This is a genomic window from Cohnella sp. SGD-V74, from assembly GCF_003001675.1.
Lineage (GTDB): Bacteria > Bacillota > Bacilli > Paenibacillales > Paenibacillaceae > Cohnella.
On record NZ_PVYW01000010.1, the window covers coordinates 1 to 57671 of the forward strand.

44 protein-coding genes, 1 pseudogene and 1 CRISPR repeat array are annotated in these 57671 nt (G+C 57.0%); of the genes and pseudogenes, 23 read left to right on the forward strand and 22 right to left on the reverse strand.

What is annotated here, in order from left to right:
• The first annotated feature begins 126 nt into the window (after positions 1 to 126).
• A CRISPR array of direct repeats spans positions 127 to 2225; the repeat unit is 33 nt; unit sequence GTCGCATCCCTCGCGGGATGCGTGGATTGAAAT.
• A 91-nt stretch (positions 2226 to 2316) separates the two neighbouring features.
• The 4 genes from B0G52_RS15955 (at position 2317) to B0G52_RS15970 (ending at position 4798) form a co-directional block, all read left to right on the forward strand.
• Positions 2317 to 2850 (forward strand): DUF6036 family nucleotidyltransferase, encoded by a 534-nt coding sequence (locus B0G52_RS15955; protein ID WP_094046033.1) that lies wholly within the window; start codon positions 2317 to 2319, stop codon positions 2848 to 2850.
• Entirely contained in the window at positions 2825 to 3286 is a 462-nt protein-coding gene (locus tag B0G52_RS15960; RefSeq protein ID WP_094046035.1) for a hypothetical protein, read from the forward strand. Before B0G52_RS15955 ends, B0G52_RS15960 begins: the two co-directional genes overlap by 26 nt.
• A gap of 221 nt (positions 3287 to 3507) precedes the next feature.
• The gene (locus B0G52_RS15965) at positions 3508 to 4494 is read left to right on the forward strand and encodes a hypothetical protein (protein ID WP_094046037.1); all 987 of its coding nucleotides are present in this window, start codon (positions 3508 to 3510) and stop codon (positions 4492 to 4494) included.
• Positions 4495 to 4564: 70 nt separating this feature from the next.
• On the forward strand, positions 4565 to 4798 hold the full coding sequence (locus tag B0G52_RS15970; protein ID WP_094046039.1) for an NHLP leader peptide family RiPP precursor: 234 nt from the start codon (positions 4565 to 4567) through the stop codon (positions 4796 to 4798).
• A 123-nt stretch (positions 4799 to 4921) separates the two neighbouring features.
• Here the strand turns inward: B0G52_RS15970 and B0G52_RS15975 are convergent, their stop codons facing one another.
• Together B0G52_RS15975 and pdxR are read right to left on the reverse strand one after the other, a co-directional pair.
• Positions 4922 to 6835: a sensor histidine kinase gene (locus tag B0G52_RS15975; protein WP_094046041.1), complete on the reverse strand. Its 1914-nt coding sequence runs from the start codon at positions 6833 to 6835 to the stop codon at positions 4922 to 4924.
• 105 nt (positions 6836 to 6940) lie between these two features.
• On the reverse strand, positions 6941 to 8359 hold the full coding sequence (gene pdxR / locus B0G52_RS15980) for a MocR-like pyridoxine biosynthesis transcription factor PdxR (protein ID WP_094046043.1): 1419 nt from the start codon (positions 8357 to 8359) through the stop codon (positions 6941 to 6943).
• Positions 8360 to 8492: 133 nt separating this feature from the next.
• Here pdxR and B0G52_RS15985 point away from each other — a divergent pair, with 133 nt between their 5' ends.
• From B0G52_RS15985 to B0G52_RS16015, 7 genes and pseudogenes are all read left to right on the forward strand, one after another.
• On the forward strand, positions 8493 to 9218 hold the full coding sequence (locus B0G52_RS15985) for a proline dehydrogenase family protein (RefSeq protein ID WP_094046045.1): 726 nt from the start codon (positions 8493 to 8495) through the stop codon (positions 9216 to 9218).
• 52 nt (positions 9219 to 9270) lie between these two features.
• Entirely contained in the window at positions 9271 to 10434 is a 1164-nt protein-coding gene (locus B0G52_RS15990; RefSeq protein WP_094046047.1) for a response regulator, read from the forward strand.
• 1037 nt (positions 10435 to 11471) lie between these two features.
• Positions 11472 to 14531 carry an S-layer homology domain-containing protein gene (locus B0G52_RS15995; RefSeq protein ID WP_158223732.1) on the forward strand — a complete coding sequence of 1020 codons (3060 nt, stop codon included), beginning with the start codon at positions 11472 to 11474 and terminating at the stop codon, positions 14529 to 14531.
• A 223-nt stretch (positions 14532 to 14754) separates the two neighbouring features.
• Positions 14755 to 15114 (forward strand): annotated as a pseudogene (locus B0G52_RS16000) (class B sortase); the annotation flags it as partial.
• Between the two features lie 268 nt (positions 15115 to 15382).
• Positions 15383 to 15568 (forward strand): hypothetical protein, encoded by a 186-nt coding sequence (locus tag B0G52_RS16005; protein WP_094046052.1) that lies wholly within the window; start codon positions 15383 to 15385, stop codon positions 15566 to 15568.
• Positions 15569 to 15570: 2 nt separating this feature from the next.
• Positions 15571 to 15939 carry a type II toxin-antitoxin system PemK/MazF family toxin gene (locus tag B0G52_RS16010; protein ID WP_094046054.1) on the forward strand — a complete coding sequence of 123 codons (369 nt, stop codon included), beginning with the start codon at positions 15571 to 15573 and terminating at the stop codon, positions 15937 to 15939.
• Between the two features lie 264 nt (positions 15940 to 16203).
• Positions 16204 to 17313 (forward strand): VanZ family protein, encoded by a 1110-nt coding sequence (locus tag B0G52_RS16015; protein WP_094046056.1) that lies wholly within the window; start codon positions 16204 to 16206, stop codon positions 17311 to 17313.
• Between the two features lie 316 nt (positions 17314 to 17629).
• On the opposite strand, the gene B0G52_RS16020 is transcribed toward B0G52_RS16015, so the two are convergent.
• The 7 genes from B0G52_RS16020 to B0G52_RS16050 all read right to left on the reverse strand — a co-directional run bounded on the left by B0G52_RS16020 (position 17630) and on the right by B0G52_RS16050 (position 26488).
• Positions 17630 to 18457 (reverse strand): formate/nitrite transporter family protein, encoded by an 828-nt coding sequence (locus tag B0G52_RS16020; protein ID WP_094046058.1) that lies wholly within the window; start codon positions 18455 to 18457, stop codon positions 17630 to 17632.
• Positions 18458 to 18498: 41 nt separating this feature from the next.
• Positions 18499 to 18822: a nitrite reductase small subunit NirD gene (gene nirD, locus B0G52_RS16025; RefSeq protein ID WP_094046060.1), complete on the reverse strand. Its 324-nt coding sequence runs from the start codon at positions 18820 to 18822 to the stop codon at positions 18499 to 18501.
• Positions 18823 to 18824: 2 nt separating this feature from the next.
• Positions 18825 to 21230 (reverse strand): nitrite reductase large subunit NirB, encoded by a 2406-nt coding sequence (gene nirB / locus B0G52_RS16030; RefSeq protein ID WP_094046062.1) that lies wholly within the window; start codon positions 21228 to 21230, stop codon positions 18825 to 18827.
• Between the two features lie 248 nt (positions 21231 to 21478).
• On the reverse strand, positions 21479 to 22354 hold the full coding sequence (locus tag B0G52_RS16035) for a carbohydrate ABC transporter permease (protein WP_094046064.1): 876 nt from the start codon (positions 22352 to 22354) through the stop codon (positions 21479 to 21481).
• A gap of 18 nt (positions 22355 to 22372) precedes the next feature.
• Positions 22373 to 23269 (reverse strand): ABC transporter permease, encoded by an 897-nt coding sequence (locus B0G52_RS16040; RefSeq protein ID WP_094046066.1) that lies wholly within the window; start codon positions 23267 to 23269, stop codon positions 22373 to 22375.
• Between the two features lie 70 nt (positions 23270 to 23339).
• Positions 23340 to 25025, reverse strand: coding sequence for an extracellular solute-binding protein (locus tag B0G52_RS16045; protein ID WP_094046068.1), 1686 nt, complete (start codon positions 25023 to 25025; stop codon positions 23340 to 23342).
• Positions 25026 to 25177: 152 nt separating this feature from the next.
• On the reverse strand, positions 25178 to 26488 hold the full coding sequence (locus tag B0G52_RS16050; RefSeq protein ID WP_094046070.1) for an ABC transporter substrate-binding protein: 1311 nt from the start codon (positions 26486 to 26488) through the stop codon (positions 25178 to 25180).
• 69 nt (positions 26489 to 26557) lie between these two features.
• On the opposite strand from B0G52_RS16050, the gene B0G52_RS16055 reads away from it, so the two are divergent.
• Positions 26558 to 28399: a cache domain-containing sensor histidine kinase gene (locus tag B0G52_RS16055; RefSeq protein ID WP_158223733.1), complete on the forward strand. Its 1842-nt coding sequence runs from the start codon at positions 26558 to 26560 to the stop codon at positions 28397 to 28399.
• Positions 28400 to 28404: 5 nt separating this feature from the next.
• On the forward strand, positions 28405 to 29925 hold the full coding sequence (locus B0G52_RS16060) for a response regulator transcription factor (RefSeq protein WP_094046074.1): 1521 nt from the start codon (positions 28405 to 28407) through the stop codon (positions 29923 to 29925).
• A gap of 78 nt (positions 29926 to 30003) precedes the next feature.
• On the opposite strand, the gene B0G52_RS16065 is transcribed toward B0G52_RS16060, so the two are convergent.
• The 3 genes from B0G52_RS16065 to B0G52_RS16075 all read right to left on the reverse strand — a co-directional run bounded on the left by B0G52_RS16065 (position 30004) and on the right by B0G52_RS16075 (position 32978).
• A complete protein-coding gene (locus B0G52_RS16065) occupies positions 30004 to 30945 on the reverse strand; it encodes a nucleoside hydrolase (RefSeq protein ID WP_094046076.1) in 942 nt (313 codons plus the stop codon).
• Positions 30942 to 31877, reverse strand: a complete 936-nt coding sequence (rbsK, locus tag B0G52_RS16070) for a ribokinase (protein ID WP_094046078.1) — start codon at positions 31875 to 31877, stop codon at positions 30942 to 30944. Before rbsK ends, B0G52_RS16065 begins: the two co-directional genes overlap by 4 nt.
• 78 nt (positions 31878 to 31955) lie before the next feature.
• Complete coding sequence (locus B0G52_RS16075; RefSeq protein ID WP_233162720.1) at positions 31956 to 32978, reverse strand: helix-turn-helix transcriptional regulator; 1023 nt, start codon at positions 32976 to 32978, stop codon at positions 31956 to 31958.
• Positions 32979 to 33133: 155 nt separating this feature from the next.
• On the opposite strand from B0G52_RS16075, the gene B0G52_RS16080 reads away from it, so the two are divergent.
• Positions 33134 to 33865: an alpha/beta fold hydrolase gene (locus B0G52_RS16080; RefSeq protein ID WP_094046080.1), complete on the forward strand. Its 732-nt coding sequence runs from the start codon at positions 33134 to 33136 to the stop codon at positions 33863 to 33865.
• On the opposite strand, the gene B0G52_RS16085 is transcribed toward B0G52_RS16080, so the two are convergent.
• The 8 genes from B0G52_RS16085 to B0G52_RS16120 form a co-directional block, all read right to left on the reverse strand.
• The gene (locus tag B0G52_RS16085; protein WP_094046082.1) at positions 33855 to 34865 is read right to left on the reverse strand and encodes a FecCD family ABC transporter permease; all 1011 of its coding nucleotides are present in this window, start codon (positions 34863 to 34865) and stop codon (positions 33855 to 33857) included. The two genes, B0G52_RS16080 and B0G52_RS16085, sit on opposite strands and share 11 nt — an antisense overlap.
• Entirely contained in the window at positions 34862 to 35869 is a 1008-nt protein-coding gene (locus B0G52_RS16090; RefSeq protein ID WP_094046084.1) for a FecCD family ABC transporter permease, read from the reverse strand. The genes B0G52_RS16085 and B0G52_RS16090 overlap by 4 nt, the downstream gene beginning before the upstream one ends.
• Before the next feature lie 81 nt (positions 35870 to 35950).
• Positions 35951 to 36925 (reverse strand): iron-hydroxamate ABC transporter substrate-binding protein, encoded by a 975-nt coding sequence (locus B0G52_RS16095; protein ID WP_094046086.1) that lies wholly within the window; start codon positions 36923 to 36925, stop codon positions 35951 to 35953.
• 275 nt (positions 36926 to 37200) lie between these two features.
• Positions 37201 to 39981: a GH32 C-terminal domain-containing protein gene (locus B0G52_RS16100; protein WP_094046088.1), complete on the reverse strand. Its 2781-nt coding sequence runs from the start codon at positions 39979 to 39981 to the stop codon at positions 37201 to 37203.
• Positions 39982 to 40004: 23 nt separating this feature from the next.
• Entirely contained in the window at positions 40005 to 42377 is a 2373-nt protein-coding gene (locus B0G52_RS16105) for a glycoside hydrolase family protein (RefSeq protein WP_094046090.1), read from the reverse strand.
• 4 nt (positions 42378 to 42381) lie between these two features.
• On the reverse strand, positions 42382 to 43212 hold the full coding sequence (locus B0G52_RS16110; protein WP_094046092.1) for a carbohydrate ABC transporter permease: 831 nt from the start codon (positions 43210 to 43212) through the stop codon (positions 42382 to 42384).
• The gene (locus B0G52_RS16115) at positions 43205 to 44122 is read right to left on the reverse strand and encodes a carbohydrate ABC transporter permease (RefSeq protein WP_094046094.1); all 918 of its coding nucleotides are present in this window, start codon (positions 44120 to 44122) and stop codon (positions 43205 to 43207) included. Before B0G52_RS16115 ends, B0G52_RS16110 begins: the two co-directional genes overlap by 8 nt.
• An 80-nt stretch (positions 44123 to 44202) precedes the next feature.
• Positions 44203 to 45630 (reverse strand): ABC transporter substrate-binding protein, encoded by a 1428-nt coding sequence (locus B0G52_RS16120; RefSeq protein WP_094046096.1) that lies wholly within the window; start codon positions 45628 to 45630, stop codon positions 44203 to 44205.
• A gap of 261 nt (positions 45631 to 45891) precedes the next feature.
• Here B0G52_RS16120 and B0G52_RS16125 point away from each other — a divergent pair, with 261 nt between their 5' ends.
• The 4 genes from B0G52_RS16125 to B0G52_RS16140 all read left to right on the forward strand — a co-directional run bounded on the left by B0G52_RS16125 (position 45892) and on the right by B0G52_RS16140 (position 50577).
• Positions 45892 to 47334: a family 43 glycosylhydrolase gene (locus tag B0G52_RS16125; protein WP_094046098.1), complete on the forward strand. Its 1443-nt coding sequence runs from the start codon at positions 45892 to 45894 to the stop codon at positions 47332 to 47334.
• A 17-nt stretch (positions 47335 to 47351) separates the two neighbouring features.
• Complete coding sequence (locus B0G52_RS16130) at positions 47352 to 48350, forward strand: LacI family DNA-binding transcriptional regulator (RefSeq protein WP_094046100.1); 999 nt, start codon at positions 47352 to 47354, stop codon at positions 48348 to 48350.
• Positions 48351 to 48502: 152 nt separating this feature from the next.
• A complete protein-coding gene (rlmN, locus tag B0G52_RS16135) occupies positions 48503 to 49573 on the forward strand; it encodes a dual-specificity RNA methyltransferase RlmN (RefSeq protein WP_094046102.1) in 1071 nt (356 codons plus the stop codon).
• Positions 49574 to 49602: 29 nt separating this feature from the next.
• A complete protein-coding gene (locus B0G52_RS16140) occupies positions 49603 to 50577 on the forward strand; it encodes an aldo/keto reductase (protein WP_094046104.1) in 975 nt (324 codons plus the stop codon).
• Here the strand turns inward: B0G52_RS16140 and B0G52_RS16145 are convergent.
• Positions 50574 to 51254 (reverse strand): lysoplasmalogenase, encoded by a 681-nt coding sequence (locus B0G52_RS16145; protein WP_233162722.1) that lies wholly within the window; start codon positions 51252 to 51254, stop codon positions 50574 to 50576. The two genes, B0G52_RS16140 and B0G52_RS16145, sit on opposite strands and share 4 nt — an antisense overlap.
• 104 nt (positions 51255 to 51358) lie before the next feature.
• Here B0G52_RS16145 and csaA point away from each other — a divergent pair, with 104 nt between their 5' ends.
• Together csaA and B0G52_RS16155 are read left to right on the forward strand one after the other, a co-directional pair.
• Entirely contained in the window at positions 51359 to 51688 is a 330-nt protein-coding gene (gene csaA / locus B0G52_RS16150; protein ID WP_094046109.1) for a chaperone CsaA, read from the forward strand.
• A gap of 18 nt (positions 51689 to 51706) precedes the next feature.
• A complete protein-coding gene (locus tag B0G52_RS16155; RefSeq protein ID WP_094046111.1) occupies positions 51707 to 52558 on the forward strand; it encodes a TlpA family protein disulfide reductase in 852 nt (283 codons plus the stop codon).
• A gap of 25 nt (positions 52559 to 52583) precedes the next feature.
• Here the strand turns inward: B0G52_RS16155 and B0G52_RS36205 are convergent, their stop codons facing one another.
• Positions 52584 to 53282 carry a GyrI-like domain-containing protein gene (locus B0G52_RS36205; protein WP_094046113.1) on the reverse strand — a complete coding sequence of 233 codons (699 nt, stop codon included), beginning with the start codon at positions 53280 to 53282 and terminating at the stop codon, positions 52584 to 52586.
• 90 nt (positions 53283 to 53372) lie between these two features.
• Here B0G52_RS36205 and B0G52_RS16165 point away from each other — a divergent pair, with 90 nt between their 5' ends.
• The 3 genes from B0G52_RS16165 (at position 53373) to B0G52_RS16175 (ending at position 57649) form a co-directional block, all read left to right on the forward strand.
• Positions 53373 to 53861, forward strand: coding sequence for a GyrI-like domain-containing protein (locus B0G52_RS16165; RefSeq protein ID WP_094046115.1), 489 nt, complete (start codon positions 53373 to 53375; stop codon positions 53859 to 53861).
• Positions 53862 to 54046: 185 nt separating this feature from the next.
• Positions 54047 to 56965, forward strand: a complete 2919-nt coding sequence (locus B0G52_RS16170; RefSeq protein ID WP_158223734.1) for a sensor histidine kinase — start codon at positions 54047 to 54049, stop codon at positions 56963 to 56965.
• Positions 56966 to 56989: 24 nt separating this feature from the next.
• Entirely contained in the window at positions 56990 to 57649 is a 660-nt protein-coding gene (locus tag B0G52_RS16175; RefSeq protein ID WP_094046119.1) for a response regulator transcription factor, read from the forward strand.
• The last annotated feature ends 22 nt before the right edge of the window (positions 57650 to 57671 follow it).

Here is a 57671-nt window from a genome sequence, read left to right on the forward strand (position 1 = left end):
AACTATTTATCGCGAAAGAATGCTGTCACAAGCAGCATAGCAACGGGATTTCTGCATGAGGGTGTTTTCAAACTGCACTTTTCTTGACAACTCCAGAACGAGGGCGCGGGCGTAGCGTCTGAACTCGTCGCATCCCTCGCGGGATGCGTGGATTGAAATTCTATATCGAATAATTCCGCCACAGACAAAGGTTGTCGCATCCCTCGCGGGATGCGTGGATTGAAATGTCCCTCGCGTAGTCCGCAAGTCGGGATGGCCCTCGTCGCATCCCTCGCGGGATGCGTGGATTGAAATTCCTCAGTTTGTACCGCCCGGACGCTGCCTCGTGTCGCATCCCTCGCGGGATGCGTGGATTGAAATCGGCCGCATCACGTTTAAGTTTGGCGCAATCCTGTCGCATCCCTCGCGGGATGCGTGGATTGAAATACGATTACGACAAAAGATCAAGTGAACTGGGCATGTCGCATCCCTCGCGGGATGCGTGGATTGAAATAGGATGTGCCGAACTATACGGGAGACATATCCGGTCGCATCCCTCGCGGGATGCGTGGATTGAAATACTCTATGTTAAAACGTCACCCCGCAAACATAAGTCGCATCCCTCGCGGGATGCGTGGATTGAAATCGTTGATCATGCTCCGATTAAATCCGGCTCGCTGTCGCATCCCTCGCGGGATGCGTGGATTGAAATGAGATACAAGGCTTGGTTGGCCCATGCTGCCTGGTCGCATCCCTCGCGGGATGCGTGGATTGAAATCCAGAGTTACGGTCGGCTGCAGATATCAAAAAAGGTCGCATCCCTCGCGGGATGCGTGGATTGAAATCTCTATGATGACTTCGGCGCGCTTGCACTCCGCGGTCGCATCCCTCGCGGGATGCGTGGATTGAAATATCCGGACAACGGGTGGGCACCGAACGCGCCGCGTCGCATCCCTCGCGGGATGCGTGGATTGAAATCCCAGTTGTGACGCGCTTGTCTGCCTTGTAGGCGTCGCATCCCTCGCGGGATGCGTGGATTGAAATCTCATGTCGCCGCGGTCCGGCGTGGCCGTCACGGTCGCATCCCTCGCGGGATGCGTGGATTGAAATCACCCGTCTCTACGTCCGTTTTGCAGCCGTCTGGTCGCATCCCTCGCGGGATGCGTGGATTGAAATAATGTTGTATCCGCCACGAGGGAAGAGCCCATAGGTCGCATCCCTCGCGGGATGCGTGGATTGAAATGTACCATACCCCGCGCTGATCTTCGCGGCGAACGTCGCATCCCTCGCGGGATGCGTGGATTGAAATCGCTGTATCGCGTTAAAGCGCTACTCTGTGATAGTCGCATCCCTCGCGGGATGCGTGGATTGAAATAGCAAGCGATAGGGGAGCAGACATGGCGGCGAAGTCGCATCCCTCGCGGGATGCGTGGATTGAAATACACGTAGTTCACGGAGATATTACGCAGATTAACGTCGCATCCCTCGCGGGATGCGTGGATTGAAATCATAACTCGGGCGGTGTTTATGCATTGATCGACAGTCGCATCCCTCGCGGGATGCGTGGATTGAAATCTATCCCCCAAGGGAGAAGGGAGCGACGATATGAGGTCGCATCCCTCGCGGGATGCGTGGATTGAAATGGATCGCAATTCAAGAATCTCTACACGCAGCGCGAGTCGCATCCCTCGCGGGATGCGTGGATTGAAATATCTCATGGCACATCTGGGATGTACGAATGTCAATGTCGCATCCCTCGCGGGATGCGTGGATTGAAATTAGAATATCAATATGCCGCGCTCATTGATCGCATGTCGCATCCCTCGCGGGATGCGTGGATTGAAATGTCAAGTTCGCTGTTGAGAGCAGAATGTGCAGTCGTCGCATCCCTCGCGGGATGCGTGGATTGAAATCCTTGATTACTAGATGTGGTATAATGAACGTATGTCGCATCCCTCGCGGGATGCGTGGATTGAAATAACCTGACGGAACGAAAAGACACGGTTGTCCGATGTCGTATCCCTCGCGGGATGCGTGGATTGAAATCGGTCGTAGTCATCGACCAACGACTTGATGATCGTCGCATCCCTCGCGGGATGCGTGGATTGAAATTTTCTGCGCTTCCTGATCGCCGAACATCGCCCGGTCGCATCCCTCGTGGGATGCGTGGATTGAAATACACCGGTCGGCAAGGGGCCGAAAAGCCGTGTGAGGTCGCATCCCTCGCGGGATGCGTGGAATGAAAGCCCATTTCAGATACATCGGGTGCTTTAGGAGACTGCACTCAGTACAGGGTACGTTAACTGAGATTTTCACATTGTGAAAGGCGGAGAGCACGTGGAACCTTTCGAACTCGAAGGCCCCGAACCTTACACGACACGAGAAAGCATTCTTGAACTGTTCGAGGCGGTGGATGCCGATTTACAAGAACAGAAGCCGATAGAAGTTTTTGTAGTAGGGTACTCCGCTATTGTGCTTGCCAGAAAAAATAATCGTGGTTCCAATGACGTGGATATTATTCCTTCCCGATTTTCGAGAGTGTTCTCGCGCCATGGATTGGAAGTATTCGATGAGCACTACTTTTATTTTCCGGAAGGATACAAAGATAGAGCCGTGGAAGTCGAGCGCAAATTTGCCTGTCTTGCGGTGAAGGTAGTGGACGCCCACGATATCTGGTTTTCCAAGCTGGCGGCATATCGCAGCAAAGATAAAGTGGACATGATTGAGATGATCCGCGAAGGCGTCGTTGATCCGTCCATTTTGGATACCATGTTCGAACGATGGAATGCCCACTGGTTTAATGGAAGTGCGGAACTGTCAGCCAATTATGCCGAGGTGAGACATTGTGATTCCCCGGATCGTCATTCCTGAAGAGCAATACTTGGCGGAGTTTCGACAGTACGTATTCGGACTATCTTTGAAATGGCTGGGGATTTCCCCCGAACTCGTCGATCCTGCCGAGATGTGGGACAGAATTTCCGAGACAAAGAAAACGAACTACCGTGCGTTCTATTTAACTTATCTTTTGCCGCTTGCGGACGGGCGTTACAGGCGGGCAGCGGCCGGCGATACGTTAATGGGGATCCACAAAATACTGTGGAACATGAAGCTGAACGGTCTGCCTTATAACGATTTCATGCTCCTAAGATTTTGCGAGATTATTTTGCGGAACGCGGATCTGGACAGCCTGGGATCGGCTCCTCTGCCCGAGGATTACAAAGATTTGCAGAAGCTGATATGGACTTTCGTGCAGCAATTCAGAAAAAAAGCGGCAGCGCTCCATCCGATCGTGCAAGAGTTGGTTTGACCTTCCGGGGGTTTTTAAGGCCAAAGTGGAGAGAGACCGCGAAGGAATGCCGTCTCGATGCGGAGTTCATGCTGGCCGATATCGATCGGCTGCCATCATACGAGAGACATCTTCGGGCTGCTCGCGGAGGCGGGGATCCGGATCGTAAGCAAGGAAAGCCATATGTTGAAAATGGTGCATCTTCTCCGGGCGAGGCCGGGGACTTGACGGAGGCGGAACGGATGAGCGACACGCGGGCGGAATGGATGGGACGGTACGAGGGGGAGGTCGCGCGGATTTTCGCGGAAGCGTCCACCGGCCTTCCGGCATTGCCCGCTTCTTTGACCGGCTTGGCGGCAGCGCTGCTGGACAAGTTTAATCCGGTATCTTCTATCCAGGGAGCAGACGGGGGAACCAACTATATTTGCTTTCTCTTGCCCTTGTGGTTGAAGGAGCAGACCGGGTGCGAGGCTGAGGTATGCCGGGACCTTGCGATCGGCAACGTGTACGCGATGCTGCATTTTTTCCTGCTCGACGATGCGATGGACGCGGCGGGTGTTGCGGGCGCCGGGGAGACGCGACGCCCGCTGGCGCTGGGACAGATGTTCTATGAAGGGTTTCGGCGGAGGTACGAGCGTCATTTTCCGGCTGACTCTCCGCTCTGGCAGCGGTACGAAGCCTATCTGGCAGACTGGGCGGCCGCCGTATCGGAGGAGGGAGAACGGCTTGCCGAGCCTGCGGATCCCGCCGCGCTGGCGCGCAAGTCGGCTCCGGTCAAGCTGTGCGCGGCCGGTCTGCTGGAGCTGTCCGGCCAGACGGACCGCCTCCCGCAGACGGAGGAAGCGGTCGATCTCGTGCTGGCGACGCTGCAGCTGTCCGACGATTGGGCCGACTGGCGGGAGGATCTGGCGGAGGACGGCGAGAGGCGCAACGCGTTCCTGACGCTCGTGCGGCGCACTCTCGCGCTGGCGCCGGAGCAGCTGCTGGACGAACGTACGGTTAATCAGGCCGTGTATCGCAAAGGGTGTCTGCGCGGCTTGGCGCGGCTCGCGCGGGATCATCATGCCGTCTTGACGAAGCTGCCGAATGTGCCGCAGGCGTTGCTTTCTTTTCACGAAGAAATCGTCGTAGGACTTGAGAGGGATGCGCGAAGGGCGGCAGAACTCGAAGAAAAGCTGGCGCTAGAGGGCGGATTGTCCGTTCTACTGTCGAATCTAGCAAAAAAATGAGGACTTTAGGCCGGTGTCCATGGTATGATGGTAGAGGTAATAACCACATTTTGGGAAGGGTTGTGCTATCATGTCATTGGAATCTCTTAAGGTGCAGATTATCAAGAAGGCTTGGGAAGATCCCGCTTTTAAGAGCAGCCTCCTGAGCGATCCCAAGGAAGCGATTAAAGCCGCGTTCGGAGTCGAGATTCCCGCCGGAATCGAGTTGAAGGCGGTCGAAGAGACTTCGTCGCAGTATTATCTGGTTATTCCTCCGAATCCAGAGGATGTCAGCGTAGACCCTGCTCCCAACATCGTGTGGTAGAATAGGGCAGCGAATAGAGAAAGAACCGAAGAGATCTGAACGCCCCCCAATTGTTAGACAGGATCTAGCGATTGGAGGCACGGTTCAGGCTTTCGGTTCTTTTTTTGATTTCTCTATCGCAAGTCAGGCGCCGGCCCCGTTCAGCGAATCGCGCTCCTTAACGGCTGCAGCCATAGGAAACCGAATGATCGCTTCGGTTCCTTGCTGCTTGACGCTCCGGAATTCGATGGAGCCTTTCATGACCTCGATGATGCGGAACGTGACCATAAGACCGAGACCGGTGCCTTTCGCCTTGGTCGAGAAGAACGGCACTCCCAGCTTGGCGATCTGCTCCTCTTCCATCCCCTCGCCGTTGTCCTTCACCCGGACGACGATGTCCTCCTTCTCGGAGAAAGCCGTTACTTCGATTTTTCCGTTCGTTCCCGTCGCTTCGAGGCTGTTCTTGATCACATTGATGAACGCCTGCTTGAGCTTGGAGGAATTTCCGTGGAAATAAAGGTCGGGCTGCGAGCTGAACACGAGAACCGTGCCGTGCATCGCCGCAAGCGGGTTCATCATCGTCTCGATTTTGCGCAGTTCCTCGGATAGATTAAGCAGCGAGACGGCTTCCATCTCCGGCTTGGCGAAGGTCAGGAAATCGGTGATAATCGCGGCCGCGCGGTCCAGTTCGTTCGTTGCCATATCGAAGAAAGGCTTGTTTTTGCCATCCGATTTGCCCGACAGCAGCTGGAGAAACCCTCGTGTCACCTGAAGCGGATTGCGCACTTCGTGCGCCACCGAAGCGGCTAGGTCGCTGATGATCTTCAGCTTTTCGGTTCTCTCGAGTCTGTGGTTGTACAGCTCCAGCTTCTTGGAGTAGTTGACCAGCATGCCGTAATCTGCGGAGATTCTTCGAGCGAGAATGATAACGAGCGTCACCATGAGCCCGACAACGCCGAATTTCCACAGGAACAGCGTATACGTCCGCTCGCTCAAGTAGTAGATGACCATGTCGGCCGTTCCGAGTATTGCCAGCAGAAACATTCCGATCGACAAGGTGATGGCGTTCTTGTTTCCCCTGAGCGCATGGATGATGGACAAAGAGAGAACGAGAACGAGCTGGAACAGAATCAGGAATCCGAAAATACGGTTCGAGATCAAGTAATAAGGCCCGAAGAAGCGGCCGTCCGTAACGGCGTAGACAAGCAGCGCGACTAAGCACAGGGCAGAATACCCCATCTGGAAGTGGCGAAACTTCGTGAAAAAGCGGAACTGCCCTTCGAACATCTGATCGATATAGTAGATCAGCGACGGGAACAGCACGAACATCGACGCATCGAATAAGTACGACAGCAGACGGCCGTATTCTTTGAAGTAAATATAAGGAAGCGGCGAATAGAAAATCATCAGCATTCCCGTCGTAAGGGCGATCAGGCAGAGAGAGATCCACGTGCTGCGCTGCCTGCGGTGCAAGTACCCGGTACAGATGAGCATGACCAAGCCCAAAAAAGCGATGCCCGTTCCGAGCAACACGTCGGGGATGTCCCGGGAAATGAAGCGCTCGGAGAGTTCGTTGAAGTCGTCGATCCGAAGGCCTCCGACCAGGCCGGCGCGCTCACCGGTCACCAGGAGGCGGACGTATAGATCGGCCTGCTCCGGAATCGGCGCTACGGGCAAAATCAGCTTGTTCAAATCGAAAGCGAACGCCCGCGTCGATTCCAGCAGGAGCTGGTCTCCCAGATAGACGGAGATGTCTTGCGCATATAAACGGTCCGCCAGCAAGCCCGGATTCACCCAGTCCGAGGTTGGAGGCAGTTCAAGCCGGATCCATACGCCGCGGCTCCCTTTGGGCAGAGTCGTCTTGGGATCGTAAATATCGGCGTCCTGCCAATTCTCCCGAGCGGGGGAGGGCATGTCCAGGGATCCTTGTTCCGAAATATAGTGGATCTGCCAATGCTGGATCGTAACCGGGTGATGCTGGGCACTGGCAAGCTGAGGCGCAAGTATAAACAGGAATACAAACGCTCCCAAAGCCGATATTCTGAGCGCCGACTTCATCGTACACCTCGCAAGTCGCGTGTTATGCGTCTAAGTCTAATGTACCACGAGAACATCAATAATGTATAAATTTCGACAATATTTGTCATAATCCTGTGCGAGATTCTAATATTTCTTTAAAGATGCGCTTAATCTTCGAATCCCTTGCTCTATTCTTTCTTCGGTTAAATTTCCGTATCCGATAATGATTCGCCGGTTCTGGACGTCCTTACGGAAGGCATGCACGGTAACCGGATACACTTTGACCCCGTTGTCTTCGATGGCGGACAGCAGCTCGGGTGTAAAAGAAATTCCGGCGAATTCGGCGACGAGATGGATGCCCGTCGAATGGCCGAGAATGTTCACCGCTTCGCCGAACGCATGGCGCAGCTGCCGAATCAGGAAGTCCCGGCGCTTGCGGTACAGCTTCTTCATTTTCGCGACGTGGCGATCCAGATGGCCTTCCTCAATGAATTCGGCCAACACAAGCTGTTCGAGGGACGGCGTATGGAGATCCGTAAGCCATTTCAAGCTCCGGGCGCTCTGCACGAGAGACGGGGGGAGGATGATGTAGCCCATGCGCAGCGCCGGAGACAAAATTTTGCTGAACGTGCCGATATAGACGACGCGTTCCGGGTCCAAGCCTTGCAGAGAACTGACCGGCGCACTTTCGTAACGGAATTCGCTGTCGTAGTCGTCCTCGACGATATAGCTTCCGGTCCGGGCCGCATATTGGATCAACTGGACGCGCCGCTGGATCGGAAGCACGCCCCCGATCGGAAATTGATGGGACGGCGTGACGTAGATGAACTTGGGGCGGATGTCCGAGGGCAGCAGCTCGGTCATCATGCCGGAATCGTCGACGGGAATCGGATGGAGCTTCGCTCCGGGGAGCGAGAACATCGTATGGATCTCGTAGGTAAGCGGATCCTCCATCAGGACATCCGATTTTCCGGTCAGCAGCAGCTTGGCAATCAGGGAGATCGCTTGGGTAGCCCCGGTCGTCACGAGCAGCTGTTCCGGCTCGCAGACGACGCCCCTGCTCCGGCGCAAGTACCGGGCGAGCACGCTGCGCAGCTCATGCCGGCCCTCCGGGCGGCCGTAACCGAACGCTTCCGCCGAGGCGTCGGCGCAGATCCGCTTGGCCAGTTCTCCCCACAGCTTCCTTGGGAACAGGTCGAGGGCGGGAACGCCGTGGCGAAAGTCGATCAGATCCCTTTTTCGGACTGGAGCACCCTCGAAAGACGGTTGCGAGACGGGCGAGACCGATGGGGAACCCGCTGGAACGGAGTGCAGCAGATGGGTTCCTTCCGCGACGAACGTTCCGGAGCCGTGCCGGCCCTCGATGTAACCTTCCGCAAGCAATTGCTCGTATGCCTCCACGATAACCGTTCGCGACACTTGCAGGCTGGAAGCCAATTCTCGCGTACTGGGCAGCTTCTCCCCTCCCTGCAGCTCCCCGTGCAGTATCCTTTGGCGGAAGCTCTCGTAGATTTGCCGGAATAAGGGCGTTCCGGAGGCTCGATCGATCGCCGTCCAGGTCATATCCATTTTCCTCCGTGCAAAGTGGTATGGTCGAAAATTCAATTAAGTGATCCTGTTATAGTCCACTTTAACACGGTACATTAGGGCTGGGAAGTCCGAAAAAGGAATCGGTGAAGAGGAGTGGCGGGAATATATGAACATGGGGTCGGGGGGAGCGGTCGTCGGAATGAGGCGGGAGGACGCCGTATACGAAGCGGTCAGGCTAATGTATCGGGGTTATTCCACTTCGTTGGCTTATATAGGAGGAGAAGCGAACGGAGCGCGCGAGTGCGTTGCCGCGAAGAACGAGCTGAGAAGGCTCATCGACATGCTCGGCGTCGCCGGAAGGTCGTCGACGATTTTGGTGGAGCTTTCCCGAATCGGCCTGGGCGTCGACGAAGAGCTTGCTTTTCGCCAACTGGAAGAGCTGGTCCGGGAAGCCTCCGTGTATGGCATAGCGATCACGATAGACGCGGAGAAGCCGAATCGGACGGCGAGCGTGCTGGATATTTACAAGAGAGCAGCCAGCCGTTACCCGGGTATCGGCGTTACGCTGCGGGCGAATTCGCAGGATGCAGAGGAAGAACTGAACGAGATTTTGCCGTTCTCGGGACGAATTCGCATTCTGGAAGGAGAGGAGGGGGACACGGCCGCGTACCTTCGGCTGGCCCGCAGGGCGATCGCATCGGGACGCCTCGTTTCGTTGGCCGCGAACGACGAGGCCATTCGCCGTGAAGCCCGGAGCGTAGGGCTGCTGGCGGCCCTGAATGTGGAGGTCGAACTGCCTTACGGCACGCGTTCCGAACTGCTGGACGAGGCGAGGACCCGTGGAGACCGGCCGAGGGTAATCTTGGCCTACGGAGGACAAGCGATGGTATAATGAATCCAACCAAGACGGATCGGCCTTGCGCCAGTCGGGGGAGGATGAGCGAGTGAGAGTGATCCTGGTAGACGATGAGCCGTTAGCATTGAGGAGTCTGAGAAGGGCTCTTCTGAACGAGACGAACGATCTGACGATCGCTGCCGAATACTCCAATCCGTACGAAGCGATGTCCGGCATTCTGGAGCATCGTCCGGATGCGGTATTTCTGGATATACAGATGCCCAAGATCGACGGTTTGAAGCTTGGCAAACAAATTCAAGCCGCCCTGCCGGGAATAGAAATCGTATTCGTGACCGGCTACGATAGATATGCCGTGAAGGCTTTCGAGCTCTATGCCCTGGACTATGTCTTAAAGCCTGTGAACAGCCAGAGATTGCGCCAGACATTAGAGAGGGTTAAAGAGAAGCTGGCCATAAAAGGCGCCCGGCAAGCTCCAACAGGGGATGTTCCTTACGTTCGCTGCTTGGACCGGATTCGCTTCCAGCTGCCGGACGCGGAGGAGCAGGCTCCCAAGTGGCGGACGAGCAAGGCTCAAGAGCTGTTTGCCTATCTTCTTCATCACCGAAATCGCACGGTGGGCAGGAGCGTTCTGCTGGAATTGCTGTGGCCCGAGGTCGAGGAGTCCAAGGCGGCGCAGCATCTGTATACCGCGATCTATCATATTCGAAAAACGTTGAAGGCCTGCGGGCTGGAGGGAATCTCGATTCACATCGGAGAGCTGGAGAGCGGCTACCAGATGGATCTCGGGGATTCCCAGGTGGATGCGGAGGTCTGGGAAGACGAAATCAGGCGGCTGGGCGCCCTCGACGAGAATAGCGCGGAGCTCTACGAAAGCGCGCTGGACAAATACTCGGGCGATTATCTGGGAAGCTACGAATACTTGTGGGCGGAGCATGAACGGGAACGCCTGAGACTGCTGTGGCAGCATCAGATGAAAAAGCTGGGCGAATTCTACGAGGTTCGGGGCGTGGCGGACAAGGCGGTCGGCATCCATCGGAAAATACAGATGAGATGCCCGGACGCGGAAGACAGTTATTTCTCGCTGATGAAGCTGTATGACGGGCTGGCCGATCCGGCCGGCGTCGAGGAGCAATACTGGCTTCTGAAGGAAAAGGTGGAGCGCGAGCTGGAGCTTCCGGTCAGCTCCGAGATTACGGATTGGTATGAACGTTGGAAGACGCAAGAAGGCGCTTCGCTTATGCCGAACCGCTGAGGGAACGCGAGTCCTGGACCGCTCACACACGATAAATAGGGCTGCTCTTGAAGGGAGAACGTCTCTCTTCAGGGAGCGGCCTTTTTGCTGCAGGCGGTTGTCTAGGGTTTGTCTAGGCGGGGGTGGTAAACTCTTACACATCACTGTAGAAGGGTGGGGATTTATTTGAATTCCCGCTGCACAAAATCGAATTATCGGGAGGATTGGATTTGAAAACGATCAAGAAGATGCAAATGTCTTTGTTGTCGCTGCTTATCGTAATGTCATCTTTGCTTGCCCCGCTGCCTGCCTTTGCGGCCGGAGGGGACGAGATCTACGTATCTGCAAGCGGGGACGACCTTAACAATGACGGGAGTGAATCAAGCCCGTTTGCAACTATGGGCAAGGCATTAACGGAAGTTGATACTGCGGGAACGATCGTTCTTTTGAGCGACATTGCTTTGGAGGGAACGTTGAACCTTTCGGCAACGGGAAAGACGGTGACGATTCAATCTGCCCCGGGTCACAAGTATTCGATCAAGAGAGCCGAGAGCTTTACGACGGCTGACCTGATGAATATCAGCGGTGGAAATATTACCTTCGATAACTTGATAATTGACGGCAATAATGTCGCGATAAGCGCTGCAAGATATGGCATCTATGTATCGGGAGGAACGAATCTTCTTCTGGATCGCGTGGAGATTAGCAACCATATTGTTACGGCGGGCAGTTCTACCGCAGCGGTCTTAATGGTCTACGGAAGCTCTACAAAGGTCACGATAAGAGAAGGTTCGCTGGTTCGAAACAATGAGGTTAGAGGGTATCTCAAAGATAATCCTCCATCGGTAATGGGCGCAGGAACAAGAGGCGTACTTGCTATCGAAGGCGGTTTGATTACAGAAAATGAGGTAGTTGCCGACAGCAACGGTGTTATTATCGGAATTGGACTCTACCAGACCCCGCGTTTTGAAATGACAGGAGGAAATATAACAGGCAATAAGCTGTTAGGCACGGAATTGGACGAGAATGACAACACAATAGGCAACGTGGCGGTTTATATGCGAGGCCGTGCGGATCAAGCCCGCTTTGACTTCGGCGGAACGGCCTATGTATACGATAATCTGAATGCGCAAGGAAATCAGCGCAATGTATATTTGAAAAACAAGGCCGATAACGGATCTTACCAAGCTGCATATCTAACCTTGACCCGCGAGATGGAAGCCGGAGCGAAGGTCGGAGTTTATGCCGGCATTATGCCGGATGAAGTTACGTACCCGACAATTGAGATTGCACGAGGCGGAAGCGGTTATCAGGCATCAGTGACGGATGCAGTTTATTTCTCGGCCGACATTAATACGACTGCGGCAGTTAAGCATGTCGTGGACGGATCGACTCCGAAAATCGTTCTGGAATACAGTATGCCTATAGCGCTTCAACTCGACGAACCGGAGGCAGGGCAGATCGTCGGAACGCAGCCGACCGTCAGCGGGACGGGAACGCCTGGCGTACGGGTGACGGTGACGCTGGTCAACATTGCAAACCCTTCTGAATCTATAGAAGAAGAAGTCACGATCCAAGGGGATGGCACCTGGGAGTTTACTCCTTCTACGAAGCTGCCGTCCGGAGACTATACGCTCAGAGTAACGGCCTCCGATGGCACTGTCTCGGCAGGGCCGGAGATTAGAGCGATTACCGTAGTAGACAAGGCGGATCTGGAAGCGAAAGTGGCGGAGATCAACGGGACTCTGTCCGCAGCCGATTATACGCCGGAAACCTGGTCCGCGCTGCAGGACGAATTATCGGATGCGCTGGGCACGCTTGTCAATGGCGGCGCCACGCAAGCGGATGTGGATCAAGCTCTGAATGACTTGATTGCCAAGGTTGCGGCATTGCGGACGCCTGCTCCGACGACGGTGACGTTGTTCCAATCGGAAACCGATGGAAATCGGATCGTTCTGCTGTTCGATCAGGAAGTTGAACTAACGGATTTGACAGATTTTACGGTGACCGTAGACGATGATGCCACTACGCCGTCCGGGTGGTCGATCGACCCTTCGGATAAGAAGAGGCTTGTGTTAACGTTGCCTTCGGCAACGGACGTCGGGGATAAAACGGTCAAAGTCAAATATGACGGCAACGGCAATTTGACAAGCGTAGACCATGTGCCTGTCGTCGACTTCGAGAAGACGGCGCTGGACCCGTTCTCCTCGGCGCTCAGAATTACGACACCAAGCGCGGCAACGGTCTCCGTGCCGAGACCGGCAATCGCGGGTACGGCGGAGGCAGGTTCGACGGTGACGGTCGTCATTAAGGACGGAGCCGGCTATGAATTGTCCACTGTCGTAACCGCGGATGCGGACGGCCGCTGGTCGTTCACGCCTAGCGAGGACCTGGCCGATGGCAGCTATACAATTGAAGCGACGGCTGCGAAGGGCGGCCAGAGCTTTACCGTTTCCAAGCCGCTCGCTGTCGATACAACGGAACGTCCTGGTTTGTCGGCACTCCAATTGAACAGCTGGAACGGAACGCCGATCGGCGTGTCCCCGGTTTTCGACAGCGGTACGTATAAGTATTCGGCTTCCGTTGCGAACAGCGTGTACGGCGTGACGCTGGAATCGCTGGCGCTCTTCCCTGGATCGACGATTCAGGTGTCCGTGAACGGCGGAACGCCGCAGACGGTTGACAGCGGTACGGCCAGCGGCTTGCTGCCGCTGAATGTCGGCGCGAATACGATTATCGTCAAGGTTACCGACGATAAAGGCAACGAAACCGAATACGAAATCACCGTAACGCGAGCGGGCAGCGGCAGCTCGGGCGGCGGTTCCGGCAGCGGAGGAACGCCTTCGCAGCCCGAAGACAAATCGGGCATCCAGACTTCCGTGAACGATAAGGATGAGCCGTTTGCGACAGGAACGGTAACCGATAACGGAGGCCGTTCGACTACGGCCGTGCAAGTCGATCCCGACAAACTGAAGGAGAAGCTGGCGCAAGGCAGCGGACAGAAGCTGAAAATCCACTCTCCGAACGAAGGAGACGTGAAGGTAGACGGCCTGACCGCGGCGGACGTGAAGCAAATCGCGGACAAAGGCGCGAGCCTGGAGATCAGCAACCCGCTGGCCATCTACCCGGTTCCTGGCGGCAAGATGGATTTGAGCGGCGTATCCGGTCAACTGGGCAATGCGGCGTTGGGCGACATTGCGGTGCATATCGACATCAAGCGCTCGCCGGAGGCGCTGATCAACAACGCGCAGAGCCAAGCGGCTTCCAAAGGCTACGAGCTGCTCGTGCCTCCGGTCGATCTGGATCTTACGTTTACCAGCGGAGGCAAGACGGTTCGTTCGGAACAATTGAACGGCTATGCGCCGAAGTATATCGCCCTGCCGGAAGGCATCGATCCGAATCGGATTACGACCGGCGTGATCGTCAATCCGGACGGCAGCGCGTTCCACGTGCCGACCGTCGTGACGAAGATCGACAGTCGTTACTATGCGTTGATTAACGACCTGCGCAGCAGCGGTTCCTACTCGGTCATCTGGAATCCGCAGGATTTCGACGATGTGAGAACTCACTGGGGCAAGGCGGACGTGAACAACATCGCTGCAAGACTTAGTCTCGCCGGCAACGGGGACAATACGTTCTCGCCGGACCGCAACGTAACGCGTTCCGAGTTCTCGGAGATCGTCGTCGTCGGTCTGGGTCTGATGCGCCAGAGCGCGCCTCAGAATCAGTTCCCCGATGTCCCGGCTCTGGCTTGGTACCGCAATTCCGTCGCGATAGCCAACGAATTCGATATTGTCCGAGGCTACAACGACGGCAACTTCTACGGAACCCGTCAGATTACGAGAGAGCAAGGCTTTGCCATGATCGCCCGGGCTCTTCGCCTGATTAATCCGCAGGCTTCGCTCAGCGAACAGCGCATTGGCGAACTGCTGTCGAAATACGAAGACGCGGCCAACGTTTCCGCGTGGGCAAGGGAAGACGCGGCGCAGCTGATTGCAGCCGGAATCGTGCAAGGCAACGGAGCGGACACGCTCAAGCCGAAGACCAACATGACTCGCGCCGAAGTAACGGCCTTGATCGCAAGACTGCTCAAAACAACCGAACTGATCGACAAGTAAGCGCGCAATTTCTATGTCCCCCAACAACCATTGCCGACTATCCAGTCGTCGATGGTTGTTTTTTTGCGTTTGCAGCACAATCCGCAAACAAGAGATCGTTAAGCCGATGACCTCTCTTTTCGCGAGGAACTTGTTTAGTTTTTGTCCAGATGGCGGTGCTAGACTGGAAGCGAAATGAGGAATAATGTCGTTTCTTGTCGTTTTTTAGATCTAATTTCAAGCATACGGCCATAACATGAAGAGCGGCATGATGTTTGCGGACTTGCTGAATTACAAAAAAGAGAGCTACTATAAGGAGCATCCGACGGTTCGGTTCGACACGCTTTACGAGAAGGCGGAATACGAGATCGTGGCCGTTATTCTCTCGGAGGTCTATCGCAAATCGGACGACGTCTTTAAGTACTATCAGGTGGAAAAGACCGGATCGCCCGCCGAGTTCGATGCCTATGTCCGCAACATTAAAAAGCTCGCTCTCTATGATACGGGCGTGACCGCCCAGTACGGCGATCGGCTTATTGTTCTATCAACCTGCGAATACTCTACCGAAAACGGTCGGCTAGCGGTAGTCGCTCGCAAGCTTTAAGGGCTCCTGAATAATTTCCGTTTTGGGATTGGGACCGTCGGTATAGAAGCCGCTTGAAGAAACAATGCCACCAATTCCAGATAAATGCTAATATATGCTATTCGTACAAACAATTAGTTCGTGATAGTTTTGTAGAAATCTAGTTTTACTAAGCGAAAAATGCTATAATATGTATATTGAAGATTCAGAAGATTTTTTTTTCATAGAACAGAATCTAACATACTCCGCAGTTGTAATCTTCTAGAATTAATTCTAGGAGGTGAATATTGTGGGTGACAAAGAGGAGGAAGAGGATATGACTCTGCTTACCCCGAAGGTAAAACGCGCAGGTTCGTTATCCAATCATCCAAATTTTAACAAGAAAGTGCCTCGCTTAAATGTAGTGGATGGTAAGGTACAGATCAATTCGGATGATCCGGAACAGCGTAAGTGGTTCGAGGAATTTAAAAAATAAAAATGAGCGTATCTGTCGGAGCGGTTTATTGGTTAGAAGTGACTTATCCAAGTACAGATGCAAGCGAAACTAGACCTGTTGCGATCATTGAAATTGATCATGGGATGCCTATATTTGTTACGTTTGTAGCGTTAACACATTCCAGAATTCAAGATTTCAATGGACGTTTTGATAAATGGAAAGTTCCACTTTTTAAGGGACGCGATGTGGGGTTAGGCGATCAATCCTTTGCGAAAGTAAATTGTATTGCCCAGGTCGATTCGACAGTTTTCCATGCTGAAAATTACATGGCAACACTCGATAAAATCGACCTCCATAATATCAGAAGAAAAGTGAAAGAATTTTTAGATTCTGGTGAAGAACCGTGGTAGGCAGGCTGCTTCTCAAGTGAGAAGTGGCCTTTTTTATATTCGGAAGTTCCTTCTTGAGGCCGCTGCGAACAAAACAGCCAAAGGAACGAATTTGGCCGCCATAATCGATCGACAAGTAAACAGCATCGCCCATAACGGCCATTGCCGACGATTCCCGTCGGCAGCGGCTGTTTTTATTGGCGGGAGTTGCAATAGCCCCTGAAAGTAAGGCATAATTTGGAAACGTGAGCCTGAGCGACATTTCTGACAGGGGATAGCTGAGCGATGCTGGATTTCTACTTGTTTCCGATTTCCTATGCGTTCTATACGTTTCCGATCGCGGCGGCGTTGTTCACTTTGCCGTTTCTGATCGTGCAATATCGGCGTCATGGTTACATCCATAAGTACAGGGCGCTGATTCTGTATTTGTTTTTGCTGTACCTGATGAACGCCTTCTACTTGATCATTCTTCCGCTGCCGGATTCGATTCACAATTCGCCGCCGAAGGCGGAGTCGTACGCGCAGTGGATTCCGTTCCATTTCGTTACGGACATCGTCAGGGAGACCGGGGCGAGATTGGACAGCCCGGCGACCTATGTGCGTCTTCTGACGGAGCGGGCCTTTCTCCAGGTCGTTTTTAACGTGCTGTTGACGGTTCCGTTCGGCATGTTCATGCGCCATTATTTCCGAACGCGCTGGGCGGCCTGCTTGCTGTGCACGGTGGGATTATCGCTGTTTTTCGAGATTACGCAGGTTACCGGAATTTACGGCATCTATGATTATCCGTACCGTCTGTTCGATGTGGACGACTTGATGATGAACGCGGTCGGGGGAATGATCGGCTTCGTATTCGCCGAGTGGCTCGGCAGGTGGCTGCCGCGGATCGACAAGCTGGATGAGCGCACCGACCTGTCCACGAGACGCGTTTCGTATACGCAGAGAGCGATTGCTTTCCTGTTCGATTGGGCGATTCTGCTTCCGCCGTTCGTCTTGCTGTCCGTCGCGCGGGTGCCGTATTCCTATGTTCTGATTGTCGTCGCATATTTTATCGTCGTTCCGTATTGGACCAACGGGTTGACTTTCGGCAAGTGGCTGGTGCGAATTCGCCTGAAGGGCCAGGGGGAGCGGCTTACTTGGGGGGAGTTGATCGCCAGGTACGGTCTTCTCTACCTGCTGGCAGGCGGGGCCAACGTCGCGTTCGTGCGGTCCGGCGCGCATTCGGTTTCCCCGATCGTCATGCTTCTGTTCGCGTTGGTTCTGTTCGTGTTCAATATGGCGATTGCCATTCACTTCTTGCGCTGTCTGTTCAATCGGAGCCGCAGACTCATTCATGAGGAGAAAAGCGGGACTACGCACGTCATTACGGCCAAGAGCGGCCAAGTTCGTACTAGATGATCGGTGAAAAAGAAGAGGCTGTTCCATAAGTAAACCGAGTCGTACCGAACGATTATCGATGGATGTAGGGTAATGGGCATCTATCTCCTTCCGATGCAAGATACCCCACAAAGTGACGTTAAGCTTCGAAGCTTATTCCGATTACTTTGCGGGGGCCCCAAAAGCGTGATCCTGAAATGGGAACGGTAAACCCGTTAAGCGGTGATTTCAGGAACGTATGAGGCAGTCTCCAGGAGATAGATGCCCTTCTTTTTCATCGATAATCTTGTACACCTTTACTTATGAGACAGTCCCGGTTCATCGAGAGCGAGATCGCTCACAGGTTCGCAGCTTTCTTCGGTTGACTTGGGGTATACTCAACAGCTTCGCTTTTTCGCACGGGAGATATTCTCCAATACGCCAAGCCTACGAATAGAATACCGCCGACCATATTGCCCAGCGTTACGGGGACCATGTTGTGCAGCCAGCCTGCCACAGTAACCGCTTCGGGATGCTGCGGCAGGATCAGCGCCACGCTCAGCAAGGTCATATTCGCCACGCTATGCTCGTAGCCGCTGGCAATAAAGGCGAATAAGCACCACCAGATGGCGAACATTTTAGCGCCTTCGCTTTTCAGCTTGATGCTCATCCAGACGGCAAGACAGACGAGCCAGTTGCAAAGAATGCCGCGAAAAAACAATTCCGAATACGGCGCGGTCATCTTTTTCGCTGCTGCCGTAAACACTAAGTGATCCGCGGGCACGGCATTGAACAGCCCCGAGCCTTTCACCAGCAAAGCGAATAGAACCGCCCCCGCCAGGTTGCCGATGAATACGATCAGCCAGTTGTTCAGCGTGTCTTTGACGGAGGTTCTGCCGGCCAGCGTACTGATCGTGAAAATCATGTTGTTCCCCGTAAACAATTCCGCTCCGGCAATGATGACCAAGGTCAAGGCAATGCCGAAGCTTGCCCCCATGACTAACGGCTGAAAGGGCGATCCGGATTGGGCGAGGGGGGCTCCTAACGTAAAGATGAGAATAATTCCGAAGCCAACGTAAGCCCCTGCCAGCATCGTCGCAATAAAATAGCCGAGCTTCTCTCGCTTCATATAATTCGCTTTGGCGACGCCGGCTTCCACAATCGCTTCCACATTTTGTTTGAACATCTCTATCTCCCTCCCGCGGGAAGACGCATCTCTTATTTGGCTTATACCAGCACGTAAACTTTGTTTTCTTCAACAAGGGTGTCGTACGTGGGCACGCAGCCATCGTCCGGTTCTTGAACTTTGCCGTCGATCAAAGACACTTTGTACTCGTGCAGCGGGCAGAAGACGTATTCGCCGGCTACGATGCCTTCGGCAAGCGGCCCTTGCTTGTGCGGGCAAACTCCGCCAATTGCTTTAACCCGATCGTCAGATAAGCGGAACACGGCGATTTTACGGCCTTCGACGACCACCTCGCGTCCGATGCGAGGCGGCAGTTCATCGAAGCATGCGACATACACCTTTTGTTTGATTTGAGTCGTTCCCATCCTTATCCTCTCCCTACTGTATAAAGCTCTTTTTCTTTATTCTCATTGTTGCGAACCTCGGTCCAAGGGTCTTTGCGTTTGCCGGCTACCGCTGCATCCAGCTCCGCCAGCAAAGCTCTGCTCTGCTCCGGATCGAGCAGCACCGATTTGACATGCTCGAAGCCAAGGCGCTCAAGCCAAGGGGCCGTGCGTTCGGCATAGTTGCCTGTCTTGCGGTAGTATTGCAGCATGGCGCCGCACAGGTCGATGACCTCCTGCTCCGTTTCGACCGTCGTCAGCAATTGCGCTTCCTTCACTTCCGTTCCGCCGTTCCCGCCGATGTAAATCTGGAAGCCGTTTTCCACGCCGATAACTCCGAAGTCTTTCACGCCGCTTTCCACGCAGCTGCGGGGACAAGCCGATACGCCCATTTTGAATTTGTGCGGGGTATCGATATATTCGTAGCGCTCCTCCAGCTTAATGCCGAGCCCCATCGAATCCTGCGTGCCGAAGCGGCAGAAGTTGGCGCCCACGCAGGTTTTGACGGAGCGAACGGCTTTGGCATAGGCCGAAGCGGAAGTCATATCGAGCTCTTCCCAAATGTGCGGAAGATCCTCTTTGTTCACGCCGTACAAGCCGATGCGCTGACTTCCCGTGACTTTGACAAGCGGCACATTGTACTTTTCCGCGACTTGGGCGATTTTCAGCAGCTGCTGCGGCGTCGTTTGGCCTCCTCTCATGCGAGGAATGACCGAGAAGCTGCCGTTCTTCTGAATGTTGCCGTGCATGCGTTCGTTGACGAAGCGCGACTCTTTCTCATCCTGATGCTCGTTCGGGAAGGTCACATTCAGGTAGAAATTGATCGCCGGGCGGCATTTCGAACAGCCCTCGGCATTGCGGAAGCCCAGCTCCCGGAATACGTCCTTCGATGTTGTCAGACCCTTCTCGTGAATTTGCAGCACGATGTCGTCCCTGGTCAGGTCGGTACAGCCGCAAATGCCCGTTGGCGCAAGCGTCACTTTGTCGCCCAGGACGTGAGTGAGCAGTTCGCCGATCATCGGCTTGCATTTGCCGCAGGAGTTGCCGGCTTTGGTGCAGCGGACAACATCGGCGACGGAGGTCAATTGCTGCGTATGGATCGCATTAACGATCGTTCCCTTCGTGATGCCGTTGCAGCCGCATACCGTATCGGCATCGTCCCACTGCGCTACGCTTTCGCTTGCCTCATCGTCGGCCGACGCCAGCAGCGTGACCGGATTCAAAGCGCTAATATCGGTCTCGTTCCGCAGCATTTTGTAATAGCGGTTTTCTTCGGACGTATCGCCGTACAGCACGATGCCGACAATATGACGATCTCGGATGAACAGCTTTTTGTAGCTGTTGTTCAAACCGTTATAAGCTTCAATGCCTTTCAAGTCGTCGCTCTCACGGATAATGCCCGCCGAGAACAGGTCGCAGCCGGACACTTTCAGCGAAGTAGATACCGTGCTGCCTTTATAGCCTTCCGTTGGGCGGTTGGTGAGCAGATCGGCCAGCGCTTTCCCTTGTTCGTACAGCGGAGCGACCAGACCGTAAACCATCTTGTTATGCTGGGCGCATTCCCCTACGGCATACACGTCAGCTGCGCTCGTGGCCATGAAATCGTCAACGACGATTCCGCGTTCGACATGCAGCCCCGCATCCTTGGCCAGCCCGGTTACCGGCCGAATGCCGACGGCCATAATGACCAGATCCGCTTCCAAGGTGCTGCCGTCGCTGAATTTGAGGCCTTCCGCTCTGTCCGTCCCAAGAATCCGCGTCGTTTTTTTCTCCATCAGAAATCGAATGCCTTGCTTTTCCAAATCCTTCTTCAGCAAATTTCCGGCAGGCTCGTTCAACTGCGTCTCCATCAGCCATTTCTCCAGATGGACGACCGTGACATCCATGCCCTGATCGATCAAGCCTTTGGCAGCTTCAAGTCCCAACAGGCCGCCGCCGATGACCGCAGCCCGCTTGTACCGCTTGGCCTGCTCGATCATTTGCAGCGTGTCGTCGATAGTGCGGAAGCCCAGCACGCCTTCCAGCTCCGCGCCCTCTATGGGCAGGATAAAGGATCTTGACCCTGTCGCGATAATACATTTGTCATAGCGGACGCGTTGACCGCCGGCCGTCAAGACTTGCTTGGCTTGCGGGTCCAATCGGATCGCCGGATCGTGATGAATGAGCGTAATGCCGTTATCCTCGTACCATTGCAGGGGATTCGTAATAATCTCATCCACCGTCATCTTTTTTTGCAATACGTTCGAGAGCATGATGCGATTGTAATTCGTATACGGCTCTTCGCCGATAATCGTAATCTCGTATTGATGGGGGGACCGCTCCAACATTTCTTCAATGGTTCTCACGCCGGCCATGCCGTTGCCGATCAGCAGCAGTTTCTCTCTAGTCATAGCGCTCCTCCTGTTGTGAAAATTTTCACTTATATATTGTGAATGTTTTCACTTTCCATGCCATCATCGTATCATGAAATCGGGATTTCGTGTATCAGGGAATTCCCTGATCATTTTTGTCGGTAATCCCGCAGATATGCGTGCGTTGGATCGTAGTGGCTTTATTTCGCGGGGGTTCTGAAGGGGATGCACGGTTCATAACGCCGCCTGTCCGGCCGCGAGAAGAGCGGCCGGACAGGCGGGCAAGCTTATTCCTTCACCGACCCCATCACGATGCCGTGGATGAAGAAGCGCTGAAGAAACGGGTAGACGACAAGAATCGGAAGCGAAGCCAGAATGATCTGCGCCGAGATCGCGGAACGGTTCGTCAGCGAGGCCATGACGGAATTCTGGTCGGCGTTCACAAGGTTGCGGGAAGCGAGCACGACGTGCAGATACGTCTGCAGCGGATAGTTCGACGTCTGGTTCATGTAGATCAGCCCGTCGAACCAGGAGTTCCAGTGGCCGACCACGCTGAACAGCGTGACGGTCGCGATGACCGGAAGCGACAGAGGAACGTAGATCCGCGTCATGATCGCCCATTGCGACGCTCCGTCGACGAGACAGGCTTCCTCCAACTCCTTGGGGAGCTGGCGCATGAAGTTGATCATCAGAATGACGTTAAATACCGGAACGGCTCCCGGCAAGACGAGCGCCCAAATCGTATCGATGAGGTTCAGTTCGTTGATAACCATGTAGGCCGGGATGAGTCCGCCGCTGAACAGCATCGTGAAGACGAGCGCCCAGATGTAGAAGTTGCGGCTTCGGAAATAACTGCTTTCCTTGGACAGCGGGTAAGCCATCATGACGGTCAGCATAAAATTGATCAAGCCGCCCAGCAGTACCCGCGTCATCGACACGCCGAACGCGTCCCAAAATTTATCCAACCGTAAAATGTTGGCGTAGGCGGTAAAGTTGAACTCGATCGGGAGCAGTCCGACGACATATTGGTTGGCCGGTCCTTCCCCGCTCAGGGAGACCATGGCGATATGCCAGATCGGGACGAGACAGAGCAGGGAGACGGCGGCCAGCAAGACGTAGTTCAAGAGGTCGAAAGCCTGGAAGCGTTGCAGGCGTATTCTCATATAGCGTCGCTCCGTCCTTTAGAAAATGCGGTAATTCGCGTAGCGGTAAGCCAGTCGATACGAGGTCACGATCAGCGCGAAGCCGATCAGCGACTTCATCAGTCCGATGGCGGTGGCCAGCCCGTACTGCGCCTGGATAAGGCCCATGCGGTAAATGTAAGTGTCGATAATGTCCGCGGTGCCGATGACCATCGGATTGTACAGATTGAAGATCTGGTCGAAGCCGGCGTTGAGCACGTTGCCGAGGCTTAGGGTGGACATCAGCACGACGACGGGCAGAATGCCAGGCAGCGTAATATAGACGATCCGCTGCCAACGGCTGGCTCCGTCTATCGAGGCTGCCTCGTACAGAGCGGGACTGATTCCCGTCAGCGCGGCCAGATAGACGATCGTCGAGAAGCCGAATTCCTTCCAGACGTCGGTCCCGATCAGCATGACCCGAAACCACGCTTCGTCTCCGAAGAAGAAGATCGGCTCGATGCCGAGCGAAGCGAGAATTTGATTAAACACGCCTCCGTTGATGGAGAGAACGTCGATCAGAATGCCGCCCAGGATAACCCAGGACATAAAGTGGGGCAAATACACGAGGCTTTGCACCGTACGCTTGAACCACATGATTCTGGCCTCGTTGAGCAGCAGAGCGAACGCGATCGGAACGATCAGCCCGGCGACGATTTTCATCAGCGAGATCTCGACCGTGTTGCGAATGGTCTGCATCGTGTCCGGAAGCTCGAACAGGAAGCGGACATGCTCCAGGCCGACCCATTCGGACTTGAAGAAGCCTTGCATCGGATTGAATTCCTGAAAGGCGATTACAATGCCGATCATCGGCAAATAGGCGAACAAAAGCAGGATCAGCATGCCCGGCGCCAGCAGCAGATGGAAGAACGTCCGGTCTTTTCTCGTTATCTTCATGATTCCATACCTCCGCTAGAGAGGCGCGGAACTTGGCCTTGTGAGGCGAAGCTCCGCGCTTTGACCCTTTTTACTTGGACGACGCCCAGGCGTTGACTTCCTCCGTGATGTCCTCTCCGCCGAGTTGATTCCACTGCTTGACGAACTTGTCGAACTCGTCGACTCCGGCGTTGCCCATAATGATCTTGGTGAACGTCTCGGACTCGATTTTGTTCAGGTTGGCAAGCCGTTTGACCATCGTATCGGTCGGTGCGCCGAGGAACGATTGATGAACGTAGTTTTCTCCATACTGCTCCAACACCGCTTCCGATTCGGACAAATATTTCATGAACGCCCAGCCGTTCGGCTCGTTGTTCTTGTAGGCGTCCCACTTCCATTGTCCATCGGGGTGGGTAACGAGCGATCCGTCATCCTTCTCCATGGCCGCTTTGAACTGCTTGCCGATGACCATGTTTTTGCCCGGATCGTCGAAGAAGTAAGGCTTGGCATATTGGTGAATTTCCTTGCCCTTGTATTTCTCGCTGCCCTGGATCTCCTTGTAAAACAGATCGTTGTATTTGCCGCCCTCGATCCACATTTCCGCCCACAGGTTCATCGACTTGATCAGCGCTTCGGGATGCTCCATATCCTTGCGCGCGACCATCCACGTGAAGACGTTCGTCTGCCGCTTCGGCACGACGGTTCCGTCCGCACCGACCGGAATCGGATAGGCTTTCCAATCGGAATCCGGCGTGTGCGTCAACGTCGTCGACAGCGGATACAGCGGCTGCCAGAACGCTCCGAAGTAGATGCCGCCCTTGCCTGCGCCGATGTCGTCGGCCGTCTTGCCCCAGTCCTTCGCTCCGAATTCGGGATCGATCGCCTTCGCTTTGTACAGCTCCTGCAGCTTGGCCAGCGCATCCTTCATTTCCGGCTGAACGCTGCCGTAGACCAGCTTGCCTTCGCTGTCTTTGACCCAAATTCCCTTGTAAGCCCGGAAGGCGGCGGATATGCCGTCGAAGCCCATGCCGAGCGCGTTGTCCAGCGCAATGCCGTAAGTGTCCGGCTTGCCGTTGCCGTCCGGGTCCTGCTGCGCGAAGGCGGTGGCGACGTTCACCAGCTCGTCGATCGTCTTCGGCGCCTGAAGGCTCAGCTTATCCAGCCAGTCTTGGCGGACGTACATGATGGACACGTTCTCGTAATAGTCGACCGGAACGGGCATGCCGTAGATTTTGCCGTTCAGGCTGGCGGCCTCGAAGCCTTCTCCGCTGCCGTATTCCATCGCTTGGCGAAGCAGCGGGGACGCGTACTTCTCGTAAACCTCTGTCAGGTCGGCCAGTTGTTCCTGCTTGATCATGCGGTGCAACTGGTTGAGATCGACCTTGGAGATGTCGGGAAGATTGTTCGTGTTGATGGACAGGTTCATTTTCTCCACGGTTTGGGAAGCGTCGGACACCCATTTGTTCACGAATTGAATGCCGAGGATATCCTTGTAGGTGCGAGTCATGATGTTGTCGTTGATGCTCTCTCCGTCCGCGAACAGGACGTTCGTTCCCGTCGAGCTGACGACCGATACTTCGATCGGAGGATCGAATTTGCCGAACGGGTCCTCGCCTGCCTGCTGCGATTGCTCCGCGCTTGGGGAAGCGCTTCCGGTTTGCGCCGGCGCGGATGGCTCCGCGGAGGGACTGTTTTCCTTTTGCGAACAAGCGGTAGAGAATACGAGAAGGAATGCCAGCAATGCCGTTGCCGTTCCGCGAATTTTTTGTCCTTTCATACCGTTACCTCCATCATGTTTTTTGGTCTGGCTGCGACCCCGTCTAACGAAAGATGACCGTAAACACATCGACGTGTTTATGGTCATCATTATAGAAGGCGGGGAGTCTATTCTTTTAAGGAGTTGAAGTATACTTTCCAAAGGTTTTATTCTCAGCGGGCTCTCAGCAGCGCGCGATCCATCGCCGCGAGGATATCGTCGGCGTCGCCCTCTCCCGCAAGCCAGTCCTGAAAGCCGGCGCACAACGCCTCCGCGACCCCGACCGGCCAGCGCTGATTGCTGAACGGGACGGATCGGCCGCTTCGCATGAGCTCCGTATATCCGGCCAGCTCCGCGATGCCGAGATCTTCGCCCGCAAACATCGGGAACACCCGATACTGCTGCTTGAACTCCACGTACAAGGGAGACGAAGGCTCGAACTGGTAGGCCAGGGCGTCCAATACTTCCGGCAGATTGCGGGTGTTCTTGTTGATGACCGTTCCTCCGGCGGGTCCAACCGACAGGAACAAGGGTTTTCCCGGGGCGTTGCCGGGCAAAGGCATAAAGCCTCGTTCGAAGGAGGAGGCGGCGGGATCGGAGCTGGAACCTGAACCGTCCGATGCGGTCAAGCTGCCGTAATCCCAATTACCCCCGAAGACGATGGCCGCCTTCCCGTCGTTGAACCAGGCCGCAGCCTGGGCTGCGCCCGTCTCCAGCGGGCCGTCGGCAACGTAGCCCCGATCGAACAGCAGCTTGTACATGTGCAGCACATCGCGCCATTTCGACTCGGCGAACGTGGCGTCGCCTGCCAGAAGCCGCTTGTCGAAGTCGGGCTCCTCGGGATAGAGGACCGACGCCGCCAGCGGATACAGGCCGAATTGGAGAAACCACCAATCCTTGCCCGGCATGACGATCGGGGTGATCCCTTCGCTCTTTAGCGTCTCACACAGCTCCAGGAACGAGTCCCAGTCCTGAGGCCAATCCGCATAGCCGTGCTGCCGCAGCAAATCCTTATTAAACCAAGCGCCCATCATGCTGAAGCCCTTGGGAAGGCCGTATACCCGGCCGTTCACGGTAAATCCTTCGAGCGCTTCGGGAGAGAAGGCTTGGAGAATATCCATTCCGGTCAGATCCTGCAGGTAGCCCGCCCGGGCAAGCTCTTCCAGCTGCCGCATCGGCCACCATTCGAAGAAATCCGGGCCTTCGCCCGCGGACAGCTGCATGAGCAGCGACTTGGTATAGGCGTCTTCGGGCAGCATTTCCGACTTGACGCGAATATCCGGATAGCGTTCCGCGACCATTTTTGGAAACGCTTGCATAACGTAGCGGTTATGGTCCCTGCCGTCGGATGCGACGCCCATATGCATGAATTTCAGCGTGACGGGATCGGGCGTCGGCTGTATGGGGGCGGGAGGCCGCGCGCAGCCCGAGACGACGATCAGCGCCAGCAACATGGAAAGACCAACCAGCCGTATTCGCTTCATGGTGTCACCTCGGCCCAGTCGAATTATGCTAATATTATAAATAATAACGCGATCCCGGAGAAGATGCGAATGAAGTTTGCCTGGGGACTCAAAAACCGTTTGCTGGTCGCGCTCCTGCTGCTGTCCCTGATTCCGATCGCGATCGTCGTGGCCGTGACGAACCGGAACTACGGCGCTCTCGTGGAGAATCAGGTGCGCGAGGTGTCTTTGAACCTGCTGGACAGGTCCTCCTTAAGAATGACGAACCGGCTGGAGGAGATCGGGCGCGTATCCGCCTACCTGGCCTATCAGCAGATGTCCGATTCGGATACGATTTTGTCGTTTCTCGGGCAGCATGCGGAGAACGGCGGCGTTGCGCCTTACGACCGGCTGAACCATACGCGCGAGTTCAAGAAGGCCACGGAGAGCCTTCTGCTTAATCACGACTACATCGAAGGGCTGTACGTTTTCGCGGAAGACGGCACGGTGTTCGCCAATACGAAGGGCTCCGAGCTCATGCCCGACTACGTCCCGCTCTCTTCGGCCTGGTATCGGGACACGATCGGCGCCCAAGGGAAGATGATCGTCGGAGAAGTGCGGCAGCAGGACTTCCTGCTCTCCGGCAACCCGTCCATCGCATTCTCCAGGGCGCTGTACGAACCGGCGACGAACCGGCGGATCGGCGTGCTGCTCATCAACTGCAGTCTGAGCCTGTTCGACGAATTGAGCGAGGGCATGCTGGCGGAGCAGCGGATTTACTTGCTCAACGGCATCGGGAACCGGCTGTACGGAGAAGGCGAGCTCGCCGAAGAATGGGCGGCGTCGGCCGTCGGAATCGGAAGCCGGATCGACTCCAGGACCAATTCGCTCGTCCTTCATAACACGTTTTCGGAATACGACTGGCACATGGTCATCGTCGTTTCGCTCGATGCGGTTACCGGAGAGATTCGCGCGACCTCTCGCTTTGCTTTGTGGCTGGGCGTCATTTGGGCGGTTCTGGCCGTCGTGCTGTCGCTGTGGATCGCGAACGCGTTCTCCAAGCCGGTGAACCGGATGGCTCAGATGATGAAACGATACCCGACCGGCCATCTGCCGCCGCGGCAGGAGCGGTACGAGCGGAGAACGGACGAGATCGGCGTGCTGTACAACCGCTATTTTACGATGCTGCAGGAGATCGATACGCTCATTCGGGAGAAATACCACAATCAATTTATCGCCATGTCCTCCAAAATGAAAGCGCTTGAGGCCCAGATCAACTCGCACTTCCTGTTTAACACTCTGGCCACGATGAACAGTATCGCGGTGCTGGAGGAGGTGCAAAGCCTGTCCGTCATGTCCAAGGCGTTGGGAGATATGTTCCGCTACAGTATCAAGATCAACCGAGATCTGGTCATGCTGAGCGAAGAGCTCGGCCATGTCCACAACTATATGACGATCCAATCGTTCCGCTACGGGGACAAAATCCGCTTGGAGACGGACATCCCCAAGGAGCTGGAGGATTTCAAAGTACTGAAGCTGATTCTTCAGCCGATCGTCGAGAATGCGGTGTATCACGGGATCGAGAAAAAGAAAGGGTACGGCACGGTAAGCATCCGGGCCTGGGAGCAGGAGGAAGGCATTCGTGTGGAGGTACGGGACGATGGTGTCGGCATTCCGGCGGACAGGCTGGAGGAGGTGCGGGCCATGCTCGGCCGGACGGCGGAGTTCGAGGAGCTGAATCCCGCTACGAACGATGCCCGATCCATCGGGATGTACAACGTTCATGCGCGCATCGCGCTGTATTACGGGCCGGACTACGGGATAGAGGTGGACAGCGAGGAGCATCGGGGGACGGCCGTTCTCCTCCGGCTGCCCAGATCCGCTCCGGAGAAGGGGAATTCCCTTGCCGAACGCGCCGGTTCGTCCGATCATCTTTCGAAAGGGGCGTCATAACTGCTATGTACAGATATGTGGTCATCGACGACGAGGCGCTCATCCGCAAAGCGATCATCAAGAAAATATCTTCTCTCGACCTGCCGCTGGCCTGGGTCGGGGAAGCCGAAGACGGAGAAGAGGGATTGGCGCTGGTCGAGCGGGAAAAGCCCGACATCGTGCTGACCGATATGCGAATGCCGGTAATGGACGGCGTTCAGTTTCTTCAAGCCGTTACCGAGAAGCGCTCGGAGGCGCAGCTTATCGTGATTAGCGGATACTCGGATTTCGAGTATACGCGCGAAGCGATCGTCTCCAGCGCGGCGGGCTATATTCTGAAGCCGTTCGACGACGCCGAGCTGCGTCAAGCGTTGGCGAAGGCGATCGAGCGAATTGAGCAGACCCGTCTGAACCGGAGGAACGCGACGGGCATCGAATTGGAGCTCGATCTCGTTCGCTTCGCCGCCTGGCTGTGCCGAAGCACCGACGACGAGGCTTCGCCGAGGGCGGAAGCTTATTCGTCCGATCCGATGCGCGGTCTGCTGTCGGCGGCCTCCTTTGCGGCCGCCGTAGGGGTCGGCTCCGCAGCGGGTGCCGTCAAGCTGCCGGACGACTGCGTCAAGTTCGCCCATCCGGATATGCCCGGGACGACTGTCCTCGTCTGCTCGGACGCCGCCGCCGGAAGACAGGCCGCCTCCTCGAAGCTTCATGCCTGCCTGGCGGGCGAAGCGAACGTCTTCGCCGCCGTCAGCAGCGAGTGCTCATCCGTGCAGGGCCTGCCCCGCGCTTACCGCGGCGCGTTGTCGCTGTTGGAGAGTTTGCCGTTCGGACGAATGGCGGGTGTTCACCGCGTGACGAACGAGCGCATCGGGAACGGAAAGGAGCAGGAAGCGGGAGAGGAATGGCGTTGGCCTCGCATCGAGGATTTCCTGTATGAGCTGGAGGAAGGTAACGAGTCGCGTGCAGCGCGGCTTGCAGAGGAGCTGTTCGCCGAATTCCGGGGTTCCGAAGGTTTTACGATGCAGCGGGTCAGGAAGATTTGCCGGACGCTGTACCATCGCGTCGTCGAACACCTGGGTGCGGTTCACCGGATTTCTCCGGATTCGGGGCTGGAGACGCTGCCGCTGCTCAGCTACGAGCCGGACGCCCGGGCGCTGGAGAAGCATTTCCTTCAATTCGTGCGTGACACGGTCGCCCAGGTGCCCAGCCGAACGGCCAAGGGGGCGGAGCTGTCGCAGCAGATCAGACATTATATCGATCGCCACTACGCCCAGCAGCTTACGCTGGAGGAGGTGGCCGACCGCTTCTTCCTGCATCCCGTCTACTTGAGCGTCATGTTCAAGGAGAAGACCGGGGAGACATTCCAGGACTACTTGCGCCGCATTCGCATGGAGCGGGCGAAGCATCTGCTGCTTACGACCAAGTACCGAATCGATCGAATTTCCGTGATGATCGGATACGAGAATACGAAGTATTTTTACAAGGTGTTCAAGAAAGAGACCGGCTTCACTCCGGCCGATTTCAGACAGCGTCAGCTGGGCGAGTGAGGGAGCGTCAAGCTTCGCAAAAAAGACCGGGCATCCCGTCCCCAAGGCCGCGGCCGAAGGGGGGATACCCGGTCTTTCTCAACGATGCACAAGAAGCTCGTCCAGAAGCTTGGTCAGCTTCTCCGGCTCCATCTTGCGGGCCAGATAGGCATGACGGCCCTCCGCTTGCGGCAGCCAGCGGTTGGCGCCGCTGTCGCCGTCCACCTCAATCGTGCCGCGGACGACGTCCCAATAATCGCCCGCACCTTCAGCGGCATAAAGCACGGCCGTCAGATCCCAGCTCTCGCGAATGCCGCCTTCGCCGCCGCTCCAAGCGTTATAGCTCCTCCTGACGGGATGGTCCAATGGCGTGTCGGTATGGAGCCTCCGACCGGTCCGGATCTCCGCGCCGATCTCGTAGCCGGTGAACGTGATGCCGGTCGGCCAATGCTTCGTCACGTAGGCCGCCGCTTCGGGATGCATCTCGAAGTTCCACTCCTTGCCCTCCGGGAAGCGGCCGCCCATGACGACGAGATGCCGGGCTTTGCGCGCGACAAGCTCCGTCCCGGACAAGTCGGAATGCCCGTCCGGACCCGATTGCAGCAAATGCATGAAATTGACCAGAGGCCCGATCGCCACGAAGACAATCGAACCGTCCTCCGCCTTGGCGAGAAGCTCGCGGGTCAGCTTGGTCGCATCCGGGGCCTCTTGTCCCTGCCTGTAGCGGTTCGGGTATTGCTGCGCGACAAGCTTGTTGTACTTGCCGTATACGGCATCGTCGTCCAGAAAACCCGGCTGACGCCGTAAGGTGCCGACCGGAATTTCTTCGCGTCCGTAATAGACGTTAAGCGCGTCGAGGCATCCGGCTCCCCATCGGCTGGACGTGCAGTGCGTCATCCCGACGATGCGAACTTTGCCCATCCGTTCCAGCGCATGCAGCACGGCCACGGCTCCCGCGTCGTCGCAGTCGGGACCGATATCCGTGTCCAGCAGGATCGGGACAGGCGCTTCGCTTGGAAGATAGGCCAATCTCTCGCTCATAGCTTAATCCTCCCTTGGTGAGCTTCCAGATGACGCTCCAATTCTTCTCTTGTCGGCATTGCCGACTGTGCCCCCACCTGACGGACGGACAAGGCGCCGACGGCGTTGCCGATTCTCACCGCTTCGCCGACCTCCAGTCCGGCAGCCAGCGCATAAGCAAACCCGGCATTGAAAGAATCCCCAGCCCCTGTCGTATCGACCGCTTGAACCGGGTAGGCGTCGATATGGATCAGCTCCGTTTCGCGAATCAAGTAGGCGCCATCCTCGCCCGCCTTGGCTACTACCGTTCCGACCCCTCTGCGCAGAAGATCTCCGGCGGCTTCTTTTAACTGATAGACGTATCGTTCCTGTCTGCCTGCGTAATACCTGACTTCTGTCTCGTTCGGCGTCATGTAGTCGATATAGCGGAAGATGGCGTCCGGCAGCTGCGAGGCGGGAGCCGGATCGAGAATGATCGTCTTGCCGGCCTGCTTCAGACGTTTGACCGCATAAGCGACCGTGCCGATCGGAATCTCCAACTGAAACAGAAAGAGGTCCGATTGGACGAGTTCATCCCACATGGCGTCGATATCGGAAGGCAGCATGCAGCCGTTCGCACCCGGGGAGACGACGATCTGATTCTCTCCCTGCCGGTCGACCCAGATCATGGCGGTGCCCGTCGCGACGCCTTTCTCCGTCAGGATTCCGCCCACGTCGACTCCGTTCATCCGCAGGTGACGGATGTAATCGTGCCCGTGAATGTCGTCTCCGACCTTCCCCGCCATTCTCACCTTGGCTCCCAGCTTGCCCAGCGCGATCGCTTGATTGCCTCCCTTGCCCCCGAAGAACACGGAGTAACCGTCTGCCGTCAGCGTTTCGCCGGGCTGGGGGAACCGTTCGACGGCCGCGACCATATCCAAGTTCAAACTTCCGATTACGCATACGGATTTCATTGTTGTCACGTTCTTTCTCTTCTAGAATAGGCTTTTGGCGTTCACAGCCCCATTATAGAAGAACGCGTGTCTACTATTTTAAGGATTTACGGTACACTTTTGTGGAAGGGAAACAACGGGGACTCCTCGCGCATAAGGGGTTTCCGTCGTTTTTTCACGTGTAAAGCGATTGTACCGATTCCAGTTTAGTCCGGAATAACTCGATCGCTTCCTCCGGTTCGACGATGGTTGCATGCTCTCCCAGCCTCCAAGCCAGATCAACGTAGAAGCCGATATTGTCCGGAGAGATCGGAATTGTCGCGAACCGCCCTCGCTCCCGTCCGTCTTAGGTACGATGGCTGATCCGAACCAGCGGTCGGAGCGGAGTTCGTGCACGCCCTGTCGCGTCAGTTCGAGCGTGAAGGGGATCGGCTCGGGCCCTCCTCCGTCGGGAGGATCCTGCAATGTGCGAAGTGCGACGTCGTCTCTGATCGCTAGCGAAGGGTTCAAGACGGCTGATCGGATTCTGTCGGCGCGGAACAGGCGGTAGTCCTCCTCGCGGAAGCAGTAGGCCGGGCAGTACCAGTAGCCGTCGCTCTCGTAAAGCCCGATCGGCTGAATGTCCCGGGGGCGCACGGCGCGTGCGGATGCGTATTCGATCGTGACAGCGCCGCCTGCCATAATCGCCTGCAAGAGAATCTTCAAAATTTCCGCAGACATATCGCGGCGAGGGCTCCAGATAGCGACTCTGTCTTTCAGGCGATCAATGCGTTCGCGAGTATCCTGAGGCAAGTAATGATAGAACTTGCGAAGAGCGGCGTCGGTTCCCTCTTCGAAAGGAAGGGCGCCGAGGGGCTTCAGCGATTGTCCGGCGATGAACAGGGAGACGGCCTCGCTCTCCGTGAAGGCGATCGGCGGAAGCAGCCGCTCCTGCAGCAGCCTGTATCCGCCTCCGCGTCCTTGAACGGAGTAGACGGGAACTCCAAGCTCGCTCAGCTCCTGCAAATCGCGCGTGACCGTGCGGGTGGACAGACCGAATTCATCGGCGAGCTCCTGCACGGTGAACGTTTTTTTGGCGTTGATGAACATCATCATTTGAATGAGACGCTGAGACTTGGGCATAAGTGGATCAGCTCCTTTTTGGGACAGCAGGCCGACGAAGTCGGGGTACGGTTGCTGTTTTTTTTCATTTTAGCATTTAAATAAGACAAAATATGTCCTATTTAAGTGATACATTGTTCACAGGAAAGATAACGAATGAATGGGAGCTGGTCGGCATGGCATTGACAAATCGTACGCAGAGGGATATCGGATTTGTATTCGTGCACGGAGCGGGACTGAATGGACGCATATGGGAGAGGGTGGCTGACGGGTTGGATTATCCGTGCTTGTTCGCGGAGTTTCCGGGGAGAGTCGGCGAGGAGGAGATGCGGCGGGAACTGACGTTAAAACAATACGCAGATACGGTTGTGCGGCAGGTGAAGGAATGGGGAGTCGGGCGGATCGTGTTCGTGGCGCATTCGCTGGGGGGACAGGTGGCCCTTCAGGCAGCGGAAGAGCTTCGGGATCGCCTGGCAGGATTCGTTGCAGTGGGGGCGGCCATTCCGAAGCCGGGAGGTTCGTTCCTGTCCGCGCTGCCTTGGCCCAAAAGGACGATTCTATCTCTTATGATGAAGAAGATGGGCACGAAACCGCCCGAATCGGTCATCCGGGCGGGCTTGTGCAAAGATCTTGATCCTGAGGATGCCGATTCTGTCGTAAAGGGGTTTGTACCCGAATCAATTCGGGTCTACGCGGATCGGTTCGACGGGTCCTTGCCGGACGTTCCCCGGTTATATATCCGGCTGGAGAAAGACAAGGAGTTCGGCTCGTCTCTTCAAGCCCGAATGATTCGGAATTTCGCTCCGCAGCGGGTCCGGACGCTCGAAACCGGACACCTGCCTATGCTTGGCGATCCGGCAGGTCTGCGTAAATTGCTGCTCGAGTTCACGTCCTCCGTTACTTCTTGAGCAGCAAGTAAGCGAAGTAAGGAACTCCGATCAGCGATACGATAATGCCCGCGGGAAGTCCGGCCGGTTCGATCAGATTGCGTCCGACCGTATCGGCCAGCAGCAGCAGCCATCCTCCCAGCAGTACGGCGACGGGGATGAAAAACTGGTTGCGCGGACCGACCAGCGCCTTGGCGATATGCGGAGCCATCAGGCCGATGAACGCGATGCCCCCGGTTACGGATACAGCCGCAGCGGCGGAGGCGACGGCTGCCAGCAGCAGCACGATGCGCTCCCGCTCGAGCCGCAGTCCGACGCCGATCGCGGACGAGTCGCTCAGACCGAGCAGGTTCAGCCGGACCGCTTTGAACAGAGCGAACGGGATGAGCAGGACGAGCCACGGCAGCAGTGCCCATACGAACGGCCAATCCGTCCCCCAGATGTTGCCGGCGATCCACTTGGCGATGAAGTCGACCTTCTGGCGGTCCGAGGAGGAGATCAGCACGATCATGATCCCGGACAGCGCCAAGGAGAAGCCGACGCCGACGAGCACGAGCCGGATCGGATCCAGGCCGCGCGAACGGCTATAGGAGAACGCGTAGATCAGAATGGCCGTAACGACCGCGGACGCGAATGCGACCAACGGAAGCATATAGACGAACGACCCGGCTTCGATCGGGAAGTACAGGAAGAAGATCGCGACGCCGACGCCGGCGCCGGAATTGATGCCGATGATGCCCGGATCGGCCAAGTCGTTGCGGGTGACGCTCTGCAGAATCGAACCGGACAGCGCCAGCGCCATTCCGGCCAGCAGCGTAATCGCGATGCGCGGCATCCGCAGGGAGAACACGACGAAATGCTCCTTAAACGTTCCATGCCCGAATAGAGTGGGAAGCAGTCGGTCGAAGGATACGGAAGAGCGTCCGATACCCATGCCGACGGCCGCCGTAATGGCGATAAGCACGATGCTGACAATCAGAATGCGGATCAGGTTGCGAACGGGATGAGTTGCGGCGTTCATGAGAGAGCTTTGCCTCCTTTGCGTACGACGAACAGGAAGAAGGGCAAGCCCAGCATCGCGACGACGGCGGCCACCGGCGTCTCGTACGGCGAATTGAGCGTGCGGCCGATCGTATCGGCGATCAGCATGAACGAAGCCCCCGCGAATACCGAGAAGGGAAGGATATAGCGGTAGTCGGTGCCTACGAACCTGCGGACGATGTGAGGAATCATGAGTCCGACGAAGGCCATGTTCCCGACGAGCGCGACCGAGGCGCCTGTCAGCAGAACGATCAGGACGAACATGATCGCTTTGATCTGCGCGAGCTTCTGTCCGAGGCCGGTAGCTACCTCGTCGCTAAGACTGAGAAGGGTGACCTGGTTGGACATAAACAGAGTGGCGACGAGCCCGACAAGAATGACCGGGGCGATCGTCTGAAGCTGTCCCCATGTCGTGCCGATCAAGCCTCCCGCCGTCCACATGGACACGTCCTTGGAGATTTTGAAGATCAGGCCGAGCCCGTCGGCAATGGCATACAGAAAGGCCGATACCGCCGCGCCGGCCAGCACGATGCGGATTGGAGACAGGCTGCCTTGGCGCATCGATCCGAGTGCGATGACAAGCGCGGAACCGGCGGCGGCCCCGATAAAGCAGGCGATCATAATTCCGAAGTAGTCCAAGCCGGGGATGAACGCGATGCCGATCGCCAGCGCGAGATTGGCTCCGGAAGTCAGGCCGAGCAGTCCCGGATCCGCCAGAGGGTTGCGCGTGACTCCCTGCATGACTGCCCCGGATACGGCGAAGGCGGCTCCGACGAGAATTGCTCCGACTTCGCGGGGAATGCGGATTTCGCGCAGCATGAGCGCCTTGTCTCCCATGCCGCTGCCGGTGATCGCGTGCCACAAATCCTGATATGTAGTATCCGCCGCTCCGAGAATCAAGGAAATCGCGAAGCAGAGGACAAAAACGACGATGCTGCCTGCAAGCTTGTAGGCGAAATTTGAGGAACGAGATTTGGTCATCATGGGCCTCTCATCTTTTCCCTGGAATACGTGAAGGAAATCCCCTCTCGGGGATTCCCTCAACTGGCAAAGCCGATATCACGATTAACCGAGGAAGTTTGTAATGAAAAATTCGAGCTGGAAGTCCAACGTCAGCGGATCGTTAAAATAAAATTCCTGCGCGTTGACTTCGTATACGCGGTTGTTCGCAACTGCCGGAATGTTCTTGTACGTCTCCGTCTCCGTGAACGACAGATCCGAGCCCGGAAACTTGCTGAAGATGACGTAGTCGCCGGCGAATTCCGGCACCACTTCGGACGATAGCGCGTAATAGCCGTCCTTGAGCGCCGTTTCCTTGACCTTCTCCGGCATGGCGAGCTTCATCTCCTGGTAGAGAATCTCGGTGCCGCGTCCCCAGTTGTCTCCGTAGACGTAGATCTGTTTGTCGTACGCTTCGATGACCGATACCGTCGACTCGGCGCCGATCTTCGCTTTGATGTCTTCGCCGGCTGTGGCCGCGCGGGCTTTGAAGTCGTCGATCCATGCTTTTGCTTCGGCCTCTTTGTTCAACAGTTTGCCGATTTCCAGATGCTGCGTCAAGTAGTCGACTTTGCCGTACGTGTAAGTGACGGTCGGGGCGATCTCCTTGAGCTTGTCGACGTTCTTGATGTTCGAGAGGCCGACGATCAGATCGGGCTCCAGCTCGATGATCTTCTCCAGATCCTCGTCGGTTACCGCGGCGACGTCTTTGAGCGTGGCGTCGAAACGGGGGTTCATCTTGGACCATTCGTCCACGCCGACGAGCGGTACGCCCAGCGCCATGACGTTGCCCGCGAACGAGGACAGCACGATGACGCGCTGCGGGTTCGCCGGAACCTCGACCGGACCGTTCTCGGATTCGTACGTGATCGTGCCGGATTCGGCGGGAGCCGAAGCGGACGGGGATGCGGACTCCGAAGGGGCCGCCGATGAGGGCTGCGCGGAAGGACTGGCAGAACTGCCCGTGTTGTCGGCTTTTCCTCCGCATGCGGCAAGGATTAATAGCAAGGCCAGGGCGAATGGAACGATAATTTTTTTCACGTAATGACTCTCTCCCTTTTCTCTAATTATGCTTAATGTACAAATAAATGATCGAATTGTGGTTCCAGCTATTGCGACTTCGCGCCACACTGTTGAGAATGATTCTCATGATCACATTGGGTATTGTAAGACGGGGGAGGGACGGTGTCAATAGGAGGGGGATGGAAAATGGGCTTTTCGGAAATAAGCAAGCCGTCTCGAAGCCGGACTGCGGGCTTCGGGACGGCTCTATTAAGCGGTGAGCAGCTGCGTGGATTAACGGAGCGCTGGCTGTTTTATTGACTCAGTCCATAGACTTTGACATTGCCGAACGTCGCTCCCCCGCCGGAAGAGAACAGCCGGATATCGGAGCTGTCGAGCGATTTGGGGATACGGGCGGCCAGAGCATACTTGTCGTTCACGAACACTTCCAGAATGTCGCCTTCGGAGATCAGGCGCAGCGTATTCGTGCCGTCCAAGTCTCCGGCTTCAACCGGAATGTGGCTGAAATCGGTCCAATTGCCCGTTCCGGTCGTATCGCGTCGTACCCTGATCAGGCTGTTGGCCTTATCCAGAGAGATTTCAAAGCCGTAAGGAGACGTCGCGCCTTTGTCGATCAGAAGACCGGCGCGATCGGCGCTGCTCGACATGGACACCGTCATTTCTACGTCGAAGCGGCCGTAATCGCCCGGTAGCTTGGCGATGGAAAATCCGGTGCCGGAGGAGGAGAACGCGCCGGAGACGAACGACCAGCTTCCCATTTCTGCAGAAGGGCTGCTTACGCCTCCGTACAGTTCCCCGCCGCGGATTGCGGAAGAGAAGGTCGCTTCCAGCTTGACGCCCAGCTTGCCGCTCGGCAACGCGTACAGCTCCCTCGGAAAGCCGATGTGTCCGCCCCAGGCATTGCCCGTCGCCTGCTGCGGAATCCAGCCGAGCATGATCCATTTCGCGCCGTCATGGAACACCTGTGCCGCAGCCAAGTCTTCGCCTTCTAGGGAATGGGCGGTTTTGGACGCCCAGTTGTCGGCGTCGATCGCGGTGTTCGGATCTCCGATCCAATACGTCGGGCCGCCGACCCAATGCGCGGTTTGACGGGCGATGCTAGCCATCAAGTACCAACGGTTGCCCAGCTTGAACAACTGCGCAACTTCGGGCTCTTGAGCCGAGCCGACAGGTATGCCTGTATTCGGGAACCGGATCAGGTCAGTCTGGGCTCCCCAACTCGTGAGCGAGCTGCCGACGGAGCTGGTTAGCGCGATGGACACGTCCATGCCCGAGCCGATACCCCAGTCCTGGTTGGAGCGATAAGCCGAGCTGACCATCCGGTATACGCCGGCGTCGGCGTCCCAGAACACGTAAGGATCGCGGGCTCCGGCCGTATACGGCGTCATGGAGTTGGCGATGTCATACGATGAGGAAGCGTTGCTCCACTCGGTCAGATCTAAACTTTCGCTTCCCTTCATTTCGGAACCGTTGCCGTAATAGCTGCGATAGACGCTGCCATCCTTGAACACGCCAAGCGCATAGTAGTTCTGATAGGGGGCGGAGCCCGAACGGGTCAAGGCAACCGGCTGCCAGCTTTTATAGTCGGTCGTCGTCACCAAGGCAGGCTCGAAGGTGCCGGGCTTCAAATAATAGAGGTACAGCGTTCCGTTTTCCCAGTAGGGATGAACGTCTCCGATATAGTGAGAGGGATGTTTGTAATGCAGCTTGATTCCCGGCCCTCCCGATTGATAATCGATCTGCGGGTCCCAATACGTCGAATCGTTGTCAATCGACGATTTGCGGTTCAGCACGAAGCGAATTTCGTCTCCGGGCTTCACGTAGGTTAACACCCCGTGATTGACACCGACGCCATCATTGTAAGAGATGTTCTGCCAGCCGGAGGCCGGCCAGATCTGCGTCCCGTTCTTCAGGATTCGAGCTTGCACGCCGTCCCCTCCGCTCAGGTCGCGCTTGCGTACTGCTCCCGTGATGTTTACAGTACCTTCCATCGGGCTGACGAATGCGCGTACCGTATCGGTGGACGTTCCGGGATGAACGGTGTCCGCGCCGTTCCAGCCGATCAGGGCGTAGGAGCTGCGGCCGAGCCAGGCATGGAAGCCCGACGAATCGTAGGTCATCGGCGCATAAGTAGAGCCGTCCCAATCGCGGTAAAACCAATGGTCGGTTCCTTGCGTCGAGGACGAATACCCTTCGGAAGCGACAAACCGGCTTTTCAGCCCTGTGCCGATGCTGAAGCGGATTTTGGCCGAGGATGAGAGGATGTTCCCGGATACCGTTCGCTCGGCGACGACCTCCAGCACGTATCTTCCGGACGCCGTAATCGAAGAGCCGCTGGAGAATGCGGCGGGAGCGCCGCCGTCTTTGGCCAGCGTAGCGTACGAAGTCGTTCCGGACGGATCGGTCCAAGACGGGGCGGCGGAAGCATATGCGCCTCCGTCAGCCACTCCGGTTACCTCGGGACGATCCGGGGCGTCGGAGGACGAGTAGGCGACGGTAGGGTCCCAATAGGTGCTGTCATTATTGATATTGCCGTTGCGATTCAGTACGAAGCGCAGCCGGTCGCCGCGGGTCACCTGCACGCTAAGCGAATGATTGACGCCAACACCGTCGTTATAGGCGATGCTCTGCCAGCCGGAGGCCGGCCAAATCTGCGTCCCGTTCTTCAAAATCCGGGCCTGCACGCCGTCCCCTCCGTTCAAGTCCCGCTTGCGTACGTTGCCTGTGATCGACACCTGTCCATCGGCCGGCGCTTCGAAGGTCAGCGCCGTATCGGTGGCCGTGCCGGGATGCAGCGTGTCCGGGCTGTTCCAGCCGATCAGACTGTAACCGCTTCTGCCCTGCCAGGCGTGAAAGCTGGAGTCCTCATAAGCCATCGGCGCGTAGTCGCTGCCGTTCCAATCCTCGTAAATCCACCCGTCAACACCCTGCGCTCCGGTTCTGAACGCTTCCGAAGCCGTAAAGCTTTGACTGGTCCATCCGCTTGCGGATACGCGCTCGGGCGCGAACGAGACGAGGGAGAAGCCCAATCCCGCAGCAAGAAGAAGCTTGATCGCTTTCCGGTATCCGAACATATTCGTTCCTCCGAATCTTCGATTTAATGGGCCAACTCTTGTCGGCTGAGCAATCTGTAAAGCTCAACGGCGCTAAAAACGGACCCGGAAGGCGAGTCGGCCGCATCCCCGGTATCGAATAGAGAGAGCGAGGCTTGGCGAACGGGCTCCATTAATCGGGCTGCCAAGGCGTAGCGTTCGTTGACGAACAGCTCGACGATGTCGTCTTCCACGATGAGCCGTGCGCGTACAACTTCAGTTGAATCGAGTTCAACCTGCAGCTCGCTATGCACGATTTCACCGCTGCGGATGCGCAGCTTTCCGGCGGCCGGGTCTAATTCGACTGTGACTGGGCGTTCAGAGCCGTCGCTTACAATACGCACGCCTCCAACGGCATCCGTGGCCGATGGCAACCATTCGAAAGTGAGGTCGAAGCGGTCGTAACGCCCCGGAATGACGGCCTCCCGATCTCCATCCGCCGAGTGAACCGCATCGGGGGCGGCGGGAAGCGGCCAACGTCCGCCGCGAATGGCTTGGCCCACGGAGGCGGGAAGCCGGACGTCGAACAAGCCGTTCGGACGCCGCACGAGCTCTCGGGGAAGGGCGATGTCCCCGCCCCAATGCTGGTAGCCGATCGTTTCAACGTCCCGCAGCGGAATCCAGCCGAACAGCAGCGGCCGGCCGCCCGCAGGAAACGCAATCTGGGCGGCGGCTAAATCCTCCCCGTCCAGCAGTTGCATATCCGCCTCCAGCCATGGGCCGTGGGGCGAATCGGCGACAAGACAGGTCGTCGGCCCGACGCGATGATCGTACACGCTGAAGATCAAATACCACTTGCCTTCGTGCTTGAACATCTGCGGCACTTCCGGGTCTCCGATATTTCCCGGAGCGTACAGATCTCCCTTGCCGGTCCAGCTCTTCAGATCGGGAGACACCGCATAGCAGACGGAGCCTTCCGGTCCGTTCTGTTCTCCGCCCTTGCGGCAGGTCATAACGGCCCAATACTGGCCGTCGTCCTCGTTGCGGAAGACATACGGATCGCGTTGAACCGAGTACCCCGGCTGAGGAGGGATATCGTACTCAGGGCCGGCGGCTTGCCAGGTTTGCAGGTCCGTGCTGTAGGCGCTGCGCATCACGTTGCCGTCCGTGCCGGAGTAGCTGCGGTAGACGCCCGCCTGCTCGTCGTAGAAGACGCCGAGCACGAACCATGGCTTGATCGGAGGGACCGAAGCGTCTCTCTTCAAGGTCAGCGAAGCTTCTTCATAGCGCAACATATCGCGCGAGGTGAGCAGTGCCGCTTCATAGCCGCCCCCAGGCCGGAGATAGTACATGTTTAGCGCGCCATCCTTGGCGAAGTACGGATGGACGTCCCCGATCTCGTGCTCGGAATGTCTGAAATGGAGCGGAACGGAGGACATCTCCCCGTAAGAAAGGGAGGGATTCCAGGCGACGCTCTTATCCGGAGAATCTCCCTCGATCCGGAATGTGACGCGATCTCCGACCTCGACCGGCAGTCGGAACCGGACTGCGTAAGCCCCGGGCTCTTCCTGACTCCCGCTCCATGCGGCCTCCGTTCCTTCTATAGGCCATACAGTCCGATCGTTCGACAGTACGCTGATCCTAACGGAAGAAGTCGCGATCACTTCCCGCAGCAGGACCGCATCCCCGGCAATGTCGAGCTCCCCGGGCGAAGGAGCCGTGAAAGAACGATCGTATACATCGCCGGACCGGGATACGCTCCATAGCTTTCCGTCGGTTTCCTCTCCGGGCTGCGGAGCGGTATAGAACGGAACGATCGGTGTAACCTCGGTCGGGCCGAATTCGGCTTCGGACATCAGTGTAAGCACCCCCGCTTTTCCTTGTGTGATGGCAGCATCTCTTGTATCGATGAGAGGCCGCTCCCCGTCTCCCGCGTACACGCGAAGTCGATCTCCGGCCGCTTCGATGCGGAGGGATACCGCCTGTCTATCCGGCACGCTCAGATCGGCGGAGCCGATGGACGCCGCGATGCCCTTAACTTTGCGAAACAGCTCCAGCTTGGGAGACGGGTAGACGAATGATTCGCTGCGGACGATCAAATAGTAGTAATCCTCGGGCGAAGCATAGCGAAACAGAAGTCCGGCCTGAAACTCGCCGCCGGTCAATGCGACGGAGGAACGGAGTTCGTAATCCGCCCATTGCTCTTCCCCGGCAACCGCGATCGCCGCCCCTTCCGCATCGGATTGGACGAAGACCCCGTCTTGCCGCTCCGTCCAGCTTCCTCCAAGCCGCTCCCACTTCGAGGCGGAGGAGCCCAAGAGGAAGGGAGCTTTGCTCCCGGCATCTCCATCGTTGCCGTCGTCCCCGCCGCTGCAGGCGGCCGTCAGGAAGACAAGGAGCGCCAATGCGATGCCGCAAGTGCCGAAACGCGCTTTCATGCCGTCACCCTTTCACCGAGCCGGACATGACGCCCTGGACGAAATATTTGGTCCCGAAGACGAACAGCAGCAAAATCGGAATGGCCGAAATGACGTTTCCCGCCATAAGATAGCCGACCTTGGTCTGATATTGGGTCGTGAAATATTGAAGACCGATCGCTACCGTGCGCAAGCCGTCCTCACTGATCGTAATCAGAGGCCAGACGTAGTCGTTCCATACGCCGACGGCCGTCAAGATGGCAACCGTCACAGCCATGGAGCGGGTTAGCGGAAGGATGATCGACCAGAACACTTGAAGCTCCGACGCTCCGTCGATGCGCGCCGACTCGAAAATTTCCCTCGGCATGCCCTCGATATAGTTGCGCATGATGAAGATGCCGATAATCTGCCCTCCGGTGACGTACGGAATCAGAAGCACGAGCCAGTTGTTGAGCAGCCCAAGCGATTTGTAGAGCACGAAGGAAGGAGCCAGCGTCAAAATGTCGGGAATCAGCATCAGCAGAAACAGGAGAACGAACAGCACCTCTTTGCCCCAGAAATACATTTTCGCGAACGCGTATCCGGTCAACGTGGAGAGGACAACGACGCCGACGACGGATAGCAGCGTGATTAGAACGGAATTGACCATGTATTTGTCGATTACGTTCCAGGCATGGCTGTAATTGCTCCAATAATACTCTCCGGGGAAAACGGACCACCAACTGCTGAAAATCTGTACGTCGGACTTATAAGAGGAAACGAATAAAAAAACGAACGGATACACGCTGAGCAGACAGATGATCCACAATGTCAGATGATTGGCGCCGACCAGCACACGCCTGGCCAGATTAGTCATGGAGATCACCCCTTTTCGTCAGCCGGATCATGAGCCAGGACAGCAGAGCGGATACGAGCAACAGCACGACGCCGATGGCGGAGGCGTAGCCGAACCGCAGGAAGACGAACGAGTTTTGGTAGATCCATACCCCGGGCGACAAGGTGGCGTAGGCCGGACCGCCGTTCGTTAGGAAAATCAGAAAGCCATAGCTCTTAAGCGAATCAAGCACGGTTAGCACGAGCAAAATGCGGGTTTGCGTCTGAACGAGCGGAAGCTCGATCGCGAGAAAACGCCGCCAGAAGCCCGCGCCGTCTAATCTAGCCGATTCCAGCAGCGACGAGTCGATGCCTTGGAAGCCGGCCAGGTAGATCAGGAAGGCGATTCCGCCCGCCCAGGGAAAGCCGATAAACAGCACCGAGCCGAGCGCCATCGACGGATCGCCCAGCCAGTTGTGCGCCCACGAGTCCAGTCCCAGTTGGGCAAGCAACGTGTTGAATACGCCTTTGGGCGCATACATGTTTTTCCAGACGTAGCCCATGACGATCCACGGAACCGTCATCGGCAGCAGCAGCATGATCCGGTAAGTTCGGGTCGCCCAGCCCGAAGTCAGCGCGAACATCAGCCTGGCGACGAGCAGAGGGACCGTCACGATCTTCAGAATCGATACGACGGTGATGACGATTTGATTGCGCGCCGCTTTGCCGAGTTCGGCATCGCCGGTAAACATGCGCTTATAGTTATCCAGCCCCGCGAAGCTCGTGGACTGGCCGTCCCAATGGAAGAACGACTTGTGCAGCGCCTGCAGAAACGGATAATACGAAAAGACGAGAATAAGAGCGAACGTAGGCAGGATAAGCAGATAACCTTTGCCGCTCTTCGCCAGCTTGCGCAGCAGGCCGTCAGCCGAGAAGCCGCGAGTGCTTTGCATGGGACCACCCCTTCATCGATGCTGATGCACAGGCTCCCTGAAGGACAAGGAACCTGTGCACATTCTAAGCCGCTATTGCGTTACCACTGAGTCGTGTCCCACTTGTTTTGCGTGATGAGCCGTTCCGCCGCTTCCTGATAGATGGAGGCGTATTTGTCGACGAATCCGTCCAAATCTCCGCCAGTCAGGAAGGCTTGGGAATAGCTCAGGAATTTGGAGGCCAGCTCGTTGTCCAGGGAGATCGCCTGAATTTTGGAGACGTTGAACTTGGCGTCCTGCGCCCAGGCGTTCATGACCGGATCGCTCAGCTCGACGCCCTGAACGACGGGCAGCATGCCCTGCGCTTCGACGACGCGCTTATGCACGTCCGGCTGGGACAGGAAGCGCATGAAGTCGATAAAGATTGCTTTCTGCTCAGGCGTCGCCCCCTTGTTCAGCCCCCAAGCGCCGCCGAGATTGGCCATGTCGATCGGGTCCGACGGGTTGCCGGGGTTCGGGAGCGAGAAATGCCCGTATTCGAAATCTTTGATGTTCTGCACGAAGCCCGGAGTGTCCCAGCTTCCGCCCAGGAAGAAGGCGGCTTTCCCGGATACGAACGCGTCGTACCAGCCCCAGTCGGAACTGAAGTTTTCTGGCCAGCCGGCTTCGACCCATTTTTTCCATTCCGCGAACATCGCCTTGACCTTCTCGCTCTTCAAGTCGATCTCGCCTGTCTTGATGCCGCGCACGACTTCCATCTGCGAAACCCTTCCGTCCGGTACGAGCGTGTCCAACTTCATCCAGTCGTCGAGGTTAAAGCCGTAATTCAACTGCCAATTGTACCAGTCGCCCTTAAAGTTCGCGACAAGCTGCTCGCTCCAGGCGATCTGTCCGCTGTCCTTGATCGTCTTCTGTGCGGCCATCAGCTCTTCCCACGTCGTCGGAACGGCCACTCCGGCTTCGTCGAGCATTTTTTTGTTATACCACACACCCGTGTTGACCGCGCCGGCTACGCCGACCATCCAGACGTCATTCGTGCCGCTCTTGCCGATCTCGAACGCGTTGGCGACGTAATCCTGCTTCCATGGCTGCTTTGTGTATGGGTTCTCTTCTTCGAAGTACGGGGTCAGAGGCTCGAGGTACTTGGCGAGCATCTGGGTCGTCTCCGGGCTGACGCCGATGCCGACGGGAGCGCCGCCGCCGATCAGCTGCGTCTGGATTGTCGTGTAATACTGGTCAAAGGCGGAGAAGATGATCTCGATGTCGACCTCTGAATGAAGCTTCTTGTAGTTTTCGATCTCCGCGTTCACCGCATCGATCGTCGGCTGATGCCACATGACCAGGTTGATCTTGCCCTTGAGCGGGGCGGCGGACGGAGCTACGCTTCCGGTTTCGCCAGCGCTCGGAGCGGATGGGGAGGCCGAAGGCGAGGCGGATCCCGCCTCGTTGCCGTTGCTGCTGCAAGCGCTCACAACAAGCATTGCCGAAAGCAGCAGACCGGCGGACCCGCTTTTCCATACTTTGTTCATACGTTAAACCCTCCGTTTATTTTTCTGATTGGTTTGTGACTACGTTGTCACATTTCCTGAGGCGATTATAAGCCTGCTCATGAATCCATGTCAACGATGAAAATGTCATATTTACTAAGAAATATTCAGCTACATCTAATGCGGAAATAAAACTCGATGCCTCTTTACACTGTGACGATCACTCGTTATAATTCGGATTATAGTGGCAACGTTGTCACATTGGATTCGCTCAACTGAGAGAAACGAGGAGGTAGCCCGCACATGGCGCTGCGTTATTTGCCCGAACCGGGTCGCATGGTGGCGGATTTGATTCCGTTCTACGATGAAGGATATTATCACGCTTATTACTTGAAAGGCTTCCGGGATGGAACGGGCTGGGCCCGGCATCATACGCCTTGGGCGCATTTGCGGAGCAAGGATCTTCTGACTTGGGAGGAGCTGCCGAACGCGCTGGAAACCGGAACGCAGACCGAACCGGACGGAGGAGCGTGCTTTACCGGCTCCGTCTATCGCGAAGGAGAGACGGTTCATATCTTTTATACCGGCTTCAGTCCCGGCCATCCGGACGGGCGCGAGCAGATCATGCACGCGACGTCCTCCGACGGAATCGCGTTCGCGAAAAATCGGGCCAATCCGATTCTGCGGGTCGGTTCAGAGCATTACGGCTACGATGAGGACTTTCGCGACCCATTCGTGTTTCGCAACGAGGAAGAGGGACGGTACTGGATGCTGTTCACTGCAGGCTGCCGCCATCCGGTCAACGGCAACCGGCGCGGGGTGATCGGCTTGGCCGTATCGGACGATCTGCAAAATTGGCGGTTCGAAGCACCGATCTATGCGCCGGACGCCTATCCGTCGCTCGAATGCCCGGACCTGTTCCGGATGGGAGACGCGTGGTACTTGTTGTTCTCCCAATTCGGGCGCACGGAATACCGGATGGCGGATTCCCCGTACGGGCCGTGGAGAAGGCCGGCTAATCCGTATTTTGACGCAGGAGATTATTTCTTCTATGCAGCGAAATCTTGCTTTGACGGCGAGGATCGTTATTTGTTCGGCTGGTGCGGGGATTTGGCGGAAGGCAAGGACGCTCCGCGCGCCATGTGGGGTGGCACTTTCGTCACGCCGAGAAAGATCGTTCGAGAGGAGAACGGGGAGCTGAGGCTGGTTTGCCCGGACATCTATGCGTCCTCCGTTACAAAATCCCATCATTTGGATTATAATGAATGCATCGCTTTATGCGGAGAATGGAACGAAAAGCCGGACGGGACGATCGCGTCGCGCCGGGCAGCGGGCTTCGCCGCGCTTCTGTGGAAGGAGGCTCCCGAAGGAATCTCCCTGCGCCTGACTGTAAGCAAGGAAGAGGGGACGGGAACCGCGGGTCTCGTCCTTCGCGCCGACGATCGTCTGGACAACGCATATATGCTCGGCCTTGATTACGGAGCGGGAACGCTTCGGCTTGAGCGGTATCGCGCGGTTCGGGCGTTCCACGGCTCGGCGCTCGACGGGGAGCGGATTTTGTGCGAGAGACCGGTTCCCGGCTTAGCTGCGGCCGGGGACACTGACATCCTTGTATTTTTGCAGGACGATATTCTGGAGGCGTTCGTGAACGGCGTGACGATGACCGTTCCCCTCCGGGATATAGGCGGGGGCGGACTGGGCCTGTACACCTCCGACGGTTCGGCGTTATTTACTCTGAAGTCATAGAAAAGGAAGATGAACTCATGGCGACAAGTCGCGAAGTGGCGGAGTTGGCCGGCGTCTCCGTATCCAGCGTGTCCAGGGCGTTCCGGGACGACGCGTACATCAGCCGCGAAGTCAGGGAGCGGATTCTGGCCGCCGCGGAGAAGCTCGGCTATACGCCCAATCTGATGGCGCGCAGCCTCAAGAGCCAGAAAAGCCGGATTATCGGCCTGGTCATCTCCGATATCGACAATCCTTTCTACTCGATCATTACGAGAATCATCGAGTCTGAGCTGAAGCGGCTTGGCTACCGGCTGCTGCTGTCCTACAGCAACGAGAACGCCGAGCAGGAGTTGGAGGATCTGAGCCTGCTTGCGTCGTCGCGAGTGGACGGCATCATTTTCACCCCGACGACGTCGAAGCACGCTTCGTTTATCCGTAATCTTAAGAAGCAGAACATCGCGCTCGTCCAGATGTACCGCACAGGCTATGCCGACATCGATTCCGTCGTTATGGACGATGAGATGGGCGCTTATCTGGCGACCAAGCATTTGCTGCAAAACGGGCATTCGGACATTCTGCTGCTGAGCGTCGAAAGCCCCATCTCGCCGAGCCGCGCGAACGGCTATCGCCGGGCGATGGCGGAGGCGGACAAGCCGGTCAACGAGGAATACGTACTTCACCTGCCTTTTCAGACGGACCTCAAGAACATTATCAAAAACAAAATCTCGCTGCTCAAGCCGACAGCCGTCGTTGCGGGCACGAATACAATCGGCATGGATGTCATCAAGACGTGCAAGGAAATGAAGTTGAGCATTCCGGGCGATTTGAGCCTGGTCATGTTCGACGACGTCGCCTGGGCGTCGCTGCTCGAGATTACGACGGTGTCGCAGCCGACGGAGAATCTGGGGCTGTGCGCTTGTCGCACGATCATGGATCGGATCGCCAAGCAGTATACGACGGAGCAGATGACGACGGTGCTGGAGCCGTTCCTCATCGCCCGGCAATCGGTACGGAATTTGTACGCGTCGCGATCGTAAATAAGGATCGTCCTTGGACCTCTCGGTCTGGGGACGATTTTTTTGCGCGGATTGCCGCGGCAAGGCTTCCCGGCTTGTGAATCAGAGCCTTTTCTGGGAAAATAGGAGGAAGTCGCAAGGTCCGGCTATTTATGCGAAAAGAGGGTTACGAAATGACGAAAACATCCGTTCACGATATGACGTTCGAAGGGTTGACCGAATGGCTCGGGGAGCGCGGACACAAGAAGTCGCGGGCTACGCTCGTATGGGAGTGGTTGTACCGCGAGCGGACGACCGATTTCGCCGCGATGAACGGCGTGCATCCGGAATGTCTGAAGACGCTGGAGGAGCATTTCTACATTGAATCGTTAAGCGAGCATTCCCGGCAGGAGTCGAAGGACGGAACGGTCAAGTTCCTGTTCCGGCTGAAGGACGGCAACCTGATCGAGACGGTGCTCATGCGCCACAAGTTCGGCCTGTCCGTCTGCGTCACGACGCAGGTCGGTTGCAACATTGGCTGCAGCTTCTGCGCGAGCGGCCTGCTCCGCAAGAGCCGGGATCTGTCCAGCGGGGAGATCGTCGAGCAGGTGATGAAGGCGCAGCGTTTTCTGGATGCCAGAGGTCAGGGGGAAGCGGTCAGTCACCTCGTCGTGATGGGCATCGGCGAGCCGTTCGACAACTACGACAATCTGGTGAAGTTCCTCGACGTCATCAAGCACCAGAAAGGGCTGGCCATCGCCGGTCGCCATATCACCGTCTCGACGAGCGGATTGGCCGACAAAATCTACAAGTTTACGGACGACGATCTGAAGGTGAACTTGGCGATCTCCCTGCATGCTCCGAACGACGAGCTGCGGACGAGAATCATGAAGATCAACAAAGGGATTCCGATCGAGAAGCTGCTCAAGGCGCTCGACTACTATTTGGAGAAATCAAAGCGGAGAGTGACGCTCGAATATATCCTGCTGAAGGACGTGAACGACCAGAGAGAGCACGCGTTGGAGCTCGCCGAGCTGATCGGGGATCGCAGGCCGCTCGTCAACGTCAACCTGATCCCGTACAATCCGGTCGATGAGCACAGCCAGTACCAGCGGACGGAGCGGCATGTCGTGAGCGAGTTTTTCGATACGCTGAAGAAGCAGGGAGTTAGCTGCAGCGTACGCTTGGAGCACGGAACGGACATCGACGCCGCGTGCGGACAGCTGCGAAGCAAGCAGATCAAGAAGGAAGCGGTCGCGAATTAACGGGACGGCGTAAAAAGGGGGCGGCGCTCATGCAGTATCGTCGATTGGGAAGTAGCGGGCTGGAGGTATCGGCGCTCGGGCTCGGCACGAATTCGTTCGGCAAGCGGGCCGACCGGGATACGTCCGTAAGGATCGTACACGAGGCAATGGACCGGGGAATCAACTTCATCGACACGGCCAATATCTACGCCGGCACGGAGTCCGAGCGCATCATCGGATTGGCGCTGACGGGGAGAAGGCAGGAGGCCGTGCTGGCGACGAAAGCCGGCCTGGTCAAGGATCAGGGGCCGAACGGACGCGGTTCCTCGCGCTTTCATCTGCAGCGGGAGCTGGAAGCCAGCCTGAAGCGGCTGAACACGGATTACGTGGATCTGTACCAAATCCATACGTTCGATCCGAACACGCCGCTGGAGGAGACGCTGCGCACGCTGGACGACTTCGTCAGCTCTGGCAAGGTGCGCTATATCGGAGCCTCCAACTACGCGGCGTGGGAGCTTATGAAGGCGCTCGGGATCAGCGGGCAGAGAGGGTACGAGCGCTTCGTGTCGACGCAGCACTGCTACTCGCTGGCTGACCGTACGCCGGAGACCGAGTTGATTCCGCTATGCCTGGATCAGGGTATCGGGATTATTCCGTACTTCCCGCTCGCGGGAGGCATCCTGAGCGGTAAGTACAGCTTGGCCGACAGGGCGCCTGCGGGTTCGCGGGCCCAGACTGATCCGAGCTTTGCGCGCTTCATGGCGGACCGCAATCTGGAGCTGGCGGATCGGGTCGGCCGCTTGGCGGCGGAGCAAGGGTGTGCGCCGAGCGCGCTGTCGCTGGCTTGGCTGATGGCTCAGCCCGCGGTCGCGACCGTCATCGTCGGCGCCACTCAAGTGGAGCAACTGGAAGACAACCTGCGCAGCGTGGAGCTGAAGCTGGACGCCGAGACGGCCGGGAAGCTGAACGAGATCAGCTCCCCGTTCCGGCACGGAGAGCCGTTCGCGCTCTATCGGCTGCCTTAAACGCGCGCTGATGAAGAGAGAGAAGCCCCGGCGGACGCCGCGGGCTTTTCCCGCAGGCTGGTTGCGATCAGAAACTGCGCCGAGTAATAGGTCAGCATGATCAGCGGCCCCGAGTAGGGGACGTCCGAGACGAACATGTTCCAGGACAGGATCGAATCCGAGGCCATGAACAGCAGGCTGCCGGCGATCGCCGTCCGGTTTCCCGTCATGATTGCGGACCAGCCCATCGTCGAGATGACGGCGACGTAGACGAGCACGGGAACGATCAAGTCCGTCTTGCCGGAGTCCGTCAGAGCTTGAACGAGCTGGCTGCCCATGACGGCGGCGAAAGCGGCGATCGGCAGCGCGGTCGCGAGCCTGAGCTTGGAGAAGCGCCACCTGCCGAAGAAAGCCGTCAAATAGAACAGATGTCCCACGAGGAAGGCGGACAAGCCGAGGACGAACCAGCGCAGTGTGCCGTCGCCGATGGCGCAGAAGAACAATCCGGCCAGCACCAGCCAATGGTAGCGCTTACGGGAATCGGCCGACAAACGATACGCGTACGCGATAATCAAGGCCATCGGAATCAGTTTGAACAGAAGCTTGATGGCTTCGGGCTCCGACGGAACGGCGAAAATGTACAGCAGTCCTGTCAGCGCGATCAGCGTGGGCAGTACGGAGGATTTGGATTTGACCAAGCGGATCTCTCCATTCATGAATGACGTTCAAGGACCAAGCATTTTTACTTTTATCTATTATACATGCGCCCCGCGCATTCCGGATATGTCAGGAGGCAATAATTATGGCAACAATAGAGGATTTTACCGCATTGGACGTTCGCATAGGCACGATCGTAACGGCCGAGCCTTTTCCCGAAGCAAGGAAACCGGCAATCAAGCTTTCCATCGATTTCGGCCCGTTGGGAATCAAGTATTCCTCCGCCCAGATTACGCGGAGGTATGCTCCCGAGACGCTTGTGGGCAAGCAGGTGGCGGCCATCGTGAACTTTCCGCCGCGGCGGATCGCGGGCTTCAAGTCCGAGGTGCTCGTACTGGGGGCGGTGCCGGAGGAAGACGACGTCGTGCTGCTGCGGCCCGACCGCGAGGTGGACAATGGCACGCCGATCGCTTAGAGGAACGGAGGACGGACGATGACTTTGCCGAATTTGCAATTGGGCGCGACCGTATTGAATATCGAGCTGCTCGTCTATCTGATCGCAGGCATCGTCGGAGCGTATGCCGTTCGTTATCAGCAGAGAAAGCATCCCGACCGCGAGCGTCAGACGGGCGATGCATGGAACGCCGTTTTCTTGTGGCTGCTCGTATGGAAGGGCAGCTTGTTCCTGTTCGATCCCGCGGGCGTCATCGCGCAGCCGCTCTCGCTCCTGTTCTTTAGCGGAGGGACACGAGGGATTTGGCTGGCTTCGCTGATCGCGCTGGTCTATCTCTTCCTGCGGAATTACCGCCGGGCGGGGAATCGGGAAGCGGTCAAGATCGCAGCCAGTTGGGGAGCCGCCATGCTCGTGGCGACGATGATCGGTTATACGGCGCTTAGTCCGATCGAGAGCAAGGGCGGCGTTCGCGTCGACCAAGCCGCTCCGGATTTCGAGCTGACGGATCTAAGCGGCAATGCCGTCCGGCTGTCGGATTATCGCGGCCAGACCGTCGTGCTGAACTTCTGGGCGACCTGGTGCCGGGTGTGCCAGGCGGAGATGCCGCACGTGGAGAAGTTCTATCAAGAGCATAAGGACCGGAATGTCGTCGTGCTGTCCGTCAACGCGACGACGCAGGAGAGAAATCCCGGACTCGTCCAGGAGTATGCGGACAAGCGGGAACTGAGCTTCCCGATCGTTCTGGACGACAGGGGAGACGTCCTCGGAGACTACGGCGTGACGGCTTACCCGACCACCTACGTGATCGATCCTTCCGGCAGCGTGAAGAGCCGCTATCTGGGAGCGTTCAGCTACGAAAGCATGAAGAGAGCCGTCAGGGGCGCGGATTAGACGTCATGCCGTCCGGAGCCGAGCGTCATTTTAACGGAATATAGATTTCGCACTCCTGATTGGCGTTATTCTGCGCTTGCGGCGCGAACGTCTCCAACCCGTACGCTTCGGGCTCGTGATCGAGCCCCTGTCTTCGAAGACGTTCCAACGCACGGAAGTAAGTTTGGTCCCGTTCTTCGCGCCTGTAGAGGCCTTGATGCGCGTAGACCGCATAGGCTCTGGCCGGAATCGTCATGCCGATCATGCCCTCGGGAATCCGGCCGAACGAGACGACTTCGGCTCCGGCCACGTAATGATAGGCAACCGAACGGCTGCGCACGGCTCCGATCAGCCTCTCCGGACCGACCGCGCCTTCAATCTCCCCTATACGCGATCGCAGCTCGGCCCATAAACCCGGAATGACCGTATTGGCCATATAGATGGCGGTGAAAGGAGCTTTGAACTCGACTCCAATCAGCCGAACAGCGGGCTTGAACAGCGTTCTCGTCGGAGGAAGCGGTCGGTCGGCCCCGATGGCGGGCGCTTTGCTGCGGTTGAGAAGGGAGTAGCCGCCGTGCCTGCCCGGTTCGGAGTACAGGGGCACGCCCATCCCGCTTAATTCCTGCAGGTACCGCAGCATTGTCCTGTAGGACACCCCGAACTCCTCCGCCAACTGCTCCGTCGTAAATTTCCGTTTTTCGTATACGACCATCATCAGATCGATCAGACGCTTCGTTTTCGTCAAGGCGATCCCTCGATTATCTGACAGTTTCTGTCATGGTTATGTACTATGATAGTAGCGTAACGCACGATATCGGACAAGGAGGAAAGCGAATTGGAACAGATCAACGATACGATCGTCGTCACCAAAGAGGCATACCGGGCTATCGGATTAAAATGGGAAGGGACGTTCGCGGAAGCCGGGGCGGGCGGGATCAGACGCATCCATGAGCAGCTGCGGGAGCGTATGCGCGAAATTCCCCAGCCTGCGTCGATGACGCATTTTTACGGACTCTCCTACCAGGCTTACCCAGGCAACGCCGGCTTCGTTCATTACGCGGTCGTCGAGACGACGGACGATGCCGGATACGTTCCGGAGGGCATGACAGCGGTAGAGGTGCCGACTCTGAGCTATGCGAAGTGCGAGCACGCCAAAGGCCAGAGCATTGACAAGTCCTATCGCAACGTCTACGAGTGGATCGAAAGACAAGGGTACGCGGCGGTGTCTCCGGGGGAATTGACCCATTGCGAGATCTACTCGCTGAGCCGCGATCCGTACGACCCGGATCCCGAATTCACGATTATGATTCCGATTGAACGATAAGAGTCGCAATGAGGCGGAGTCCGGCGCGCAAGCCGGCTCCGCTTCCATTTTTTTATCGGCTCCGACCTGGCGCAAGGGATTGGAACGCTCGGCTTCTTCGGATAGAATGAGGGTTGGCTGCCTGCGGGGGGCGTAACGCCGCGGGAATGAAGTCCGGTCATGGACACGAAGGAGAATGGACACAGATGAGCTCACTGGACAGTCTGGATTGTCTGGATTCGGCGGTCTGGACGATTGATGCAGAGATGAACGCGCTGCGTGTATCCACGGGATACAGAAGATTGCTCGGATATTCGGACGAGGAGGAGCTGCGGGATCCAAGCCTGCTGGAGGCCGCGGTGCATCCGGCGGATCTGTCGCTGTTCCGCGAACAGATGGGACGTTTGGAGCAGGGCGTCTCCGGTACGATCGAGTATCGGATCGTGCTCTGCAACGGCGACGTGAAATGGGTGCAGCAGGTTGGAATCGTACTATCCGACGGGGAACGCCGCCCGGCGCGCATTCAAGGAATCGTTCAAGATATTACGGAATGCAAAGCCAAGATCCACCGCTTGGACAGCAGATTGGCTATGCTGGAGAAGCTGCTGAGATCGGTGGACGTGGCTCTATGGTCACTGGATCAGCCGTCGGGGGAATTCACGTTCATCTCTCAGGCGATGCCGTCGATCAGCGGCTATCCGGCCTCGCGGTTTACGAATGCGCAATCCTGGCTCGATATCGTGCATGAAGACGATTTGCCGCTCATCGAGCGCTTGAAGGAGAGCACGAGGCTCGGCATACCGGATTGCTGCGAATACCGAATCCGCCACTTCGGCGGAGAGATCCGCTGGGTGCATACGAGGGTAATGCCGCAGACGGACGAGCAGGGCGATACGGTTCAGATCGACGGAGTGACGATGGACGTGACGGCGCGCAAGGTCGCGGAGGAAGAACGTCATCGGAGCGAGCAGAAATACAAGTGCATGTTCGAAAATAATTCCGACATCATATGCGAATTGGACGCCTCGGGCAACGTGCTCACCATCAATCCGGCTTGCGAGGCGACGACGGGGGAGAGAGTGACCGGCGATTTCGCGCATTTTGCGATGGAGGAAGTGTTGGGCCGGGATAACCTGCACGTTCTGACGGAATACTTCGACAAGGCGCTGCAGGGGCAGTCGATCCCGTTCGAGATCACTTCCCGCCACCGGAACGGAAGCGAGTTTTGCTGGGAAGTGAAATACATCCCGATCTATTTGAACGGGAAGGTCGAAGGGGCGTTCGTCGTCCTCAAGAACATGACGGACAGGAAGCGGATCGAGAAGGAGCTGGCCGATCGGGAAGAACAGTACAGAAGCTTGATCGAGCTGTCTCCTCAGCCGATGATCGCTCACCGGGACGGAACGTACCTCTACATGAACACGGCCGGATTTCGGCTGCTCGGGGCGAGTCCGGGAAGCGAAGAGGCGGTTCATTCGATCTACGCGATCGTGCATCCCGACGATCGGGAAGCGGTGCTCGAACGAGCGAGGAGGACGGAGGGCTCCAAGTTCGCGGGAGTGATGGAATATCGGATTATGCGAGTGGACGGCGGGATCGTCGAAGTGGAGGCTACCGAAATTTACGACGCGTACACCAAGACGACGCTGACTTTGCTTACCGACATTACCGGGCGCAGGCAGATGGAGCGCGCGCTGAGGGAGAGCGAGGAACGGTACCGCAGGCTCGTCGAGCTGTCGCCCGTCGCCATTGCCGTCTATAAGGACGGCAAGATCAGTTACATTAATCCGGCCGGGGCGGGGATGCTCGGCGTGGATATGGCCCAGTTCAAGGAGAAGGAAGAGATGCTCGACTGGGTGCATTCGGATTCCCGCGAAGCCGCGCTCCGAAGAATGGAGGATACGGAACGGCACGGATACGCGCCTCCCGGCGAGTTCCGCATTATTCGCAAGGACGGATGCGTGCTGGACATCTCGGTCGTCTCCATTTTCGATCCGGAGTCGTCCACGATCCAGCTGATGTTCGAAGATATTACGGCCAGGAAGCGCACGGAGCGCGCGCTCGTGGAGAGCGAGGAGCGTCACATTCGCTTGCAGACCAGCCTCGACCGCTTCTCTCACGACCTCTTCGGCGTGATGAAGATCAGCCAGATGGAGCGGAGGCTGATCAAGGAAGTGCGCGACGTGCTCCAGGCGCAGGACGTCAGCCTGGTCGAGACGGAGCCTACCTCGGGAGGTCTGTGCCAGATTATCGAGACGGAGTACGGCTATTCTTTGAAAATCGGAGAGATCCGCAGCAAGAGCTACGTGCTCCGTATCGCCGGGAAGCCCGCGATGCTGAACATCGCCGCCAAGCGGATATGGCTTGAGACGATCGCCCGATATGTCAGCGTGCTGTTCGACAATTTCCTGCTGATCGAGGATCTGACCAAGGAGCTGGAGCAGACGGCCGCGCAGCAAGTCGCTCCCACATGGCTGCTGCGCCTTCTGTTCAACTTGTCCGAGAACGAGCGCAAGCGGCTGTCCCAGGACTTGCACGACGCGGCGCTCCAGGAACAGATTATCTGGTATCGCAAGGTGGATGCGCTCGCGTCCCAGTACGCCATGCCCGGCGAGCTGCGCGCCCAGCTGGAGCAGATCGCGCAAGGGTTGTTGGACGTTATCTATCAGATCCGGCTTACCTGCAACGAGCTGAGGCCTCCGATGCTGAAGGAGGAAGGGCTGATCTCTTCGCTGGAGGCGCTGTGCGATACGACGCAGCTGCGCACCAACTATCGGATCGTGTTCGATTCGGCCCGTTACTCTCACGAGCTGGACGACGATTCCTTGATCAGTCTGTACCGCATCGTTCAGGAGCTGCTGGCCAACGCGACGAAGCACTCCGGCGCATCGGAAGTGCGCATCTCGCTCTCCGGCTATCCCGGACGAATACAGCTGGAATACGAGGATAACGGGGTCGGCATGGATTTGAGCGAGATGGGGGATTCTTTCAAAAGCATGGGGATTTACGGCATGAAGGAAAGGGTCCGGAGCATGAACGGAACGATTCAGTTCCATTCTTCGCCCAATCGGGGCTTGTCGATCTATATCTCCGTTCCCGCTCTGCAGACGACGGCATTATCTTAAATCGCACGACGAGGAGCGGGCGCTATGATTCGGATCTTATTGGTAGACGATCATCCGGCGGTAATGGAAGGAACGAGAAGCATACTGGAGCAGGAAGGCGACATGAAGGTGTTCTTGGCCGATTCGGCCGGCAGGGCGCTGGAGATGGCGGGGGAGTCGGCGTACGACGTGATGCTGTTCGATCTTCATCTGGCTGACAGCAACGGAATCGATCTTGCCAAGCAAGTGCTCAAGCTTCGCCCGGATGCGGTCATCCTGATCTATACGGGCTTCGAATTCAACAATCATTTCAATCTGATGATTGAATCGGGCATTAGCGGGTTTATTCTGAAGACTTCCAACGGAGAACAACTGGTGACCGCGGTTCGCTGCGCGCTGAGAGGAGAGGTTGTGCTCCCGCTCTCTCTCGTCCGGCAGCTTCGAAGAACGTCTCTTCAAGCCGTGGAGCCCGGGAGCAGAGATGCGGCGAATTTGGCGATCAGCAGCAAGGAATACGAGATTCTGAGAGAAATCGCCAGAGGCAAGAGCAACAAGGAGATCGCGGAGCTGTCGCTGATGAGCCAGCGCTCGCTGGAGTACGTGCTGACGAACCTCTTCAACAAGCTGGGGGTCAAATCCAGAATCGAAGCGGCGATGAAGGCCAAGCAGCTGGGGTTTCTGACGGATGCCGACTTGTTGCCGTAGCTCGCTCGCGAACTAGTCGTAT

Excerpts from the sequence above, each read along its gene's own strand:
- B0G52_RS15970 (WP_094046039.1), top strand. The coding sequence starts at position 4,565 with ATGTCATTGGAATCTCTTAAGGTGCAGATTATCAAGAAGGCTTGGGAA.
- B0G52_RS16060 (WP_094046074.1), top strand. The coding sequence starts at position 28,405 with ATGTACAGATATGTGGTCATCGACGACGAGGCGCTCATCCGCAAAGCG.
- B0G52_RS16115 (WP_094046094.1), bottom strand. The coding sequence starts at position 44,122 with ATGCAAAGCACTCGCGGCTTCTCGGCTGACGGCCTGCTGCGCAAGCTG.
- rbsK (WP_094046078.1), bottom strand. The coding sequence starts at position 31,877 with ATGAAATCCGTATGCGTAATCGGAAGTTTGAACTTGGATATGGTCGCG.
- B0G52_RS16140 (WP_094046104.1), top strand. The coding sequence starts at position 49,603 with ATGCAGTATCGTCGATTGGGAAGTAGCGGGCTGGAGGTATCGGCGCTC.
- B0G52_RS16170 (WP_158223734.1), top strand. The coding sequence starts at position 54,047 with ATGAGCTCACTGGACAGTCTGGATTGTCTGGATTCGGCGGTCTGGACG.
- B0G52_RS15965 (WP_094046037.1), top strand. The coding sequence starts at position 3,508 with ATGAGCGACACGCGGGCGGAATGGATGGGACGGTACGAGGGGGAGGTC.
- B0G52_RS15995 (WP_158223732.1), top strand. The coding sequence starts at position 11,472 with ATGCGAGGCCGTGCGGATCAAGCCCGCTTTGACTTCGGCGGAACGGCC.
- B0G52_RS16080 (WP_094046080.1), top strand. The coding sequence starts at position 33,134 with ATGGCATTGACAAATCGTACGCAGAGGGATATCGGATTTGTATTCGTG.
- B0G52_RS16155 (WP_094046111.1), top strand. The coding sequence starts at position 51,707 with ATGACTTTGCCGAATTTGCAATTGGGCGCGACCGTATTGAATATCGAG.
- B0G52_RS16130 (WP_094046100.1), top strand. The coding sequence starts at position 47,352 with ATGGCGACAAGTCGCGAAGTGGCGGAGTTGGCCGGCGTCTCCGTATCC.
- B0G52_RS16085 (WP_094046082.1), bottom strand. The coding sequence starts at position 34,865 with ATGAACGCCGCAACTCATCCCGTTCGCAACCTGATCCGCATTCTGATT.
- csaA (WP_094046109.1), top strand. The coding sequence starts at position 51,359 with ATGGCAACAATAGAGGATTTTACCGCATTGGACGTTCGCATAGGCACG.
- B0G52_RS16055 (WP_158223733.1), top strand. The coding sequence starts at position 26,558 with ATGAAGTTTGCCTGGGGACTCAAAAACCGTTTGCTGGTCGCGCTCCTG.
- B0G52_RS16020 (WP_094046058.1), bottom strand. The coding sequence starts at position 18,457 with ATGTTCAAACAAAATGTGGAAGCGATTGTGGAAGCCGGCGTCGCCAAA.
- B0G52_RS16045 (WP_094046068.1), bottom strand. The coding sequence starts at position 25,025 with ATGAAAGGACAAAAAATTCGCGGAACGGCAACGGCATTGCTGGCATTC.
- nirD (WP_094046060.1), bottom strand. The coding sequence starts at position 18,822 with ATGGGAACGACTCAAATCAAACAAAAGGTGTATGTCGCATGCTTCGAT.
- B0G52_RS15985 (WP_094046045.1), top strand. The coding sequence starts at position 8,493 with ATGAACATGGGGTCGGGGGGAGCGGTCGTCGGAATGAGGCGGGAGGAC.
- pdxR (WP_094046043.1), bottom strand. The coding sequence starts at position 8,359 with ATGACCTGGACGGCGATCGATCGAGCCTCCGGAACGCCCTTATTCCGG.
- B0G52_RS16120 (WP_094046096.1), bottom strand. The coding sequence starts at position 45,630 with ATGAACAAAGTATGGAAAAGCGGGTCCGCCGGTCTGCTGCTTTCGGCA.
- rlmN (WP_094046102.1), top strand. The coding sequence starts at position 48,503 with ATGACGAAAACATCCGTTCACGATATGACGTTCGAAGGGTTGACCGAA.
- B0G52_RS16015 (WP_094046056.1), top strand. The coding sequence starts at position 16,204 with ATGCTGGATTTCTACTTGTTTCCGATTTCCTATGCGTTCTATACGTTT.
- B0G52_RS15975 (WP_094046041.1), bottom strand. The coding sequence starts at position 6,835 with ATGAAGTCGGCGCTCAGAATATCGGCTTTGGGAGCGTTTGTATTCCTG.
- B0G52_RS16110 (WP_094046092.1), bottom strand. The coding sequence starts at position 43,212 with ATGACTAATCTGGCCAGGCGTGTGCTGGTCGGCGCCAATCATCTGACA.
- B0G52_RS16090 (WP_094046084.1), bottom strand. The coding sequence starts at position 35,869 with ATGATGACCAAATCTCGTTCCTCAAATTTCGCCTACAAGCTTGCAGGC.
- B0G52_RS16125 (WP_094046098.1), top strand. The coding sequence starts at position 45,892 with ATGGCGCTGCGTTATTTGCCCGAACCGGGTCGCATGGTGGCGGATTTG.
- B0G52_RS16065 (WP_094046076.1), bottom strand. The coding sequence starts at position 30,945 with ATGAGCGAGAGATTGGCCTATCTTCCAAGCGAAGCGCCTGTCCCGATC.
- B0G52_RS16100 (WP_094046088.1), bottom strand. The coding sequence starts at position 39,981 with ATGTTCGGATACCGGAAAGCGATCAAGCTTCTTCTTGCTGCGGGATTG.
- nirB (WP_094046062.1), bottom strand. The coding sequence starts at position 21,230 with ATGACTAGAGAGAAACTGCTGCTGATCGGCAACGGCATGGCCGGCGTG.
- B0G52_RS16010 (WP_094046054.1), top strand. The coding sequence starts at position 15,571 with ATGAGCGTATCTGTCGGAGCGGTTTATTGGTTAGAAGTGACTTATCCA.
- B0G52_RS16035 (WP_094046064.1), bottom strand. The coding sequence starts at position 22,354 with ATGAGAATACGCCTGCAACGCTTCCAGGCTTTCGACCTCTTGAACTAC.
- B0G52_RS16175 (WP_094046119.1), top strand. The coding sequence starts at position 56,990 with ATGATTCGGATCTTATTGGTAGACGATCATCCGGCGGTAATGGAAGGA.
- B0G52_RS16105 (WP_094046090.1), bottom strand. The coding sequence starts at position 42,377 with ATGAAAGCGCGTTTCGGCACTTGCGGCATCGCATTGGCGCTCCTTGTC.
- B0G52_RS16050 (WP_094046070.1), bottom strand. The coding sequence starts at position 26,488 with ATGAAGCGAATACGGCTGGTTGGTCTTTCCATGTTGCTGGCGCTGATC.
- B0G52_RS16075 (WP_233162720.1), bottom strand. The coding sequence starts at position 32,978 with ATGCCCAAGTCTCAGCGTCTCATTCAAATGATGATGTTCATCAACGCC.
- B0G52_RS16040 (WP_094046066.1), bottom strand. The coding sequence starts at position 23,269 with ATGAAGATAACGAGAAAAGACCGGACGTTCTTCCATCTGCTGCTGGCG.